We start from the raw sequence: 57671 nt of genomic DNA on the forward strand, positions 1-57671 counted from the left end.
CTTGCGCAGCTTGCAGTGGTGCAGGCGAATCAGTATGTTGGGTAATAATATCAACGCCTTGATCTATTAGGCTATCGGCAGCTTCGCGCTCTTTACCCGGATCAAACCAGCTATTAACCCACACTACTTTTACTTTTGCATTAGGCTTTACTGAGCGCAAGCCAAGCGTAAATGCATTTATACCGCGTATTACCTCCGGAATAGGAAACGCAGCAATATAACCAATGCTGTCGGTTTTACTCATGTGCCCTGCAATAACACCTGTTAGGTAGCGTCCTTCGTAAATGCGATCAAAGTAAGTGCTTACGTTTTTTGCGCGTTTATAGCCTGTAGCATGCTCAAACTTTACATTAGGAAATCGTTTAGCCACTTTAAGTGTTGGGTTCATGTAGCCAAACGACGTGGTAAATATTAAATCGTGCCCGCTTTTAGCCAGTTGCGTAATAACACGCTCTGCATCGGCCCCTTCTGGTACGCTTTCGACAAAAGTGGTTTCTATTTTGTCGCCAAACTTCTCTTCTAGGTAGTGGCGGCTAGAGTCATGTGTATAAGTCCAACCGGCTTCACCTATGGGGCTTACATATACAAAACCAACTTTTACGCTATCTTTTGCAATAGCAGATGCGCTTATGCCTAAGCTCAATGCAACCCCGAGTGCCGTTATAAGTTTTTTCATTGTTATTCTCCGTGTTATATTTTTAATATCCTGTTGAAGCAGGTGATTTACCTTATTGATTTTGTAATTAATTTAATGACCCTTGTGCCAAGGTTTACCTAACCACATGGGTTCGTACATTTTTAATTTTTGTTTATTTTTACTGAGCATAATCAGTACGATAAGCGTTGCACCATAAGGCAACATGGCCAGTAAGTTAGACTCCACAGCCCACCCAAAAGCCTGTGCCACTAAGTGCATAATGCTGGCAAAGCCAAATAAATAAGCGCCAAGCATTACGCGCTCAATACGCCAGCTTGCAAACACCACTAAAGCAAGGGCTATCCAACCTCGCCCTGCCGTCATGTTTTGAGTCCAAAGTGGTGTATAAGCCAACGACAAGTATGCGCCCGCAATGCCAGCCAGTGCGCCGCCAAACATAACGGCTAAATAACGGGTACGCATTACAGGTAATCCTAAGTTATTACCCACACTTGGGTTTTCACCAATCGCTCGTACTGCAAGCCCTGCTCTGTGGTATTTAAAAAACAAATACGCACCAAGTACTAAACCCCAACTTAAATACACAATGGCGTCTTGCGAAAATAGCGCTTTGCCTAAAACCGGAATATGCTCAAACCCTGCAATTGCTAAAGTAGGTAACGCGTTAATGGTTTTTCCCTCATAGTCGGCACCTAAAAATGCCGAAAGGCCTGTACCGAAAATAGTCAGCGCCAAACCTGCCGCTACTTGGCTAGCATTTAAATTAAGAGCTACAAAAGCAAAAATAAGTGAGGCCATAACCCCGACCAAAGCTGCTACCGTAAAACCAATAAATAGGTTGTCGCATTGGTACATAGTTATAAACCCTGCCACTGCGCCAAGTAGCATCATGCCTTCTTGCCCTAAATTTAAGGTGCCGCTTTTTTCGCATACCATTTCACCCAGCGCCACCAGCAATAAGGGGGTGCCTGTACGAATAGTGGCGTATAAAATATTAGTAATTACATCTAATTCCATGATTTAAGACTCCTGTGCAATATGTATTGGCTGCGCTTTTTGTTGTTTAAATGGCAGCGAAAATCTAAGGCGATAAGTAATAAGCACATCGCACGAGAGTAAATAAAACAGCATTAACCCCTGAAAAATACCGGTTATAGCGTTAGGTAATCCCATGTTAATTTGCGCAAGTTCACCTCCCATATAAATAAGCCCCATTAATAAGCCCGCAAACGTAATTCCTACTGGGTGGAGTCGCCCTAAAAAAGCAACAATAATGGCGGCATAGCCATAACCGGGTGATATTTGCGGAACCAACTGCCCAATAGGCCCAGCTACTTCTCCCGCTCCAGCAAGCCCCGCCAAGCCCCCGCTAATAACTAGCACTCCGGCAATTAATAATGCTCGCTTGTAACCCGCCATTTTGGCCGCGGATGCATCAAGCCCAAGTACTTGTATTTGAAAGCCTATAAAGGTTTTACTAATAAAAACCCATGTGGCGCATAGCGCTAATAACGCAAACGCCAGGCCTAAGTGCAATCGAGTACCGTCGAATAAAACAGGTAATAACGTACTATCGCCAAACAATGCACTTTCAGGAAAGTTATAACCGTGAGGATCTTTGAGTGGCCCATGAACAGCCCACAGCAATACATTTACTGCTATGTAGTTGAGCATTATGGTGACTAAAATTTCATTGGTGTTTAAACGCAGCTTCATAAAAGCAGCAAGCCCCGCCCACAACATCCCACCTGCAATACCAGCGAGTAATGTAAGTGGCATTGCAAAAGCACTTGTTGAATCAACAAAGTTAACGGCTACAGCACTTGCACATACACCACCAATAAGCAGTTGCCCTTCTGCGCCTATATTCCAAACCGATGCTCTATAACAAAGCGCTAAGCCATAGGCGCATAGCAAAATAGGAATGGTCATTACAAGTAGCTCAGTTACACCATACCAATCGGCAACAGGTGCTATAAGCAATGTATACAGGGCATTTAGAGGATCATGCCCTAATAAGGCAAACACCACGTAACCGGTTATTAATGTGAGTAAAATAGCTAAAACAGGAGAGAGATAACTCCAAGCCGGTGAGCGTTCAACACGTGGTTCTAACTTAATCATGCGAGTGCCCCTTGTGGTGTGTGTACTTTAGTCTGGTTATTAAAAACATCGCTAAAGTCGCCAGCCATCCACTGCCCTAACTGCACAAGCGGTACGGTATCGGTGTTTAAAATAGGAGACAGTTTGCCATCACAAATTGCGCCAATGCGGTCGCAAATTTTATAAAGTTCATCTAAATCTTCTGAAATAACGAGTACCGCACACCCTTCGTCGCGAAGCTTTAAAATAGCTTCATGTATCGCCACTTGTGCGCCTATATCTACTCCCCAAGTAGGGTGCGACATAACGAGTAGTTTTGGGCTTTGCTCTACCTCTCGACCAATAATAAATTTTTGTAAATTACCGCCCGAAAGGCTTGCTGCATGAGTGCGAAAACTTGGCGTTTTAACCTTGTATTTTGTAATGATTTTATTAGCAAGCTCAGTAATTTTTTGTTTTACTAAAAAGCCATTTTTAACCAGCCCATTATCAAAACTAGTAAGCAGTGCATTTTGTGCTAAATCCATAGTGGGCACGGCTCCTCGCCCAAGCCTGTCCTCTGGCACACATGCAAGCCCAAGGCGGCGCCTTTTTAGCGGGCACAGTGCATCAACAACGGTATTTTTAAATTTGATGGCGCTGCTACTAGCTTGAATTTGCTCCCCCGAAAGCACTTTTAATAACTCTTCTTGTCCGTTGCCAGCAACACCCGCAATCCCCACTATTTCGCCTTGCTGTACTGCAAAGTTAATATTTTTAAGGGGTGTTTCAAATAACGCTTGTGCGGCGGTGGTTAGATTATTAACGGTTAAAAAATCCGCAGCACCCAAAGCTCTGCGAGTTTGGTTACTAATTGGCGTGTTGTCGCCTACCATCAGCCTAGCAATTGACTCACTAGTTTCGTTTTTAGGAATACAATGCCCGCTTACTTTCCCGCCTCTCAAAATGGTCGCACTGTCACATAACTCAATCACTTCGTGCAGTTTATGGCTAATAAACAGCACAGAGCAGCCTTCTTTTTTAAGTGACTTTAGGGTTTTAAATAATGCATCGACTTCTTGTGGAGTCAGTACTGAAGTGGGTTCGTCTAAAATAAGTAACTGAATATCTAATAATAAGCATCTAACAATTTCTACTCGTTGGCGCTCGCCAGTTGAAAGTGTTGATACCAGTCTATGGGGGTCTAATGGCATACCATAACGTGTTGATGTTTTTGTAATTCGACCCGCAAGCGTGCTGCTATGCCCTGCTAAATCACCTAACGCTAGTTCAATATTTTGGGCGACCGTAAGTGTTTCAAATAACGAAAAATGCTGAAACACCATTCCAATGCCTAAATCACGCGCATCAGCAGGCTCTTTTATATTCATTATACGGCCGTTGAAAAACATGTCCCCTTGGTCAGGTTTAACCACACCATAAAGCATTTTCATTAATGTGCTTTTACCTGCACCGTTTTCACCTAATAAGGCATGCACTTCACCATGCTTAATTTTTAAGGTTACGTCATTATTGGCTATACATCCGGGATACTGCTTTGTCATTCCCTGCATAGTAAGGCGGTATTTATTATTCATTATTAGGGCCTATTTGTACTTAATGAGCAATTTAGCCTACTCAAAACATCAACTGACCAACCGGTCAACAATGGCATGGTAACTGCAATATACTTACCAAGATGAAAAAGTATTTTTCTTACCCGTGCGCAAACAACAAGAAAAAACATACGCCAAGCCTTTATGTATCAGGGCTTTATAAAAATTAAGGAGGTCTGTGTGATTCAATTTTTATTAAATAACACGCCAATTGAAGTACAAGAATGTTCGCCAAGTCTCACCATTTTGGACTGGCTTCGCACCAAAAAAGGGAAAGTGGGCACCAAAGAAGGATGTGCAACTGGCGACTGTGGTGCGTGCACAATTTTAGTGGGTGAAGAGCGTATAAATGCAAACGGGCAAACTAGTTGGCAATACAAAACAATGAACAGCTGTTTATTGTTATTAGGTAATGCGCATGCAAAACATATAGTAACGGTAGAGGCTGTGACTACTGGCTTATACCCAAACTTAACCGATTTACACCCCGTACAACGTGCACTGGTGGAGTGCCATGGTTCGCAATGTGGTTTTTGCACGCCCGGTATAATAATGAGTTTGTTGGCTCTTTATATTAATGAGCCAACGTACCCTGGTAAAAAAGCGGTTATTCATGCACTTGGCGGTAACTTATGCCGTTGTACAGGTTATAGCCCTATATTACTTGCAGCCGAAAAAGCCTATAGCTATGAGCGTAAAGCTGAACCTTACTCAGCAATGGCCGCTCAATTTAAAGCATCACTTAATACGCAATATGATGACGATATTCCATTTTTAAAAAATGGTCCTCGCAAATTTTACTTACCACAAACTGCCCAACAACTTGTTGAGCTAAAAGCGCTTTATCCTTATGCACATTTAGTTGCTGGTGGCACCGACTTTGCCATTGAGCTTAGCCAAAACATGCTCTTACCAGATGTAATTATCTCCCTTAGCCAAGTAAAGGAGCTTTGCACCTTGGCAGATAATAACGGTGAGCTACACATTGGTGCAGCACTACCTTATAGCCAATTTGTTGAGGTATTTTATAACCATTACCCAGAGTCAAAAGAGCTATTTGAACGCTTAGGATCAAGCCAAGTACATAACAGCGGCACACTCGGTGGCAGCATAGGGAATGCCTCTCCGATTGGCGATCCAGCTCCCCTTTTAATCGCTCTTAATGCATCAATGGATTTATTAAGCAGCGCTGGTACGCGCACTATTAAAGTTGCCGACTACTTTATTGATTACAAAAAAACAGTGCTTAAAAGCGATGAAGTAATAAGTAAGTTCACCATCCCAAAGCGCCCAGAGTCGCTAAAACTGGCGTGTCATAAAATATCAAAACGCTTTGAAGACGATATATCTACCGTGTGTTTGGTACTTGCTATAGAGCATTCACAAAACATGATTACTCAAGCCCGCTGCGCTATGGGCGGTATGGCTGCTATTCCTAAGCGCGCGCAGCATATTGAGCAAAAGCTGATATCTCAATCATTACAAGTAAGTAGCTTTATAGATGCAGCAACGGCTATTAACGATGACTTTACACCCATGAGCGATGTAAGAAGCAGTGCACATTATCGCACTACGGTAAGCAAAAACTTATTACAACGCATTGGTATTGAGTTTTGTGAGCCGCAAGCACGCAACAATAACAACATTGCCATTACGAGGATCTCACATGCGTCACTTTGAAATGGATAAACTAAAAGCGCAAGGTGGTAGCGTTGGGCAATCGAAATATCACGAAAGCGCTATTAAACAAGTTTGTGGCAGTGCAAATTTTGCTGACGATAATCCTGAGCCTTACGGCTGCCTGCATGCCTACCCAGTGCTCGCCCCTGTTACAAGTGGCTTTATTAAATCAATTGATACAAGTCTCGCACTGGCAGTTGAAGGCGTTAAACGTATTTTATCGGCGGAAGATGTACCGGGTAAATTAGATATTGGCCCGGTATTTCCTGGTGATGTATTACTCACTAGCCATGAGATTCAATACCACGGGCAACCTGTATTAATTGTCGTTGCCGACAGCTACGCCATAGCGCGTCGCGCTGCACGCTTAGTGGTTATTGAGTGCGAGCAAACTACACCCATACTTGATATTAAAGAAGCCATTAGCAAAGAGCACTGGGTAAGGCCGCCCCATTCACTTAACCGTGGTAACAGCGAAAACGCCATTAATAACGCAGCCCACCAGCTTAAAGGCGAAATAAGCATAGGCGGGCAAGAACACTTTTATTTAGAAGGCCAAATAGCGCTGGCGCAACCTGATAACGACGGGGGCATTCATGTTCAGTGCTCTACGCAACACCCTACTGAGGTGCAGCACTTAGTTGCTAAAATTTTAAAAAAGCCATTTAGCTTTGTAAACGTAGAAACCCGGCGTATGGGCGGTGCTTTTGGCGGCAAAGAAACCCAAGGCGCACCATGGGCATGCCTTGCAGCTCTTGCGGTTTACCACCTTGGCTGCGCAGTAAAAATGCGCCTAGCCCGCAGCGACGATTTTAAATTAACCGGTAAGCGCCACCCTTTTTATAATCAATACCATGTTGGTTTTGATGAAAATGGCTTAATAAAAGGTGCCGACATTACCGTAAATGGGTTTTGTGGCTACTCGCCAGATTTATCTGATGCAATTGTAGACCGAGCCATGTTTCATGCCGATAACGCCTACTACTACCCAGCCGCCACAATTAAGGGTAATCGCTGTAAAGTAAATACCGTAAGCCATACCGCATTTAGAGGATTTGGTGGCCCGCAAGGAATGATTATGGGCGAGCTAATAATGGACGATATAGCCGCCAAATTAGGTAAAGATCCGCTTGAAATTAGAAAACTCAATTTATATAAAAAAGGCCGCGATACCACGCCGTACCATCAAACCGTAGAGCAACATATTTTAAAAGATATGATTGCTCAGCTTGAGGTGTCGGGTGATTACTGGGCACGTAAAGAGGCTATTAAAGCATTTAACGTATCGTCACCTATTATAAAAAAAGGCCTTGCGATGACGCCGGTTAAATACGGTATTTCGTTTACGGTACAACATTTAAACCAAGCTGGTGCACTCGTACATGTATATAGCGATGGCTCTATACATTTAAACCACGGCGGCACCGAAATGGGCCAAGGGCTAAACACCAAAATTGCGCAAATTGTGGCCCATGGCTTTGGGGTCGATTTTAACGCGGTAAGTATTAGTGCTACGCGTACCGACAAAGTGCCAAACACCTCGCCAACAGCTGCCTCAAGTGGTACCGACTTAAACGGCATGGCGGCGCTAAATGCAGTAAACACAATAAAAGAGCGCTTAATTAATTTTATTACCGAGCACTTTGAAGTAGACAGCAACACTGTTGTATTTAAAGATAACCTCATTACTTTTAGTAAAGGGGGAATTAGCTTTAGCGAACTTGCAAACCTTGCTTACATGAATCGTATATCGCTTTCATCTACCGGTTATTACGCCACACCAAAAATTCATTACGACAGAGCCAAAGGCGAAGGCCGGCCATTTTTTTACTACGCTCACGGCGTAGCACTCAGCGAAGTAGAAGTAGATACCCTAACCGGCGAAAACACGGTAACCCGCGTTGATATACTGCACGATGTAGGCAGTTCAATTAATCCAGCACTTGATATAGGGCAAATTGAAGGTGCCTTTGTGCAAGGCATGGGCTGGCTAACAACCGAAGACTTACAATGGAATGATAAAGGCCAGCTTGCAAGCTTTGGCCCAGCCAACTACAAAATACCAGCCATTGGCGATACCCCTGCCGAATTTAACGTCAATCTTTATAACTCAGCAAATCCAGAAACCACCGTGTTTAGATCAAAAGCCGTAGGCGAGCCGCCATTTATGTTGGCCTTTAGTGTATGGAGCGCTATTCGTAATGCAATAAGCAGTGTGGCTGATTGCAAATACACCGCCCCACTGGATACACCTGCAACCCCAGAGCGAGTATTGAGTGCAATTGAGCAAACCGCGAGCTGGTTTAAGGAGCATCAACATGACTAATTTAAATGAGTCGTTTCAGGGTTTTCATACGCAAAATTGGGCGCAGGCTATAAACGAGCACGAACAAAGCGGCACTAACTATGTAATTGCCACGGTACTTGGCACCAATGGCTCAACCCCACGCGGCACAGGCTCTAAAATGGTAATAAGCGGCGAGCATATTTACGACACCCTTGGCGGCGGCCATCTTGAGTACGTAGTAATAGAAAAAGCCCGCGAACTACTTGCCAAAGGCGAAGCCGCCCAAGTAATAGAGCAATTTAACCTAGGTGCAAATTTAGGCCAGTGCTGCGGCGGCGCTGCCACCGTTATGCTTGAATGCATGCAATGCAAGCGCTTTACCCTCGACATTTATGGCGCAGGCCACGTAGCACAGGCGCTTGTTGGTATATTGGCACAGCTGCCTATGCGCATACGCTGGATAGATAGCCGCGTCGATGTATTCCCACAAGCTATTCCAAATAACGTAGTAAAAGTGGTTGATGAAGAGCCAACAGAGCAAGTAAAACGTGCGCCTAAAGCTAATAACTACTTAATACTTACCCATAACCACCAGCTCGACTTTGCACTCACCCAAGCCATTATTAAACGCGCTGATGCCAATTGGCTGGGCGTTATTGGCTCTGACACTAAAGCAAAACGTTTTAAGCAACGCCTAGCCCATCGCGATTTTACAGCCGATCAAATACAACAAGTGACCTGCCCTGTTGGGCTTAAAAACATTACGGGCAAATTACCAATGGAAGTGGCTATTTCGATTAGTGGACAGCTAATTGGCCTTTATCAGGCTATGCAAAGCCAAGCGCCAAAACGCCAAGGCTTGCAATGGCGCACACTAAAAAATGCCTTAATTAGCACCACGCAGGAGGAAATAGACGCATGAGCAGTTTACAAATAAATACGCTAAATGATGCACAAGCAAAACAAGCACTTGAGCATTGCTGCGCGGCCCCTAACTGGGTGGCGGGCATGGTAAAAGCAATACCATTTAAAAGTGCTCAGCAGCTGTTTGAATGCGCAAAAAGCATATGGGATAGCCTTGGCGAGAGCGACTATTTAGCTGCCTTTGAAGGCCACCCGCAAATAGGCGACTTATCAACCCTTAGCAAAAAATACGCTGCCACCGCACAAAAAGCGGGGCATGAACAATCAGGTATGAGCAAAGCAAACGAAACCGTACTTACCAAAATGATTGCCCTTAATAAAGAGTACCTGAACAAGTTTGGCTTTATTTTTATAGTGTGCGCCACCGGTAAAACAGCCGACCAAATGCTTGAACTCATAGAGCAGCGCATACACAACACCCGCAGTACAGAGCTAAATATAGCCGCAAGCGAACAAGCCAAAATAACAAAAATAAGATTGGAGTCACTGCTATGAATAAAGGTATGAACAAAAGCCCTATAACCACCCATATACTTGATACCAGCACCGGAAAACCTGCGGCAAACGTTGCTGTTAAGCTATTTAAACTTACAAATAACGAATGGGTACAACTAACCCAAGGCACAACCGATACCGATGGGCGAATTACCGGCTGGCTAAATACAGAAGTAGAATTTGCAACCTATAAGCTAGTATTTGATTTAGATAGTTATTACCAAAATCAACCTACCCCTGCGTTTTACCCAGAGGCGCAAATAACGTTTAGATTACAAGATACTAAACATCATCATATCCCATTGTTGCTTAGCCCGTATGGCTACTCTACATACAGAGGTAGCTAACTATGAGCACACAGAACAATAATAACTTAACAGTAGTTTGTGCTGATATACTCGACTTTGTTGACGACCCTGCCATTGCTGGCGAAAGCGCCCATCGTTTTTTTGAAAAAGGCGCATTAGTTATCAAGCACGGCAAAGTAGTTAAACTTGGTTACGAGTACGACATACTGCCAACAATTGATAAATCAGCGCGTGTTATCCGCCACGATGGCAAACTCGTTATGCCAGGTATGATAGACACCCACATACACTTACCACAAACCGAAATGGTGGGTGCGTACGGCGAGCAACTGCTAAGTTGGCTAACCGAGTATGCGTTTCCGACAGAGAAAAAGTTTACGTGTAAGCATTATTCAAAAGAGATCTCTAATCGATTTTTAGACGAGCTGCTGCGCAACGGCACAACCACTGCTCTTGTATTTGGCACTGTGCACCCGCAATCGGTTGATGCATTTTTTAAAGAATCACAAAAACGCAATTTACGCATGATTGCCGGTAAAGTAATGATGGATCGTAACTGCCCTGGCGACTTATCTGATTGCGCGCAAACAAGCTATGACGAATCTAAAGCCCTAATAAAAAAATGGCACAATGTTGACAGGCTAAGCTACGCAGTTACGCCGCGTTTTGCCCCCACATCAACCCCAGAACAATTACAAAAATGCACTCAGTTACTTGAAGAATACCCAGACACCTACCTGCACACCCATCTATCAGAAAACAAAGACGAGTGCGAATGGGTAAAAGGGCTATTTCCAGAAGCCGAAGATTACTTAGGCGTGTACGAGCAAGCAAAAATGGTACGTAAACGCTCAGTATTTGCCCATAGTATTCATTTATCTGAGCGCGAGCTTTGCTGCCTTGCCGATAACAATGCGGCAATATCGCACTGCCCTACCTCAAACCTATTTTTAGGATCAGGACTTTTAAATTTAAAAGCCTGTGAAGAGCACGGCATAAACGTAGGCATGGGTACCGATGTAGGCGCAGGAACAAGCTTTTCTATGCTACAAACAGGTAACGAAGCGTACAAAATTCAGCAATTACAAGGTCAAAAGTTTTCAGCATTTAAAGGGCTGTATTTAGCGACTTTAGGCGGTGCACGCGCACTTGATTTAGAAGGGACAATTGGTAATTTTGAAGCCGGTTGTGAAGCCGATTTTATTGTAATGGATTGTTCAGCAACCCCATTTTTAAAATTTAGAATACAGCATGCCAAAACCCTGCATGAAAAACTGTTTGCAATGATGATGTTAGGCGACGACCGCTGCGTTGAGCAAACCTACATTATGGGTAAAAGTGTGTATAAGCGCGATGATAACAATCAATTTTCAGACACCCGCTCACCGGTATTAGAAGAGGCTTAACCGTTATGGAAAACTATTTATTTGAGCTTGCTCATTTAGTACTGCGTTATTTTCATGTTATTGCTGGTATAGCCTGGATTGGCGCTTCATTTTATTTTGCATGGCTTGATAACAACCTACAAACACCACCGCAGTGGAAAATAGATAAAGGCATAAAAGGCGATTTATGGGCCGTGCATGGCGGTGGCTTTTACGAAGTGGCTAAGTATCAAAATGGGCCTGAAAAAATGCCCCATACCCTGCATTGGTTTAAGTGGGAAGCCTATACAACCTGGATCACCGGTGTTTTATTATTTAGCTTACTTTATTATGTAGGCGCCGATGTTTACCTAATCGATAACAGTAAAAGTGAGCTAAGTAAATTTGCAGCTATTGGCGCATCACTTGGTTTTATTGGCTTAGGCTATGGTGTTTATCGTTTATTGTGTAAAACCCCGCTCGTTGAAAACGGTAAAGCGTTTATTGCTGTGGTTATTGGTTTATTAGCTCTGTGGACTTATGGGGTTGATCAACTATTTAGCGACCGCGCTGTGTATATTCATGTAGGTGCGCTTATTGGCACGTGTATGGTTGGCAATGTGTATCACATTATTATGCCAGGGCAACGCTATATGGTAAGTGAAGTAGAAGCCGGCCGTATTCCCGAATCGCTCCCAGGACTAAAAGCCAAGCAATGCTCGATACATAATAACTACGCCACGTTACCAGTGGTATTTATTATGCTTAGCAATCACTTTCCTTACACGTATAGCCACAACTTTGGCTGGCTTATTTTAATTGCGCTGTTTGGTATTGGTATGTGGATACGCCATTACTTTAACTTAAAACATCAAGGCGTTAATAAACCTTCAGTACTTATAAGTGGTATTGCAGCATTTTTTGCTCTTATGTTAGCAATAGCTCCGTGGCCTAGCAGCCCAACAAATGCAGACGAAAACGCGCCTTTACAAGCAAGTATCACCGACGTACAAGCGTGGGATGTAATCAGCAAACACTGTACGCAGTGCCATAGTGAAACACCGACCTCTGAGCTTTTTCAAACAGCGCCACTTGGTTTTAAACTTGATTCAATTGAACAGGTAAAAAAGTCGCAAGTACTTGTTCATACCCGCGCCGTAGTAACCAAAGACATGCCACTGGCTAATATGACCAAGATGACAGACACAGAGCGCGAAATGCTCGGGTCTTGGCTCACGGCACTTAAAAAGGAGCAATAATATGAGCGAGCAATTTAAAAACTACCCGCGCGATTTAATTGGTTATGGCCCAGATGTACCCCATGCAAATTGGCCCAATAAAGCACGTATTGCCGTGCAAGTGGTATTAAATTACGAAGAAGGCGGCGAAAACTGTGTATTACATGGTGATGCAGCGGCCGAAACATTTTTATCTGAAATAGTAAGTGCTCCCCATGTAGAAGACCGCCATATAAGCATGGAGTCTATTTACGAATATGGCTCGCGCGCGGGCGTGTGGAGGTTACTGCGTTTATTTAAAAAATACGATATACCGGTCACCATTTTTGCGGTTGCCATGGCCCTTGAGCGCCACCCCGATGTAGCTAAAGCCTTTGTTGAAGCAGGGCACGAGATTGCAAGCCATGGCCTGCGCTGGATTAATTATCAAAATATAGATAAGCAAACTGAACGCGAGCACATGCAAAAAGCCATTGAGATTATTCAAACGCTTACGGGTAAAAAGCCCAAAGGCTGGTATACCGGCCGAACTAGCCCAAATACCGCAGCCCTTGTGGCGGAAAATGGCACGTTTTTATATGACGCCGACGATTACAGCGACGATTTGCCCTTTTACAGTATTAAAGAAGGTAAGCCACAACTCATTGTGCCCTACACGCTTGATGTAAACGACATGCGCTTTGCTGCCGTACAGGGTTTTAATGCCGGCGATCAGTTTTTTAATTACTTAAAAGATGCATTCGATACGCTATACGAGGAAGGCGACCCAGAAGGTGAAAACGCCCCAAAAATGATGTCGATAGGTTTGCATTGCCGCTTAATTGGCAGACCAGGAAGAGTAAAGGCATTGGCACGGTTTTTAAAATATGCCCGCTCTCATGAGCAGGTATGGTTTGCCACGAGAGAGCAAATAGCCGAGCACTGGCTTAAAACCCACCCGTATAAAAAAGCATAGTTATACTCCATTCAAAATAAATTCTAATTGCTTATTATACCATCGTAAAACATAAAAAAGCCCAGCAATGCTGGGCTTAAATTACTTTAGGAGTAGTGAAATTTATTCAAAAGAAACGGTGATGATATTCGAACACACATTTTCTGTTACACATAATTGGTAATCGTACGATGGTAATGTAGCTCCACGCACGTAATCACGGTAGCGTCCGTTATCTGCAGTGGTATCAACTAACTCACCATTACGGTAAACGCTTAATGACTCTGCACCCACTTCTTCCCAGCTAAGTTCTACACGCATCGTACCTAGGCGTGTTTTGTTAGCGCGTTTTAAGTTCAGTTCAAGGGTCACGTCACTTACAACAACGGTTTGGGTAAATGTATCTGTATTACCTTCACTGTCAGTAACAGTTAGTTCTACATCGTAACTACCCGATTGCGCATATGCATGCATAGGGCTTGAATCTGTTGATGTAGCGCCATCGCCAAAGCTCCAGCTCCACTGTGTAATGTCGTTATTGGCATCATTGCTTGTATCTACAAACGAAGCTGTTAAACCTTGCGTATCAACAGTAAAGCCTGCACGTGGCGGTTGTGCACTTACTTCGCCTATAGCGCTAAGCGTAAGTGACCAGCCATTAATATTACCTGTGTCTGCACCCGCTGTATCCACAGCATTTAACGTCCAGTCGCCTGTTGCTACTTCACTGTTAAATACGCTTGATGTAAATGTTTTAACAATATCATCTTCGCTGCCACCTTCATTACTCTGTAAAGTTACCTCAGAGCCTTGTGGTGAAATTAGCGTAAGGACTATATCGCCAGACCAAGTATGCGTAATATTTACATCAACAGAAGTACCAAAAACAGTTAAATCATCTGAAATTGTAATTACCGAATTAGTACCTTGTGGATCATTATCAGGAATCGCCACATTTTCTTCGCTAGTATAGGTGTAGTCATTTAAACCAGCAGGTTGAAGCATTAAGCTTACTGTTTTTTCTTTAACGATATCATCTGATGTTGCTGTAACAGTAAACTCATAATTACCCCATGGCGTATTTCCATTGGTCTCAACACTAAGCTGTACTGTTTCGCCAGGGCTTGCAGTTAGCTCTGATAAATATGCACCAGTAAGGCTAGATTCTAGTTCAAGCGTTACTTCACCATCCCACTGAGCAATAGAACCAATTTCAAACGTATAAGTTGCAGACTCACCAACTGTTATTTGTTGTGACGCTGGCGTCACAGACATTTTAAAGCTTGGCGTTGGATCGGCATCTAATAACGCCTGATTTGCGTTTAGGCGCGTGCCCGCAAGCGTTTTACCTTGAAGTGCAGCATTAGCGTCACCGCTACTCATTAGTAACGCTTTAAGCTCTGATGTTGTTAAATCAGGGTTTACTGACAACACAAGAGCAGCAACACCGGCAACATGAGGTGTTGCCATTGAAGTACCTGAGTAATTTGCATAGCCATTACCCGGAACTGTTGACAAAATACCAGAGCCTGGTGCTCCCATGTCAACACTTGTCGCGCCCCATTGTGAAAAGTCTGATAAGTTATCATTGCTATCAGTACTGGCAATTGCTAATACACTCTCGTGTTCATAACTTGATGGATAGTGAGGGTTTGCATCATTATCAACTTCGTCATTACCAGCAGCAGCAACAAATAATATGTCAGCTTGCTCACTAACAGTCATAGCATCCGCTAACGCTTGGCTATAACCGCCACCGCCCCAGCTATTGTTTAAAACACGTAAGTTTACACCTGAGTTTTTAAGATTAACCATATAGTCGATACATTTTATTGCATCTGATGTTGAACCATTACCAGCGGCATCTAAAAACTTACAACCAACAATAGAAACTTCATGGTTTACACCCACAACACCTGTAGAATTATTACCGCTTGCACCAATAGTGCCTGATACGTGGGTACCGTGACCTTGGTCATCCATTGGGTCGCCAGCATCCGTAATTGCATTAATACCGTGAATGTCGTCTATGTAACCATTGCCGTCATTATCAATACCATCGCCTGCAATTTCACCAGTGTTAACCCACGCATTGTCAGCTAAATCAGGGTGACTGTAGTCAACACCAGTATCAATAACACCAACTACAACATCGCGACTACCAATTGAGATTTCCCATGCTTCTGGGGCATCAATATCTGCATCGGCAATGCCGCCTGTTTGCCCTTCATTATTTAGGCCCCAAAGTTCATCAAAACGTGGATCGTTAGGTGTATTGGCAGCAATACTAACGCGGTAATCTGGCTCAACATATTCAATTGCTTGATGAGACTTTAAACGCTCAATAGCTTCTTTAGTACTCATGCCAGATACTTTAAATTTAGCAAGGCGACCTGAGAATAATGATGTGAAGTTATCATCAACTTCATCATTATTTAAATCTGTAATTTTTGCTTTAACCAAGCTTCGTGCTTGTTTACGCATTTGAGGTGTTGCATTTTTTTTATATTTAACAATAACAGAGTCACTACTTGCAGCTGCTTGTGGAAGAGCTCCTGCATCAGGTAATTTAGCCGAAGCCAAACAAGGTAGTAAAGCAAGCGTAATAATAGATAATTTTGTTTTCATTGTTCTATCCATAGTTGGGTTAGCTTAGAAGCACTAAGCGGGTTTGTTCACTATTTCAAGTACAAGGGATCACGTGGCAAGTTATAAGCAAACTAGTAAATACGATATTTGACAAGTTAAAAAGTTAAAAAGAATTAAAAATCATAAATTTTGACCAGTTTGGCTATAAAAAAAACACTAAACACAGTCATTTTAATGAACTGCCTCATTACAACCTTACCCATTATAGGGTCAAACTTTTTTACTGCTTTTTCTTACTATTATATTAAAATCCACCAGTTACACACATAATCCAATGATAATAAAAGGTTAATTATTTGGTAAAAAATGATGATTTAAGAAAATGAAATAGGGGAATACAGTTAATGGGTGATTATGAATTTGAGCTTAAACTTTGTTAGTTCAATATTTATGACAAATTAAAACTTAATTATTTATAGTCACATATTACGCTTCACCTATTTCTAAAGTTACGCAAGCGGATCACAAAAAATATATCGGCACGGCATGCTGAAACAACAAATACCTTATTAAAACCTATAACATTTAGGGTATTTGATTTTAATATTTCAAGGAGAAAATAATGAAGTTGAATAAATCACTTTTAAGTTGTGCTGTTGCAATAGCAATGGGTACCAGCTTTGCCTCATATGCAGATACCGACAACAAATCAGCATCAAACTCAGAACTTAGTACAAAAATATCTATACTTAGCACCGCTAATTCAATGACATTGGCGCAATCGCAAAATAATAACACCGCGATTTTAATGCAAGAGGGAGATAGTAATACTATTGAGGTTTCGACTACTGGAAACGAGAACACAACAGAAGTTACTCAATTACAATCAGGTAATTATGTTGGCGTAACAACAATTGGTGACAACAACGAGCAAGTATATGCCCAAGATGGCGTTGCCAACGGTGTAATTACCGAAGTTACTGGTAATAATAATTACCTAAATGTTTTGCAAAGTGGCCAAGGCTTCTTTGTAAACAATGAAGCTGTCAACATGATTGTTGGTGACGACAATATCGTTGATGTAGAGCAAGGCACTGGTGGTCATTGGTTTTACAACTTAGATATGAAAGGTAATGGCAACGAAATCAGTTCATTACAAACAGGTGAGTGGCATGAAGCTGAATTAACCTCTGTAATGGGCGATCAGAATAGCCTGAGTCTTGAGCAAAACGGTTACTGGAATACTTTTAAGGTGAGTTCTTTACAAGGCAACGATAACGAGCTTGATATTGAACAAGACGGCGATCGTAATACTGTTACCTTCACTGATATTTTAGGCGATGCAAATGAGCTTTCAATTGAACAAGAAGGCAATACTAACGCAGTAACATTTGTAGCTGTATTAGGCGATGAAAACGAAATTGATTTAGACCAAGAAGGTTCTTTAAATACTATCGAATCAAACTTATTCGAAGGTCAAAACAACGAAGTTACAGTAACTCAGGTTGATTTAAGCAACTCAACAACTGTTGATATTATTGGTGACGATAATGAATTAACGGCTACACAAGTTGGCTTATTAAATGATGCTTACATGGGCGTTTTAGGTACAGATAACGAATTTATGATTAACCAAGTAGGTGAATCAAATTCAGCGCACGTTGTTAACTTTAATGGGTCTGAAAATGACGTTAACGTTATCCAGTCTGGCCAAGAAAACACTGCTGTTGTTGAGTCTTCATACCCTGATATATCTTTAACATCAAACGACAACGATATCGATATTATGCAAAATGGTTCTCAAAATGAAGCCATGGTTACACTTGCTGGTATTCTAGATAGCAACATGAACCAAATTGACCTAGCTCAAACAGGTGAAATGAACGTAGTTGATATGATGGTTGAAGGTAATGGCCACAGCATTGATATTTCACAAACTGGCGAAGGTAACTGGGTAGTTGGAATGGATCAACCTGCATTTTTAGTAGGTGGTGAAAACGTTTCGTTTAGTGTAACTCAAATGGGTAACGATAACATTGTTGAAGGCGCCGTAATTGGTTTCAACAGCACTGTTTCAGTGACCCAAATTGGTGACGGTAACGTGACTTCTATTACTCAAATGTAATTATTGAGGTTGGGGAGAGCAACTCTCCCCATTTAGTTATGCATAATAATAAAAACCATTACCAAGTATTATTACTTTCGCTTTCTCTGTTATTAATGCCCGCATCTTATGCCGCTGAAGAGTTGGAGATTGACGGCCTACTACTTGATAGGAGTATTAGCCGCTTTGGTCATCAGTTCTATTTTGAGTTTTCTAATTACTGGCGAGATCTCCCTTCAACTGCAGGTTTTAACATTGAAATTAAAGAAACGGTCATTCCAAAAGCAGGCACAAAGCTGTCGTTAATAATGAATAACCAACTTGTTTACGCAACTTACTTAGGTAGACGACTAGAGCCTTTAAATGAGCGTGTGGAGCAGGCTGTTTATACAGTGATAGATGCAATGGCTCGCGAAAACATGGCAGTGTCAACACCCGATATGGCTAAAGATGGATGGTAAAATGAAAAATATAGCCCTTATAATAATAACAACATTAAGCTTTTCAGCAGCAGCAACTGAAATAATTTACACCCCAATTAACCCAAGCTTTGGTGGTAACCCACTCAATGCAAATATGCTGTTGAGTAAAGCCCAAGCTCAAAACAAGCATAAAGCACCGGTAATAGAAAAAGGTTACGCTGAACAATTTCAAGAAACTCTAGAGCGCACCTATTTAAATCGTATGGTAAGAGAAATTACCGATATGGCATTTGGTGAGGACATAGAAGATAGCCTTTTCAATCAAGACTCCATATTTATGAGTGGCGATTATCAAATTGAAGTAATAACCAGCACAACTGATTCTATTACAGTAAGAATAACAAATATAATTGATGACACCGTGGTGATCATTGAAGTACCGAGGTTTGGATAATGTATAAACTACTAATAACAATAATACTAATAGGATTGAGCGGTTGTGCGAGCCTAGGGAATTTAATCCCACCATCGCAACAAAAAGCAGTTAGTTTAGAACCAACCGAATTATTCGCAGATCTGAAAAACTTACCTAAACCGGTCGGGAGTATTCCTGTATCAGTGTACTCATTTAGAGATCAAACAGGTCAATATAAGCCACAAACTAACGTTAGCTCATTTTCGACTGCCGTTACTCAAGGTGCTAACTCAATACTCATACAAGCATTACATGAATCTGATTGGTTTACGCCGGTAGAGCGTGAAGGTTTACAAAACATTTTAACTGAGCGAAAAATTATTCGTGCAGGCCAAGCCGATAATCCTAACCAAGCTGATTTACCTCCACTAACAACCGCTAAAATCATTTTAGAGGGCGGTATCATAAGCTACGACACTAATGTAAAAACAGGTGGTTTGGGTATGGAATACTTTGGTATAGGCGCATCAGAGCTTTACCGTGAAGATGCTATTTCAATATACTTACGCGCTGTTGATGTTCGTACTGGACAAGTACTACTGAGTGTAGCCACCAGCAAAAAAGTACTTAGCCAAGAAATGCGTGCAGGCTTTTTTAGATACGTAAGCTACAAACGACTAGCAGAAGCAGAAGCAGGCTTTAGCGATAATGAACCTATGAGTATTTGTGTTACCCAAGCAATAGAAAAAGCACTCACAGATCTCATAACAAAAGGTATTGATAAAGGCTTATGGGCTAAAAAATCGGCGTAAACTAATTTCCTTAATTAACTAAAGGCTACATATTGTAGCCTTTATAGGTTGTGTGGTTAGTGAGTTGAAAGTACTTCGCTAACCCAACTCTTATAAAAAATCTAGAGGATAAGGTTTTTACTTAAATAACTTAAATAACGTCTTGGTGGCTTTACTCTTATTTAGCCATTGGTAATAAAACAGAAACGTAACGCTGAGCCCAATTCGCAAGCTCTACCCTGTTACGTGAGTTAGTTTTTTTAAACGCACTGTACAAATGTGTTTTTACAGTGTGGTCGCTAATATTGAGCTTATCAGCAATTGTATTGTTACTCGCACCTTGTGCAATTAAATGAATAACGGACTTTTCTCGCTTTGTTAAATGATCGTAGTCGTCTTGCTTTAATTCAATGTCGTCATGTAGGTTATTAAATGACGATGCCACGGCTAAAATGTCGTTAAAAGCTTTTGAAATTACTTTACGCGTAAACCAAAGCTCGCCAGTATCAACACGAACTAACCCTTTAAAAATATCTTCTGGCGCATCAGATTTATAAAAAACACCATTAAAATGGTTAAGCAATAAGTTTTGCTCGCACACATCTTCTTTATCAACATTAAAGATAACAACACTATAGTGTTTAGCTAAACAAATAAGGTCTGCGGGAATGAGATCTTGCCATTTGCTTTTAGCACCATCGATTAAAAACAAATCATAATTTGTGCGCTGCTCAGCTTTAGGAATAACTTCGTCCATTTTAATATCACCAAACAAAGCTTGTAATGTTCTTAAAATAGCGGTGTAGTTGTGTGAATGAAAAGATGATTGAAACGTTGTTTTTACAAATACTGAATTTTTATGGGGCATAAATTTCGTCCTTGAAACATTTACACTACATTACCTAAATCAAATACAACTTACAATGAGATTTTGGTATTAAAATAAAGCTACCGCTTCTCACCCTAAAACAGATAAAAACCTTTTAAATCAATACATAACCTACATTACCTTTGTTTTTACAATTACTTTTGTAAGATAAATAACAGATCGGATTAGTAGTTTAGTAATTTATAAAATCGAGTCGTTACGCCATTAGTCCAACCAAAACCCTGCTGTACTTGATATTCACCACCACTGGCTAAAACCGCTGGTGTGCACACATTGTATTTTTCGAGTAAGCACTTATTTACTGCAAAATTTTGCTCAACCATATTTACCCAATTTTGCATTATATGTGTACTCAATTGAGTAATACCGTAGTTATTAAGCCCTTTTACCGCAAGCCATTGGAGTGGAGCCCAACCATTTGGACTATCCCACTGCTGAGGCGTTTGAGTAATAGTTGTAACAATACCACCCTTTTTTAAAAATTCATTGGCTAATATTGTAGCTACCTTGATTGCTTGCTCATTACTGGCTAAATTAACAAATAAAGCAGTAGTTGCCGCTGCACTAAGTATTGGAGATTGAGCCGTTGTACGGCAGTTATAATCAACAAAAAAACCGGTTGGTTCATTCCAAAGGTAAGCATTAATAAGCGCCTTGCGATTGCTGGCAAGTAATTGGTAATGCTCTGCTTGTTCACTATTGCCGAGCAATTGAAAGAATTTGCTTAATTGATTCTCTAAGTTATACATAAGGCAGTTTAAATCTATAGGAACAATATCAGTTGTTTGAATAGAGCTTAGTAAATTAGACTCACCAAGCCAACGAGAACTAAAGTCCCAACCCGACTCACATGCAGCGCGAATATTACGATAAAAATCAGATTTTTTCTCCTTCGCCAACCCTTCCGCTAGCGCTAAATCTTCACGCAATGACTCTGCTCTTGGCTCACTTACATCGTCCCAATAACGATTTAAAACACCACCACAAGGCATTCTTACTACCCGCTTTGAGCCCAATAAATCACTCGAAAGCAACTGCGCGTCTTGCATCCAAAATATATATTCTTTTTCAAGTGCTGCAACACACATAGCAAGCCATTGCGTATTGAGTGATTTGCTATGCGTATGTTCCCATAATAACTCGACCATGAGTGCTAAAACCGGTGGCTGCGAGCGTGATAAATAATAGCGACGGTTACCATTTGGAATACAACCATAATCGTTAATTAAATCGACAAAGTTAAGTAGCATATCTTCAACTACATCACCTTTATCTGCATCGATTAAGCCCAATGCTGTAAAATAACTATCCCAATAGTAAATCTCTTGAAAGCGCCCGCCAGGCACAATATAGCTGTGCTTTAGTGCTAGTAATGAATCTTGCTTCGGGGTATCCGCCTCTCTTCTAAGGCCACTCCATAACGAGTCTATATAATGTTTAACCGATGACGTATCAGCCTCAGTGCCCATTGCTAGCACTGGGGAAGTAATAAAGTGTGCGTTTACAAACTCACTAAGCTGCGTATTAGTTAAAGGCGCTAATTGTTCATAGCTTTTACATGCACTTTGCCAATTAACACGCGCAATTGCATCTGCGAATGTTTTACAGTCGCTAAATACATGCTGCATTTGAACATCTTTAAATAATTGGCTGTCAAAAAAACTCATAACTTTCCTTACTGTTAAGCTGTCGTTGCGTGTTGTGAGATAGCGTCGGTTCGTTTTTTGAAAAAAATCACGCTAATAAAAATCAAACTAATGGGAACCAAAGAAAGGTAAAACGCATGCTGGCCACTAAAGTGCTCAAATACATAACCAGTTATTATTGAGCCTGTTGTTCCACCAAGTGCTGAAAAAACTACAATTAAGCCAGTCATAGCGGCATGACGATGTTTTTCAAGAGCGCTGAGCATAACTGAGTTAAGTACCGGATAAATAGGCGCCATGAAAAAACCAATTAACGGTAAAATAAATGCAGCAAGTGGTGCATCAAATAAGCTAATTACTGTATTTTCAGTAACATTCTCAGTAAGCGGTAGGGTAATAAGTATGAGGCCGGCCATCGCAATTAAACAACTGCTCAATACAACAAACCAGTGAATGTGTTTAAGTACTTGCCCTGCTACTAAGCGCCCAAATGCAAGTGCCGCAGCAAAAATACTGGCCAGCTGAATACTAATAGCTATAGGAAGTTTTAAAACTTCATTATTGAATGTGGGTAGCCAAGTACCTACGCCCTGCTCAATTAATACGTATAAAAAAGCACTAATTATAAATATGAGTACCAACGGTTGATATGTTAGCTTAAGCATGGCGATAAAATCGAACCAACAGGAGCGTTTAGTTTTACTTATAATGGCGGGCTTTATAGGCGCAGCAATTACGCTCGCTATAACGATTAGGGCCAGAGCTGCTAGCAAGTAATAAACGTTGAGCCACGCGGTTGAATCGTTTGGATCTATAAAAGCAGTAAAAATCCAATAGCCACTTAACACACCAACCATGAAAATGCCCTCAATGGTGTTTAACAATGAAGAGTGGCTATTTGCATCATCTGTCACTTGGCCGATAATAGAGTAAACCGACACTTTAACCACAGCAAAGCCACAACCAATGGCGGCAAATAAAATTTTAAACGCATAAAAGTCACTAATTAAAGCCGTACTTACACAAGCAAGGGCAACAACAGTAAGTGCCCCAAGCATAGCCAGTTTATAGCCTAGGCGAGGAATAAACGAAGCCACTACAAATGACATTATCGCAATGGATAAATCTTTAAACCCCTCAAGCACTGAAGCTTCTGTTTTACTTACCCCAAGGGTATTTATTGCCTGCAAAATAACGGTGCCCACGCTATTTAACAAAATAGCGAAAATAAAGTAACTTGCTGCAATTGCCAGTGTGACTTTTGTTTTACTCATAATTGCCCTCGCTTTACAGCGTTATTTAAACGCTATAACGACCTTTATTGTATGCCCATAACGAGTGCATACACAGTGTGTGTTTATATCAGTGAGGTTTGAGTTTAGTTTAGAATAGCCCTCAATGCAATCGTTTGCATTTTAAATTTAACATTAACTCAACATGATTTATAAACTATCTTTTACTTGATTGGCGGGTAATCAGTTCAATATCAATTACTTGTGATTCAACTTTTTCACCAGCTAGTTGCTGCATCAACTTTTGAACTAATAGCGTGGCTGCGTACTGTGTGTTTTGTCGGATAGTTGATAATGAAGGGTGGCTAATGTCGGCCATAGCAATATCATCAAAACCTACTAGAGCGACATCATTAGGAATGCTTACATAACGCTCTTTTAAGGCTTTCATGGCACCTAAGGCAACCATATCACTACATGCAACTATAGCATCAAAATAAAGGCCTTTTTCACGCAGTAATTGGTTAATTGATTGATACGCTGAGCTACTTGTAATATCAATAGATACAACATGTTGCTCTAATTTATGGGATGCTAATGCGGCAGAGTACCCTCTATGACGCTCACTAATTTCACCATGTTCTGGGTCGCCTAAAAATACAATGTTTTTAGCTCCGTGCTCTATTAAATGCGTTGTTGCTTGCAAGCCTCCCAAGTAATTGTCACTTCCTACAATGGGGTAGTTGCTAGGTGTTTTAGGGTCTCCCCATACCACCAGCGGAATACCTGCGTTAGCTGCATTTTCTATATTGGTTTGGTTTTTACCTTGACCTACAACAATAATACCGTCTGCACGGCGGCTATTAATAAAATAATTAGCCCAATCGTCTTGCGCCATGATTGAATTAGATAGTAAAAGCTCTAACCCTTGCTGATTAAGTGCAAGATTAATTTCGCTCACTACTTTAAGTAAAAACGGATCGCTAATCGACTGCTCTGTTTGTTCGTCAAGGTTAATTATAACCGCAACTACATTGGTTTTTTGTGTCCGCAACCGACTTGCAGCCGTATTAAGACTAAAATTATGCTCTTTAGCTAAGCGCTGAAGTTTATCGCGGGTTTCTTGCTTAATTAGCGGATTATCATTAAGCGCACGCGAAACTGTAGAGGTAGACACGCCTGCTAGTTTCGCTAAATCAGTTAATTTAATTTTTTTGTTATTCATGATCTTCCTAAATAGTCGCTTACCACTGATCAATACAATTATCTAACTCGCTGACAATATAGCATTATTATTTTTTGCTGGCGCGAACAACGACCCAAAAAGTGTTTAACATATAAATAAGCTCAATAAATAAACTATATAAATTCATAAATAATTTACAAATAAATATTGCAAACGTTTGCATTTATCTCTAAGGTTTCAATATACACAGCCTATTTACAATGATTTTTAGTAAAAAGACTGCAGTAATACACTGTTTAATACACTAAAAACGGGATCACACACATGAAAATCAGTAAAGCAAAAAGTACACTAGCGTGTGCCATTACTTTAGCGCTTAGCACTCAATGCGCATTTGCTGCAGAGCAAGCACAAGAAAAACAAAAAGTTGAGCGTATTGTAGTATCAGGAACACCCACAGGTGTTGGAATAAGAAAAATAGATGCTAGCTATGCGGTAACTAATATCGATAGTGAACAAATTATTAAATTGTCTCCAAAAAGCACCGCTGACTTATTTAAAGCAATACCTGGAGTTTGGGTAGAAAGCTCAGGTGGTGAGTCAGGTGCGAATGTATTTGTTCGTGGTTTTCCTGGCGGTGGGGATGCCCCATTTTTAACGCTAAGTATTGAAGGTTCACCAATTTACCCAGCATCAACCTTATCGTTTTTAGAGAACTCATCAATGTTTCGTGTTGATGAAACCATTGAGACAGTAGAAGCCCTGCGTGGTGGACCTAATCCTGTTTTATCTAACGGACAACCAGGATTAACAACCAATTTTAGATTAAAACGTGGTGGCGAAGAAACAGAAGGCTTATTTAAATACACAACTTCTGATTACGACTTACAGCGAGTTGATGCTGTGATGAGTGGTGAAATTACTGACGATTTATACTTTATGGTTGGCGGTTACGTAAAAAGCTCACCGGGTATTCGTGATGCGGGCTTTACTTCTGAAAAGGGGAGCCAATTTACAATCAACATTACTAAAGATTTAGATAACGGTGAGCTTAACTTTTATACCCGCCAAACAGACGATCACGGTGCATGGTACTTACCAACACCCCTTAATGTTGATGGTATTGACGCAGAATATACGCAACTTGGTACGCTAAATCGTCAAGCAACAATATTTACAGGCCCCGATGCACAAGCACTTGATATTGACCTAGGTGATGGCAGAGGGTGGGACGGCCATGTTTCGGGCGGTAGTATTAAGCTAGAGCTAAAAGGTGGTTGGCATTTTTCAGATCGCTTTAACATTACCAAAGGCGATGCAAATACCTACGGTTTAGTACCTAGTGGCTCAGCAACAACGGTTGGAGCAGTTGCTGATAACGGCCAAACTGCATTTGGAGCAGTTACAAACACTGAATACGCAAGCGATACCCCAGTCCAACAACTTGGTCGATGGGTAGTACTTAAAGAAATCAGCTCATTTACTAATGATTTAGCTTTTTCGAAAAAATTTGGCGACCTATCAACAACCTTTGGATATTACACTGCAAGTACTTCAGCAAAAGATTGGTGGAGCTTAGGTAACACTGCATACCATGTACTTGAATCAGGTGGCGAAGCATTGGCTGGGATTGAATGTAATCAAAACACCGATGGTTGTGATTTTAACTACGACATAAGCTCAACAGGTGATGCGCGCACTAACGCGTTTTATGTCACCGGTGAATACAAATTTGCTGATGCGTTTACACTTGATGTTGGCGTACGTCAAGAAAACCACGAAGTAGAATACAGTGTAGATGAGGGCCTTGACGGTATTATTACTAAAACCGTTAGCTATGATGAAAGTAAAACATCGTGGACTACAGGGTTAAACTATTCAATTAATGATGATATGGGTGTGTTTGCCCGTGTTAACCGTGGTTATAAAATGCCTTACTTTGATGACTTTAGAGATAACTTTGATGCTTACGAAGGCGGCGAAAAGCTTATTAAAGAAATAACTCAAGGCGAGCTTGGCTATAAGTTAATTACTGAATCAACCGACTTTTATGCAACCGTATTTGTAAATGAAGTTAAAGGCGACACATTTGTAAGACGACCTGGCGTACCAGCAGAAATTTTAACAAACGAAGCATACGGTATAGAGCTTGATTACAACTTTAATCATGATTCTGGTTTTTCTGTTAATTTAAATACGACATTACAAGATGCTGAAATTACAGAGAGCCCAACAAACGATGGTAACCAGTCGCAGCGCCAACCAAAATGGCAAGTACGTATAACGCCAAGTTACGATTTTGAGCTACAAGGTATGTATGCAACTTTATACGGTACGCTTTCAGCGGTTGATGATCGCTTTGGCAATAACGAAAACACTGTAACACTCGACGGCTACGAAAAAGTTGATTTAGGTTTAATATTAGAACCAATGGAGGGCATCAAGCTTCAAGTAGCAATAGATAACTTAACGGATGAGCAAGGCATTACAGAAGGTGATCCACGTAATGCTGATGCACCAAATGGTCGTTACATTATGCCTCGTACAACGCGCTTTAGTGTAAGTTACGCGTTTTAAATAAAATACAATATAAAGGGAGCATTCGCTCCCTTTCACTTTAATTAACCTAAACAAATGAATTTAAAGGCTACTCAATATTCGCTTTTAATTTATTCAGCGCATCAACCGAAAAACCTCGATCATAAAAATATAAAATTTCGCCGCTGCTATTTATAAGTACCACACGAGAGTTATTTGGGCTTTGATTACCAGTAAACTTTTGAACTGTCTCGCCATCTTTATAAATAGTGATTACCCCACCCCATAATTCTTTAGGGATGCCTTTGCGCATACCGCTGTCTATAAATGTGCTAAACATACGTGGTGCCATGCCGGCAATGGTTGGTAGTTCGTAGGTAGGAAGCGTAACACCTGCCATATCTAAACCAATTAACCAACGGTCTATATCAAACTGGCTGTCTTGCTTGTACCCAATGAGCAGTAGTGTTTTATCTGCTTTAAAATCACTAGGTATAGTCACCAAACTTTGCTCTAAGCTTTCGCCACTAATGCTTGGGAACTGCTTACCTGTTAATTGCTGGTTTGGGTACTGTGTTGTACATGCGCTAAGTAGTAAAAGTGCAAAAGCACTTAATGTTAATTTGATCATAATAAACCTAATATTTATAAATTTCATACCGATACGTTTAGTATGGCAGCTGAGATCTAAAAATGCTGACTAGTTATATAATTTTTAAATTTAGACGCAGTCATGGGCTTACCGTACTTCCAGCCTTGTCCGTAATGCACACCCGCTGTTTTTAAAATGGCTTCTTGCTCAGTGGTTTCAATTCCTTCTGCTACACAGGTATAATTAAACTTATGCACAAGTTCCATAATATTCGGGATCATAGAGGCTTTTAAGCCCTCAGTTGTTATATCTTGAACAAACGTACGATCAATTTTAAGTTGATGAAAGCTCAAATTTTGTAAGTTTCTTAAATTCGAATAACCCGTACCAAAGTCATCTAATGATAAGTTAAATCCCGATTCAACCAAGGTTCTAAAATGAGCATGCGCGATGCTTGTATCAAGGTATTCGTCTTCAGTTATCTCTAAACAAATAATAAAGCGTGAATTGGTAAGCTCTGTAATTTGTGGCAGCAACGACACGTTACCCAGCTCTACATCACACGGAAATATATTAAGCGACACTTTAAAGCCTTCAGGCAATACCTCTATAGAGGTTAGCTCTTTGATTGTGGTGGCAATCATGGCCTCAGTAAAAGTCCAGGTTAAATTGTTTTTTCTAATAACCGGAATAAACTCATCTGGAAATAGAACACCGTACTTATCTTCAAAACGTGCAAGTACCTCGCAACCAATCAGCTTGCCACTTTGCAAACAAATAATAGGCTGGTAAGTCCAATAAAATGATCCCTTTTTGAGTCCTTTACGAATACGCTGATTAATAGAGCGACGTGCAGCAATTCTTGCATCAACTATTAACGCACTCGATATTCCCGCTAAACAGGTTAAAATTAACGAAATTATTAGTAATAAGTGGTTATTAGAAAAAAACAGACTCCAAGGTAAGTGCACTACCACACAATATTGACTATTTGTAGAACTGCAAACTAAATTAGTTTCGTAAGGAAAGAAAACATTGTTTTTTACTTGAAGGTAGAGATCCTCTTTACCTGCTAAATGATGCAATGTATTTGGTGTTTTATAAACAACTTCCCAATCTGGCACAGTAATGCCAATGTTGGTAAAGGGAGTACTCTGCATAATTAAATTATAGTCCCCTTGTCTGACTATAATTACTTCCATAGGGCGCTCACTAAATAATAATAGATAAAGCTCTGGCTCAAAACGAACCCTCACCTGTTCATCATCTCGAATAAAGTCAGGCTGTTTGTCGTTAATTGGTTTACTTAATAAGCCTGCACCCGTAGTACAAACTAGCTGATTATCTTTAAAAAAACCTATATCAATTACATATTTTGCGTCAAATAAAGCGCGGCGCATCTCAAGAAGAGTTGTGTTGTCACACTGTTTAAACGCAAGCTTATTTAATGGGGTAAGTATTCGACGCCTCTCTGCAATTGCACCTTCTACATGAGTGAGAATATACTCAGCATCTGACTTTGTTTGTGCTGTTAATTGCTGCGCTGCAAAATTGAGTAAAATAATACAGCCAGTTATAAAAACTAACACTCCGGTTAGAACGGCTATAATAGATTTTTGTTGGTACTTTTTCATAGCATCTCGAAGTTGTTAATTTATATCACTACTTTATTAGATGATTGCATAAGTCGCATTAAATTCACACAGATAGATTTAACAATTATTGAGTGAGTTTTGAACCAATTGCGCTATTTTAAAGCCTATTGCCAAATGTTGGATATCATCAAAATGAATCCCATCACCACCTGTTATGTTAATGAACGAGTTAAAATCAATAAAAGCGCACTTATTATTAGCTGTAACGCTTTTAAATGCACTAGAGAGCTTTGTTGCTTTTGTATCAGCCTCTTCATAAATACGTGAATACTGCTCGGTAATTCTTATTTTAGGTGGGCTAGCAATAATAATTTTAGGGGGTTTTAAAGTACTACCTTGCTGATAATAAAAGTGTATTGAGTTAATTAAATCATTCAAGCCATCTGCTATTAAAGTAGGTGTTAAATTAAAACGTTTTTTAAGATCGTTTGTACCAAGAGCTATAATAATAAAGTCGAGATCATGCTTATCCAAATAAGGTTTTAAATAGCTAACACCATTAATCACACCGTCAAACGGGGGATTATGCACTAACGTGCGATTAGGTTGCCCTGCCTCTATTATGTTAAAGCCCCACCCTAAGTGTTTATTTAATAACGATGTCCAACGGGTATTTTCATCAAAGCGTTTTCCCGTTACAGGGTTTAAGCCCCATGTATTTGAATCCCCAAAGCAGAGAATATTTTTTGTCATGTTAATTATTAAAATGGATTGAGTGTATAACCCTGCTGTTGCAGCTGGGCATGTGCTGTCATCGCCGAAAGTGACATTTGCACACCTTCAATTAGTTGTTCTGGTGCTACTTTATGATGCGTAGCCGATTGCCCACATACATAAACCACGGTGTTATTGGCCAACAATTGCTTTATTAAACTTTGATTTTTGTTATCTGCTTTAAAACGTTCTTTATATTCACTATTAGCCAATACATCAACGCTAGCACTACCATGTACCACTAACGCTAATTGAATGTTATCTGGCTTTACACCGTGTGCTACATGCATATTAATAAAACGTGCAAGTGAGTTCATTGAATTGTTCTGCTCACCTTTTTTAGCGCCATCACCAACATCAAAGGCTATTTTGAATACCGTAGAGTCATTTATCTGAACATGCTCCGGTACACTATAAAAGTAACCAAAGTCTTTAATAAGGTTTTCACCCGCTTGCGAAAATGGGCTTATAAGTAAAAGCAATAATAGGTATTTCATAAACAATCCTGTGTTTTAAATAAGTTAACCTATTTATAAAACTAACAGAAGCAAAGAAGAAAGGGCAGCTTATCATGCTGCCGATTGAGTGTTTTTATGATGGTGGTTAATAAACTGCATACCTAAATAGCTAAATGTTCGTTTAAACATCTCTACAAAAATATCAGGCGCTTCAAGCGATGATGCGTTTGATAACAACGAAAAATCTTTATTACGTAAAGCCCGTAACTTCGGCTCCAAGGTTTCGTCATCCATGTAATCTGTGATCCTATCTATAAAAGACTTCATTTGTACCGTAGTGTTATACCAATAAACAGGAGACGCGAACACCCAATGGTCGTACTTTAAAACCGCTTCAAATAGCGCGTAAAAGTCATCATTTTTATAGTTTTTGTTATAGCAGTATGACGCAATTTTATAATCATCTAGACAAATTACACGCACATCATTTTGCTCGGCAAAGCTATTAACATGGGCTGTGGTATTGCCGTTTTTACGTGCGCTTGAATAAATAATAATGGTTTTCCGATCATTTTTATATTGCATTTAGTTAGCTCTTTTTTTAATGTGGTAAAAGCTTAAAACCTCAAGTTATATTGAGGTCAACTAAAGGATTAAAATAATGTCAGTAGGACAAAAAAAGTTAACCGAAGCTAACCTAACCGTTGGCTATGTAGCAAAAAGAAGTGGTGTAAAAGTATCTACTCTTCACTTTTACGAAACGAGATTTTTAATTAAGAGCTGGCGAAATAATGGTAATCAGCGACGCTATAAACCTGATGTATTACGCCGTGTAGCTGTAATAAAAGCAGCTCAAGCGATGGGAATTACGCTCGATGAGATTAAAAACACCTTAGCTACCCTACCCGACAACCGCACACCAACAAAACAAGACTGGTCAGCACTTTCAAAACATTGGCAAGCGCAACTTGATGAGCGAATTGCTCATATGCAACGCCTGCGCGACAAAGTAGACGGTTGTATAGGATGTGGTTGCTTATCACTTAAAAGTTGCCCAATTTACAATAAAGATGATCATTTAGGCGAAAATAAAAGCGGCGCTGTGCTTTTAAATACATAGTCTTTGCCTGTGTAAAAAGTTCTCCACTTTTGTATAACAAAAATAAATACCCCTCTTAGGAGTTGGGCCAACAACGCCTTAAATATAAAGGCTAACTACGCCTCATTATTGAGTTATTAAAGAAGGTTTTTTTAGTCCGTTTATTGGTAATACGTTACTTTGCTAACAAAATAGCCTCAGGCACTACAAAAACTCTCTATTCATTAATATAGAGTCATGCATATTGAGCCATGAACTCGCGTTTAACTGCTTCGCTAGATGATTTAATTAGACAGTTTAAAATAGCTTTAGCTTAAATACCCTCTTTATTAAGTATTTAAGCTAAGCCATACTTAAGTGACTACTTGTAGATATAGGTAAATACATTAAAAGTATATTCAATACGAGTGGCTACATTGCTAACTGGTTAATTTTTAAGTATTCTTGTACGCCTAAAAAGGAAGCAATTATTCAAGGAACGAGCTGTTGGAACCAACTAGTCACATCCCAGAAAACAATAAAAAACCACCTATAGTTACTCAAAAATTTTCGCAAGCCCTTAAAACAGCTAATCATAAAGAACTGAAAAGCACTGGCTTTTGGTTAAATCAATTTTTTATGGTTATTTCTACTGTCTTTGGTGTTTATTTGGCGGCTCAAAGCGGCTTAGAGCAAGCGCTTAAGTTTGATTCATTTAGCAAAATGGAAGATAACTACTATTTACGTACATCGCTCTATGACGAAGTTAATGATAATGCAAACAGTATGGAAGAGTATGCTAATTTACTTGCAAAAAGCCCATCAATAAAAGAAATTGAGTATTTTAAACCAACACTCGAAAAGTACATTTGGCAAACGATGCAGTACTCTCCAACTACACTCGAAACCCCAAGTGAATTACTAACGCAAATACGTCGATTTTACTCAAGAGCTAAATTTTTAATAGACGCTGTAGCTAATAAAAGGATTTCCGCTAGACAAGCAGCTGAAGAATTAAAAGAGATTACTAATTTAATTAAAACTCAAACACTCCCTGCATTAAAAAATAGCGCTAAACAATTAAAAATGGAATTACAGCAGAATGATATTTCTGTTGGTTCGTTAAAGGAACTTACAAATGCCAACTAAAAGCTGTCCACATTGTAAAGATCATCCACTAGAAGTAACCAATTATCAGGGTGAAGAAATAGATATTTGCCGTGAATGTGGTGGCTTATGGTTCGAAAAAAATGAAGTGAATCACATGATTTCCGAGATAAATGACGGCCCAGAAGGTGATAAATTTGAAACTCACTTTGGTGAGCCATTAGGCGTTTCTGAGCTTGACTGCCCTGATTGTAAAAAAAGTTTAGAACGTTTTCACTTACTGGAAGCTTTTCATACCGAAATTGATGTTTGTAGACACTGCGATGGCACCTGGATTGATAAAGACGAACTTGAAAGTGTTGAAAAAAGCCCTGAAATAAAAGTGAGTTTAGGCGAGCTAAATCAAAAAGTGAGTTGGAAAACCTACTTGTTTCAATTTTTAACGCAAATGCCTATTGAATATAATATTAAGCCACAAAAGACTCCTTGGGTAACTCGCGGTCTTATTGTTTTAAATACATTGATTTTTGCACTTTATTTTTTAAACCCGAGCTCATTCAGCTATGTCATTGATAACTTTGCCATGACACCTGCAGATTTAAGCAAAGGTAATGAGCTATGGACTGTATTAACTTGCGTATTTTTACATGGCTCTATAATGCATTTAGTCGGCAATATGTACTTTTTATATATAGTTGGCGATAACCTAGAAGATGTTTTAGGCCATAAACGCTTTTTGTTATGGTATTTAGCCTGTGGACTACTCGCATCGTTTGCAAGCTACATTGTAAGCCCAATGTCTACAATTCCAGGCGTAGGTGCAAGTGGCGCTATAGCCGGTTTATTTGGCATGTATTTAATGTGGTTCAGACACGCAAGCCTTACTTTTATGTTTATAATTTATCAGAAGAAACTTTCTGCGGTATGGTTCTTCGCTATTTGGTTAGGATTTAACATTTTTGGTGCAGTAACAGGCCCCGATGGCATTGATTATGGCGCGCATATTGGTGGCTTTATAGCTGGATTAATTATTGGTTATATTTTAAAAAGTAAAATATTAGAGCAAAACCCTATTATTCGTCTGCTAAATCAAAAAGAAGCGCAACTTAAACGTTAATTAATTTAATAAAGTCATCAATAATAAATTGGTGACTTTATTAAATCTCACTACATAAACTTATAACTTACAGCGAGTATATACGGTAAAAAAATGTCCTGTGTTTTTAATCGGTATATCGTATGTTATTGGCTCTTCAGTAAGCTCGCACTCTAAATTACTTAAGTTATCAGCAAATAAGCCTTGATGCTCTGTAAAAAGAGTATTTAGAACCCATAAAACTGAATCATCAGTATTTTTATTTTTTATATGAATACTTTGCATTAAAGAGCTATTAAAAAACATGTTTGAAGGCTTTGAACTGCGTATTTTTTTATTATTAAAATAGAAGTAACCATTACTGTCACTTATAGCTTCATCAACATAAGTATCGCCATAAATTAGCTCTCTTGTCACTGTAACGCCTTGTTGAGGCTCACCATTGCTTAATAATCTGCCTTTAATAGACAACGACAACGTAACGTCTTGCTTGTTAAAAAAGCCAAACATATCTGCATATCCTTGCATTGGTATTAATAAAAATAGAATAAGTGTTAACGTCACGCCTGCTGTTCTTGTCTTGATCATAAAAATCCCTCTTGTATTTGTATTTTTAGCCTAACAACAAAAGCCAACTTGTAACATATTTTAAATCGCTATTCTTAGGATTATGCCTATATAGATTTAGCTGATTTACTGGCGATATTAAAAATAACTACAATAATAAAGTCTAAATATTTATACATTGCTATAAGCGAGGTAAGCTGGCCTTAAAGTATTAGAAGTAATAGAAGTAATAGAAGTAATAAATATAAGATGTCATATTGTCAATTAACTAAAATACACAAACCGTTTAACATTCTTCGTAGAATTAATTGAAGATTATTTTTTAGACTGCGAGCCGCCTAAGTACTTATAATTAAGCATATACTCCTTTAACAAACTCAAACTATGTATAGCTCAAGCTCAAACTTCCTTTAAGTTATAAAGCGGCTTTTATAAACACTTAAGGTATTCCCATAAACAGCTGTAGCGCTAAACGCTTTGCTTTGTATTTCCAGGTTAGTTTTTCGATACGCTCAGGCGCACCTTTAAAATGCAGCCAAGGCTTAATTATTTCTTCGTTAGGTGTCGCTCTGAGCCAATTAAAATGAGCAGCCTCTTTATTAAACGTTTGCCAAATTTCGGCTTGTTGAGCAAGTGAAAAGTCGCTCCAAAATTTATTAGGTCGAAAAATTAAACTAGACAGCCACTCTAATTGTGCAAGCTAAACTGTGCCATAAAATCTACTTTTTAGGTTAAAAACTTACCTTTCCTTATCTATTTCTTTTATTTAATTCATTAAATAAAACATTACCGCTGTTAAACCTAAATTACATGCACGAAAATAACTGCATGATGCAGTTGTGATTTATTACTAAATAGTTTGACTGAGCAGTTTAAGTTTATGCGAGTAGTTTTTCACAGTTACTGATGTTCGCTCGCCGTTTTCTGTTTAAATTTTCACAGTAACCGGCTTGTGAGGATGGTCTCCCAACTGCACCATGAAATACACGTGTAAATTGGGTTGTGAGTTTTAACCAGTTTTCTGGCGATATATTCACTCTTTCTAGTAAAGGCAAATGTGTACTTTCAATATACCCTCGCTTATCTTCTCGTATACAACGTCCTGTTAATTCAACAAGTTCAAGGTACGATTTAAGCTCAAACGGGAGTCCTTTTGGCATGATTTGACGTGACATGCCTGCAAAGCGGAGCAGTTTTTTTGGTTGTTTACCCTCTTTTGCGTATGTTAGTCGCTTTTGAACGCTGGTATGGTCAGATTCTTCTGGTGTATTTCCCATTTTTGCTCTGATGGGGTTTAAATCTACATACGCCATGCAGGCAACAAGGGCTGCTTCATCTAGTAATGCTTGTGACGTAAAACGTCCTTCCCAAAATCTACCTGTGTAGTTATCTTCTTTATTTGCTCTGCGAGCAATGCTTTCATTTAACAACCGCATAAACCAACTTATGCAGGATAGCCTTTCTCGGTATTGCTGTACTGTTTGATTAAAAAATATGAGTTCTATTTTGCTTAGCTTTTCGCCCTGGATGTATTTTTGTGTAATCAATGTACCTTTACAAAGCTTATGCCAACGAATAACAATGGCTTTGTCATTCAGTCTATTGGCTTTTTTATCATCAACATACAGTACTAAATGTGTATGATTACTCATTACGGCATAAGCACACACATCAATACAAAATACCTTCGCTAATTCAAGTAGCTTATCTTCAACCCAGCCTCGTCGATGTTCGTAAGACTTACCTGTAAAGTGGTCTTCACCACACAGAAAGGCACGTCGAACACACCGTGAAGTACAATGATAATATTTCGTATCAACCAAACTTACTTGACGCTTTCTTGCAATAGCCACAAGCCACCTGCCTATTTATTGTACTTGCTAAAATTTAGTCACTAAATTAAAAAAGCGCAAATTTAGGATGGATGTCTAGTTTATTTATGATTGTTAAAGAACTACTGTTAGTTAACCGATTTGAAATCCTGGTTCTTCATGGAAAATAGAAAGCTGTTTTTAATATGTTTTCCACAGTTTACAAATCAACCATCAAAAATGAAGTGAATTTTTGCCACAAGGTTTTCCCAAACTTAATTTCACTCTCGGGCTTAATGTTATCTGTGTATTTCCATGGAAATTTAAAAATATCTGGCGGTGTTAGCTTTTTAATAGGTTTTCCCGCCAATAAGTTATCAAGCTGCTCTTCATCATTAAATTCTTTTCTAAGCTCATCATCAGCTTGATTCATTTTCTTTAAAAATGACTTATCAACGCGATACCAAAAGTACTTAGGGCGACCATTGGCTTTATCAAATTCAGCAGTGGTTTTATCAAACTCTCGGTAATATTCAAATTGTGGGATGTCTGCTAATGGCTGAGTAACATCCATAAAGTTTTGTAATAATTCCCAATGTTGAAAACTGCAAGCTATCTCATTGTTGTAAGCAACATCATAACGCTGATCTTCTTTATAATGAAGAAGCGTAAGCCCTCTATGTGGAAATCCACTTTTGGGATTATGTGTAGCTTTGTAATGAGCATTAAATTCTTCAAAGCTTAAATAAGCAAAGCTCTTTGCATCGCTTTTGGGTACTTTAACTACACCTGTTTTACGTTCGAAAATAACTGCTAATTTAAAATTAGATCTAAAATATGGCCATATTACCCAGTTTGAAATTTTTGAAAAACACCAAACAGATAACAACACAGTGTAACTATCAAATGCTTCAGCAATATCTCCAAGCAAAAAACTAGTAATAGGAAAAGCTAGCAAAAGAAACAGTATTGATATGTGGAATATCCCCCAAGCGAAAGTTAAAGTGTCTATGAGACTTACAGGGTTAGAAGCCAAAGGTAATTCCAATCGGCTCTCATTTTGACTAAGAATACTTCGATGCTGGTTTGCTGCACCACTTATATTCAATTTATATTCTAATCTTTGAGAGTTATCAAAGCAGTGCCCAAACACATCACCTCTAGGAAATAACGCTTGCTTACTTTGGTAACGGCAATACATAGAGTCACGCTCATCAGTCGCTATTCCATTCCTGAATTTTGGGTTTTGCTTACCTCTGTAAGCTGTGTCAGCATATTGCTCAAGCATATTCTATTTCCTTTATTATCTATGCCCTATCTGACATTTAATCCGCGCACCACTTTGAAAGAGTTTCCGAATTAACAATAAACCTAGGTCCTCTTACTAAACAAGAAAACTGTGTTACTAAATTTGCATTTAAGACTGATAATTTATGTTTTACGAATGCGCTACTTTCATTTGATCTGGTAAATGCAAAACTAAAATGGGTGTGTTTTTTTTCTGCAGAGAACTAAATACTCTGCTACTTCTTCATTAATACTCTTCAGTAACTCCGGATCAGTATCGGCATAACCCGGCCGTTGAAAGTTATATTCAAGGTGATAGTTATATATATAACTTGAATTAATATCGGTTAGAAATAGCGATTTACTTTCGCCAGGGTAGCCTCGATAAAAGTTGATGTTAAAGTTAATTTTTCTTGTTCCACCTTGAGATGGTAACAGATCACCTATTGGTATTTTAAGGACTGATATATGGGTAACCTCAGACTCAAGTTCAGCAATTGGTTCAATATTCACATATTTGCAAACTCTATATGAATCACCATGTCGCAACGACTCATTTTTTGTAAGAATAAAGCTAACTTCTTTATCTTCAGTGATATCCATTAAATTAATAATTAAAAAATTCAACCCTTCTCTAACAAGATTTTGATTAATACAGATATCAAGCTCTGTATTATTTACTTTTATTAAGCATGGTTTTTTTAAATTTTCTCTAAAAGTATTTTCATTTCCAATATTGACTAAAATAATAATAACAAACAAAAAAACAGTTATAATTAATATCCACATAGCTATACCCCTATCAATAACTGCCGTATTGAAACCAATATATTCCCTATTAAAGCAGATACATCCATTCTTTTATTCCGCTGTTTAGCGGTAAATTGAAGCCAAGGACAAACTAGATCGTATATATCAAGCATTTTTTGGGATAATTTATACTGCTCATCATAAAACCGGTTATTAATCAGCTCTCTTTCAATATCTCTTTGTTGATCGTATGAAAAGTCACACCAAAACCGCTCTGGTCGTTTATTTTTTATATCAAACTCTCTAGTAGATTGATCGTTTTTTCTATAGAGTTCCAAATCTGGCGAGTCGGGTAATGGTAAAGTTAAATCTAAATAACGCTGATACCTTGCCCATTGCTTAATTACATCATCAACGGTGCCATGATATTCACTTAACGCATGAATATGTACCCAAGGTACGTCATTGTATTGATCAATATTTTCATGAATAAGTACTAGGCTTGCTATTTTACCGACTCCTTGAGTTTTTGTTAAAAAACGTACGTTGAGTGAAAATTCACCTACGGGGAATGCAGCATTAGCAAACTCATCTTTAAAAGGAGGCTCATTGTTTGTCTGTTCTGTAAAGTTGATTGTATTATTCAACCTATCTAAATAAACCAAATCCTCATTTTTTGAACTAAGTCTATAATAATAAAATGAACTAAAGTTGCATACGATAGCATTCCAAAACATAAATATTATTAAGCCTAGCCAAGTCGGCATTCCAAAAAACTCATCACTGCCAAATACAACTATAAATAACATTAAAAAAGAAATAATAAACGGGAGAGTATAAAAAAATATATCTAGCCTTTTCCTCGCATTCAAACGCCGTCCAACAACTAGATATTTAGATTTATCTGCTAGGCTTGATTTTTCAAAGCTTTCAGCTCTAGCCCTTTCATTAACAAAGTATCGTCTAACTACATTTATACCAAAACAATCAAACCAGAAACTTTTATCCTTATCAAACTGCTCTGATTTAAAATAAGGTAAAATGCGGTTTTGATACAATCTGGGCGAGATTTTTTCGGCAAATGCAGTATAAAATGTATAGTCCATGAATTCCCTTTTTAGCTTATCCCTATTCTTGTTATTTACTTAATTATTATAAAAAATTAAGACAGTTTTTTAGTTTTTGCCTCTAAATTAGATCTCATTGTTAGTTTTAGCTAAATCAATTCCATATGTTTTACGGTATAGCAATGACAAAAGGGAAAGTAATGTAATTAAAATAAACCACGTTATATTTGAATTTAAAAAAGCGCTTTTAATAAAAGAAGCTGATATGAAACTCAGTGTATTAAAATCTATTTCACCTTTAATATAAAGACTTAAGAAAGGAAACAAAATCATAATAATTAAAGAAAATAAGATTAAAAAACTGACCAAAAAGAATGATAAAAGTTCTTTTTCAGCAGCCATCCCAGTAAACATGCCTGTTTTATCTAATGTATTTAAATAGTTTCGACAATTAAAAAAACGTTCACTTTGACTCTTTTCTTTTTTATCTTTTGTCTTTTTTAAATTTAAAAAATATAACAATGACAAAATCACTCCACCCTCAATCAAGTAATAAAAAAAATAAGGGTAATCACCATTGATAACTATAAAAAAATTAGACGAAACAAAATAAACACATAGGTTAAATTTATCAGCCGTTTTTAATACTAAAAAAAATACTACAGACATTACCAGTGGTAATAAAAAAAACGAATCCCAAGGTACTAAACTCGAACATGCTCCAGCTACTGCGCTGCATATATTATTATCGTATGTAGTACTATTAAAACTTAAAATGGGTCTTGAGTTTAATGAATTATAACTCAACAAAAACTCGACAAAAAAACTCATAAGCATTGCGAGTGATAAATTTTTAAATGCAAAGCGATTCATAAAAATCCTTTTAAAATACCTTAAACAATAAAAGCTCTATTGTTTAAGGTTGGTTTTAATAAAGTAAAGCTACTATTTATGCTCAGCGTTGTTTTTACATCACCAAACTTCATGTCTGTTTACTTGGCAGTCATCCGGGTCTAAATAAGGTTTTAGCTCCTCAGGAAAGGCGTGTTTTTCCGTTATATCTTTATCGATTTTGAAGTAATGCTCTATCGATTGATATAAGTGCGTGCCAAGTGGGATTGACGTATCCATAAAGGTTATGGCTGTGGCATATTGCAGCGAATCCCATTCACGATTAAAACCTCCCACATAAAAAGTAGGCTTGGTGAAGCGATAATGTTTAGGGTATTTTAACGGCACCATGAGTGACACAAATACACGTGAACCACCACGGGCTGAGCCGACATTACGCTCATTTGCACCATAGCAAACAATATCTTCGTAAGGTAAATAAAATGGTTTTCTGAATAAAGTATGAGGGGTTTTTACAAGCCCGGTATGGCGATTGAAGTAAAACTTATCTCGGTGCGATAAAATAGCCCGGTGTTTTAACGTAAACACTCCTAAACCAAAGAGCACCACATAGATTGAAGCCATCACCCAGAAATATTCAAACCCGTCCATGATAAGAGCAAGAATATGGAAACCAAATACGAGTAATGCGAGGCTCGTACAACCAAAGCCAAGAATAGTAAATAAGTTCGACCACCCTCCAAACCATGAAATAGCAAGTTGTTGCCCATCGGTGCGAACCCAGTGACCCTCAAGCGTTGAGCCACGATTAGGCGACTTGAGCTCTGCTGCGTATTCATCAGTAAAACGCTTACTTTTAAAAGTACGGGTTTTAAACCCGCAGCCATTGAGTGCTTCGGCTCTTTTAAATCGCGTTTCATAACTGTCTTTATGTAAGTAGTCTCTTGGCAGTCGCTCTTTGTAGGTTTGTCTATCCCTACGGTACTTAATTTTGTTTTCAGACCTTATACTTATTTCTGCCATTTTCTCTGGGTTATTTTTTCCAAATTCTTCTATGCGCACTACATCTTCTTCGTCTAAAGCCATTTGCTTTATGGTTTTGTCTTTTGCTCTTGTAGGGTCCCGATTTGGGTTTTCAACGCACCACTCTTTAATTGCGTTAATACGGTTTTCTCTTTTTATTTTTTCTCGTTCTTCGTGAGTTAAACCATCTTCCTCTTCAGCAATGAGGCGCTCAGCTAGCTCATTAAATATTCTTTCTTCCTCTGCGTTTTTATCATCTATGTTCATAGTTACTCCTTGACACGATCTACTTCTTATAAATTAATTAGTGCTTGACTTATAACTTGACCAATGCGGTGACTGTACTTGCGGTCATCATTAAAAGACAGTAACCCAGGCTTTTCATCCGCTTTGTAATACTCAATTGGTAAGCCATAGGTACTATTAAAACCTTGAATAGTCGGTTGACCTTTACCATTCGGATATACTGTGGCTTCTAATTTGAGCTCTATTTTATCGCCTGGCTGCAAGCCGAACTCAGTCAAAAATGCATTATAATTTATTTCTGCTTGCCACCCTGTTCGTGAAGGCTGAAGCATCCATATCGCATCGACTAATATGGGGGAACTAAGGGGAATTTGTTTAAATTCTCTATGTTTTGTATAACGTGACATTTTAAGTTGTATTATTTTTGCATATTTTTCAGCTGCTTCAACATTATAACCTCGATAGGGTGCAATTATATTTGCACTTGTTGGATTAACTACTCGCCAATAGAGCTTTGTATCGACGCCTTCTTTTACCGCAGCAACCGGCGTGGATAAACCAATTGAAATAGTTTTAGCTAAGTTGCTTGCAACCAGTTTTGTATAGGGCTTGTAAAGTGCATTATAGACATCGAGTAATGCTAAGTCAGGGCGGTTTAGCCACTGAGCGGCTCTTACACTGGAAGAACCATCATTAATAAAGGCAGCTTTCCCCCATGGGCATGCATGAAGCCATGCCTCAACCTCTGATTCACTAAAATAATAAATAAGCCCTGCCGCAATAAGAACTATCACTAAGCCTACAATACCAAATACAGCTATCAAGGCTGACGCCCCTTTGGTGATAATTGCGATGCCAGATGCGGCAGTCATACTTAAAAAGCCCAGAGCCATAATCGAATTCGCTGTCGCAAGGCCTATATTACCTTTGTTATACTCATTCACTGCATCCCTTACAGCGATATAAGTACTTATACCGCCGGCAACAAATGTAAAAAAGTTTGCAGTGTAGAATAATGCTACTTTTGCAAAAGTAACACCGAGCCTTCCTCTAAGTATTTTTTTACTAAGCTCGCTAACAGGCACTTTATTGTCAGCATATAAAATCAACTGACCGGAGCTTGGCATACCATAACGACGCTCTACCAAATCTTTACCAATATTCACCATAACATCAAGTAAATCTAATGCTGCAGATGCTTTATCCATAGAACTGACGCCATCACCAGTTATAACGGTATAAAAATTAATGGCTTCTAGCCCAGAAACAAACGGCAAAACACCAATGCTAGCTAAGCCAACTTTGCCCGTTTGCTGCTTACCAAATGCTGTTTTCGCGTACTTTTTGAGGGATTTATTATGATCTTTATATCCAGTTAAATCCCAGTTTGTTTTGAGCTGAGCACCTTCAACCGCTTCTAAACCATCTTCAAGCCTCTTCACTACTCCTTCCAATGCAGCTAGCTTATTTTTATCAAGCGCCACCATTTTTTTCATCACTTTCTTCTTGGCGCTGTCTGATTCGTAGTATTGCTTAGTAACCATGGCCTCTAGTTCATTCAAAGAACCATCTAAGCTAGTAATAAGGTCTAATCGAGCGGGTATCGTCACTTTATCGTTAACTTTAAGTTTAACAATGGGCCGCGTTCCGCCATTGCCTGGGTAACTACCTTGGCTCAGTGCTTCATCAATACCTTCGGTTATTTTATTAAATTCTAAAATTCGTTGTTCGGCACGCTTAGAACGGCTGTCAAAATTAAGCGGGACTACTGAGTCAGGTAAGTTTCCTTGATAATAGTCGTTAACATCAATGTCAATCTCAACGAGTAAACCATCAGAAACCATATGCGCGAGATGCATTATTTTTTGATAGGGGTTGTACGACATCGCAACTGACTTAATACGTGCCTCACTATTAAGCATGTCTAAACCCACACTTTTTAGCGTCGATAAATGCGCACGTGTTACACTACTTTTTGTTTTTGCTTGTTTAAGCAGTGTTTTATAGTGCTCTAGTTCTTTGTTTCTTTGTTTAAGCTGCCTGTTTAATTGCTCGGTGATGTCATCGCCATCTATACCTTGGTTACGCGCTTCCTGAATGAGATCATTGCGTGTCTTTTCAGAACTTTCAATTTCACTTTGTTTATTTTTTATCTGTATTTCTAAATTCTTTGTTTGCCGCTCAAGTTTATTACTTTCTCGCTGTAAGCTAGATTGTTTTTGCATACGGGCAGTAAACACATCTTTAATTGTTCCGCCACCTTGAGACATAGAATAAGTGGCAGATGGTACTTCCATAATAATATTAAAAAAGCCCCATACAGCTTGGCTACTCCTACGTAATACCTGCGTTAAATCGCCTTCTATATAACCATCAAGTTGATCATCTTGCTTCTCCAAAGTCTTAAATTCATCAATAGAAAAATCAACATTTTTAGGATCTTCTTCATCTCGAAAACACTTATATTCAGTTAAATTAGGCTTACTACTGGTTTCATCAGGGAATAGTAACTTATGTAGTTTCAATAAATTTGAACGGTCACTGGTATCCTCCGGGTGTGTACCTAACACTTTTAAGATTATATGTTGCCCTAGATCATTACTATCGATTTGCTTAAGCTTTTGCGCGTCTTGGTCATACACTACACTTGAGCGAAGCAAATCTGCCGTTAAATCTTTCAAAGGGGCTAATACGTCACACATAAGTTGATATATATCGAGTCGTCGGTTACCTGAGTGGTATGCATAGTCTCTTGCACATTGATAAAAGCTAGAAGCAGTATCTTCATCCTCTATAAGGTCTTTTACATTGGCTCTTAGCTCATTGATATACTCACCAAGCACAAGCACTTTTTCTGTTGCTAGAAACTTTCTGAATGCTGTTTTATCAAATTTATTTTCTACCCACTTTTTATAATCTGAAGCAATCTTTTGTTCTTGCTCAGAGACACTGTCTTCACCATATGTTGCTAATTTGTCAGACACAGATTGCGGAAAAGCAAAAAAGGTTTGTTGAACAAACGATGCTAATTCAAGCTCACCTCGCTGCTCTTTTGAGAGCTCATCAACACTCGAAACCGTTTGTCCATTTGCTACTTGCTCTATCGGTAGTGAACTAATCACTGAGCGAGTAAGCGTGATATCTGCAGCGGCTTGTCTTACTTTTCCTATTGCGTCAGGTATAACGGGGCAATAGACTCCAGCTTTATTTACAACATCGAGTGCAACATGCTGAGGTAACTGATTACTATTATAGCCTTGCTCAAAATCACCAAGCTTATCTAACGTAAACAATCTGTTGTTTCGAAGCTCTATTGCATCAGCATTATTCTCACCTGGCTTAACAGGCTCTCCATAGTTTAACCTTGGGTCTTCAGGATTAAACCCTCCAAATAATTGAATTTGTTTCCACGACCACTGCACTTCAGAAAAAGCAATTTGTACTTGGCAGTTACTTCCATTAAGTTTGTTCGGTACTATAATCGTTTTAAGTGTTTCACCAGTCGCCTCACGAAAACCTTTATTTGTTTTCCAAGTAAGAGAGCCTTTCTGCCAAGCAAGGTTAATATCATTGAAACGCGTAACGCTTTCTTTGGTCGTTACCTTAAGCTCACGCCATAAATGACCGTCAACAAAAATGTATAAAAAGCCATCTCTTAAGTTCGTTGTATGATCGTCAATTTCATCTGCAGGGTGGGCATATCTAATTGGGAATATATGAACTAACTCAATATCAGCTGTATTATCACTCTCCTCTTTAGCATCTACCTGATATAACGGGATTTTATAGTAGCCTTTACTGCTTCTATTTACAGATTCATCTCTAACCATTAATGATACATTTTTTACACCATCTGATTGGCGTTCAAAAACAAGCTCTCTATGCGCATTTTTTTCATCAATTTTATCTGCTACATTTAGATCACTCATACAATTGACACTCCATCTTCATCTAACTTTTCTGATCCTGATATTTTTATGACTATTTTTTTACCGACTTGCTGGTCAGCCAAACTATCCCTCATTTCTACACTCAACCCCCTTGGTGATGCGCCACCTGATTGCGCTAGCGGCATAGGCGGGGTGTTTTTTGAGTTTGAAATCATTAAGTCACCTTGGCGAACAGCGGGTTTCCCTTCAATGAGTACATTAAATGAGCCTATTATAAATTCAGCTTTACCATCGTTAGTGCCACTCATTAGGCCTCTTTTATCTCCGGGTTTATCGCCTTTACTTTTTGAAAAGTTACTTTTTATGTTGGCAGCACCGTTACCGTTTATTTTGACTGACCCCGCCACACTGGCTACATCACTTGCTGCGGCCATATTTGGATAAGGGATTGGGATGACACTTGGGCCTACCGTAGTTAAACATATATCAATAGTGCTTAGCTTGCCGCCGCTACTTTGGTGCACTGCGGTGCGGCCATTAATTAATACATTTTGCCCTGATACTGTGGCTACTTGCGCTGCTTGCGATTGCGTATCTTTGGTTAATTGCTCTTGACTCCCAGCTTCCCACCCTAAGTGGCTCGACACTAAATCTAAAAATGCTTGGGCATTAGTAATAGGTTTATTAACATCCATATTGGTTTGAGACTCATTCCACGGCAAGATAGGTTCGTTTTTTTCATCATCCCATTGAGGTGGTGGAATTATATAGTCAGGTATAAAGGTGCTTACCATTTCACCGAGTGTTTTTTCACGGTATTTGGGGCGGCCTATTTCAGCTAAAAATGCCGCATCTCCACTGGCTCGGTCTTCAAAAATAGCGACATTACTGGCTTTACCTAATGCGCCGTTACTTCGAGCACTATTATTAAGCCCTAATAGTGTTGGGTTGTTGTGTCGCCATGTTAACGATCCACCTGAGCGCACATCGGCGGTTAGCGCGTCGATGTCGTACTGAACACTGCCTGTTTGTTTACCTGCGGCTGCATTAATGTATGTCATGAATTTTCACTCCTTGAAATTTTTATTAGTTGCTCATTGGGTGAATTAAATAATAAAAATACATGCTGTAACCCTTCATTTAGTGGGTTATTTAAATAGCTATTTGCAAGCACAAACCCCGCTGGATCGTTTGCAACGCCTTGATGGCCAATAGTATTATTTAAGTTGGCGAGCTCTATTAATTCGTCTTCTGGGCTATACAATGCTTGTGTATTAGCAAACCATTTTTTTTGCCATGCTAACGACTCCTTTCCTGCAAATAGGTAAGTATCATTAACACAAGCCTCAGCTTGGTTGAGCTGTTCGTTTAATTCGCCATTATAAAGGTGTGCACTAAGGGTACCTTGTAAATGGGTAAGTAATACACATCCACCTTCACCATTAATAATGCCTGGCGGGCCGTTTAACACTTGCACCACGTTATTTTTTGCTTGATGGCTTACGTATTGGTAGCTAACGCAAGAGTCGAGTGCAATTATAAGTGTATCGGGCGCTATGCTTTTTAAATCAAGCGTTGTAGTTTGTATAAAATCAGGGACTTGCTGCGAAATCACCTCAGCTAAAAGCTCACTGAGTGTATCGTCACTTATTACTGGGTTGTTTAACTCGTCCTGTGGTAATACAAACACTATTTGACTTATACGGGATGTTTTTCTAAGGGTTGTAATATCAATATTTTCGAGCAGCTGGCTTAATAACAATAAGCACTTGGTTTGCCTATCAAGCTGAGCAAGCTCTTCTATTTCTACCATTATGTAGGGGGCATCTAAGCTTATATCGCAACGTATTAATGCTTTACTCGGTTTAGAAAACAACATTTGGTTTGCAACAGCGGTATACAAGCTACTTGGTGTACACCCTGTAGCATTTATATGGCAAAGTACATCAAACTTCATTGTTAGTTTCCTTTTTTGCCACAACTAACTGGCTATTTGCGCCTACGTGTATTGCGTCAATATAACCGCGCCATAACAAAGAAAAACTTTGCGCGTCAGAATCAATAACCAACGTATCGCAGCGCAAGTTAATGGTATGTCTGTTTAATGTGTTAACTAGCTGAACAATAGGCTCTTCAAATGGAAGTTCAACTCGTTGGTGCTGCCCATATTCTTGTAACGGGTATAACCCTGAAAGTGAAAACGCCCACCCTTGTGTAAACTCTTTTTTTACTCGCTGATCTAAAGGTGCCATATTGTTAAAATGTTCATCAAGCACTGTTTTAAACGGATAATTGCCTGCCATTAGTGCTTTTTTATCAATGTCGGGCATAAGTTCGATACGCGGTGACCAATGTGATGGTATAGCTGAAAAGCTTGCAACTGAGGCAGTATGACTCGGTTTACGAAGTAGTTGGTTTGCGTATTCAATGCAAGGTAATTGCTGCCCTTTTGCTTGTTTGTTTTTAAGCTTAAATCCTCTCCCTATCGGATTTTCAAGCAGATAGTTAGACTCATCGTTAAAGTCTTTTCCACCAAAAGCATTGCTGTAATTAATGGGTGTAGGCTCAATAATATTCGGATCAGTTGCAACAGGCCCAAGTAAAGAGCGCTTCCAAAAGCGTGCGCCAGTTACACGTAAACGTTTTTTAAATAGTGGCTGCGCTTTATCATGAAGGCCAAGCTCTACTTCAATTACTCGCGCTTGTTTGGCTTTAGGTGGGTAAGCTGTAAAGTCGCCATACACTTCAAATCCATGCTTAAAGGCGACTTGTTCGTTTACTTCTCTAAGTGGTGTATATGCGGGGTCGCCATCGTAGTCATCGGCTACAACAATATCGGGTCCGGGCTCGTTTGGTGTTACATTGCCTTTTTCGTCAAATTCAAAGTTTTGTTTTACAAGGACAACTTTAGCCAGCGTACGGTCACTCAACCAACCATCAAAAAAACTAGCCTGCCAAGGAGAAAAATTATTCAGCACTTGGACTCTCCGCTATCACACTTTGCCATTGTTTGGCGCTCAGTAATACATGGTACAAACCACAGGCCTTTTGCAGAGGATAATGTGGTGCTACAACACGTTGCACAACTTCACCTGCAAGTATTTTTAATTTTTGTTTTGCATTACTGCACACAAAGCTAATGCCGTTTAATAATTGATCCCCTGGGACAAGTGCAAACGCTTGCCTTGCATGCTCTGCATCGTCAAGGTTTATGCCGCTGTGTACGTTTTTTTCGTTATTTGATTCTACTACAGTTACTTTGTTTGCTTGGGCAAGCGCTCTGTTAGTAATAATTAGCCATGCTGCGTAAGCTGGTTTTTGAGTTACCCCATGCGCCATTAAATTAATAAATAAAGGCAATGCACGCTTATATACAAAGTGGCTTAGTACATGTTGGCAAAGCCCGGGGTTAGCTTTACAAAAAAGTAGGCAAGGTTCATCCCAGCGCGGATCGTTAGTAAGCCCTGCTAGGGCAAGTAATTTTGCTTTTTTGTCGACATCATTTGTTTTGGCAAATACTTTAAATAGTATGTCTGATAAGTTACTTGTTTTATTACAATAGGCATTCACGAGTGCTGCATAAGCAATATCAAAGTTAGCATGTAGCATGGCACTATTTAGCTCTGTTTCACTCAAGTGCTGTGAAAAAAGTAAAGTAATCGCGTTACTATCAAGCTCTTCTTTTTCGTTGAGTACACTATTGCGCAGTGCTTTATTATCATCTAACTGCCAATAATCAAGTAAGTGCTGTAATACACTGTAATAACTTAAATGTTTGTCCGACTTTAAAGCTAAAAAAGTTTCGGCGCTGTTAAGTTCACTTTTTAAATTAAGACTTTGTAGCAATAGCGCGTAGATACTGTAGTGCTCAGGGCTCTCTATCGCAAGGGTAATAAATTCATCAAGCGTTAAATGGCTTACTTGTGTTAAATTTTTACCTGCAAAGTAATCTGTGGGTGCATCACTTTTTAAATCGCTGAGTGTGTATAAATGATTTAGTAATTGGCTTTCAATTACATTTAGTCGAGCAAGCGGGTAAACACCTTGCGCTTGCAGCTTTTGTTTGTGTTTTAATAAAGTATTTAAGCGCTGCTGATGCTGCTTAACCTTAGCGACTTGAGCAAACATAGTATTAATTAAGCCTAATTGGCCAGCCAGCCAAGGTAAGATCTTGCTCGCTATTGGCTGTTATATCTCGCCCTTCGAGCACTATGGTCCCGTCGGCAAATACTTCTATAGTCCCTTTAGCAGTTTGAAGGCTAATACTTTTCTGCGCCTCAATCGTTATGTGGCCTTGGCTATTTTTAATGAGTGCAGCGGGCGCTTGATCTTCATTTGCAAGTAGCCCTGTTACTATAAAGCCTTGTGCAGTGTGGGTAAGTAGTACTGTGTCGCCCACTTGGCATGGTGTTATGTGCGCCGCTTGTGCTACAACACTCTGTTCGTCGTTATTTACTGTAACGCCTTTAACTCGGCCAAATTCATCGACTTTACTTACAGGTGCAAGTTGCTGATCGTGATTAAATATACTTTTAACTTTAGCGTTCATTAAATTACTCCTTTAACTTAGTTATTACTAATTGCACTGCCTTTAATTGCTATATTAGTGGCACTTAACGTTATATTAGTGGCGTCAATTGTAAGGTTACCCGCAGCATCAATTTCTATACTTGCGCCACCTTGACTTAACTGAATTGACCCCTGTCCATTTGCTTTTATAGTAATATTTTTACCACTGTTTAATTCTAAATCACCTTGTGGCGCTTGTAACTCAAGGTTGCCGTCTACCGAGTAAACGCTAATGTCTTGCTGTGCTTGCATTTTAAACTCATCACTTGCTGTGAGCTCTAAGTTACCGTCAGTCGCTTGAATACGACTATTTGCGGCTGAATTTAAGGTTAAATCCGCAGCCGAGCTAACGGTAATATCTCCTTCGCGGGTTTGAATTTGCAAGTTATTCTCTACTCGCGTTGTAAAGTTATTAGCAACTGTAAAGTTTGCGTCGTTCTCGGCAACAAACTGAAGGTTTTCTTTCGCTGAAATTTTAACATCACCATCAACAGACTTTAACATTGCCTGGTGCGCACCATTTGTTGCATCGAGTATTAATTGGTTTTTATTGTTTTTATTGGCAAGGCTTATCTTCTCTTCGCCTTTTTTGTCATCCATTACAAAGCTGTGCCCAGCTTTAGTTACTAATTTGTTTTCAGTTGGGTTTTCGCTTGTAACAGGATTTGGTGCATTTTCATTATAAAGCGCGCCTAAAATTATAGGCCTATCTAAATCACCATTTTCACCACAAACGAGCACTTCTGTACCTTGAGTTAGTGGAAAATGCATACCGTGCCCGCTGCCACCGTAAGGTTGCATTAAACGTGTAGGACGGCTTTCTTGGCCTTCTCCATCTTGATTAAACGGTAGTTTTACTACGTAGTTACCTTTGTCATCAATTTCTTGCTCAATTAATGCATTAAACGTTGCAAACACACGTCTCGCTGGGCGCAATGGAGCTTTATAAGGCTGGTTAACACTAATTAAATAAGCTTGGTTTTTATACGTTAAGCCCTTTACATTAGAGCCGTATTCAACCGAAGCACTTTGGCTACCTTTGTGCTCTACACGCGTCACTAAATACTGACCATCATGCTCTGGATGGTCATAAATATTTAAACGCATACCAGGGCGAAGCGCCCTGCAGTCTGTGTCTATTATTATTTGCTCACGTTGGCAATCAAACGCTTGCTGTCTGATAGTTGCTAAGTCTTGCCCTTCGTTTGATTGCCCGTAATTATCACCGTAATGACTATCTTCACCAAAACCAATAACTGACGCACTGTTATTTTTTGAAACTTGCAAATTACCCGGAGCTTGGTAGTTGTAATCATCTAAGTGTGTACTTTGCGGAAATAATTGGGCCTGCCTGCTTATAGCAAAAATTGACTCACTCGTTCTTACTTGCCCAGATGGCGGTACATAGCTTAGGTTTATTTCATCAAACTCTTGCGCTATACCATTAGAATCATTGCAAATATACAATGTACATTCACCACTAGTTTGCTCTACAAAGCTGTACACAAAACCGTGCTTACGCATTAAGCGTGTTACAAATTCGTAATCAGTTTCGTTGTATTGCACGGTCATATCGAGCATGGTTGAGCTTGCTTGTACATTTAACTTTTGCGCAGGGAAACCTGCTTTTTCAAACACACTCGAAATAATTTTACCTGCATCCATAGCAGTAAATACACGGTTAGAATGCTGATGCTTAAGTAATGTTAAATGAGAACTCATGATCAAAGTATAGTGATACCCCTGATGACTTTGACCATGCGCTATAAAACCACTAATTAACCCTGAAATAGTACGATCTAACATTGACCACACTAGTGATAACGATACATCTTTGCCTATTAGCATTTCAGATGTTAGATGCTCAGGGCTCAATACTTGGATTTTAAATTCATAGTCTTCACATAAACGATCGTCCCTAGACTCAAAGTCAGTTACATAGACCATCCCGTCAGGCATGCCCTGTATAGCAACACTAAAGTGACTCTTATTGGCCTTGAGCTCGTTAAATATGTCCATGAATCCCATTTTTACATCCTTTTATTTAAGCGTTATCTGCAAATGTCGCCGTAATTTCGTCTTGTTCGTCAACGGCCAGCGTTAAAATATCAGGCATGTCTTCTTCTGCCATAAACTCTAAAATTGATTTAGCGATACCAGGAAGTATTTGCTGCTCTATAACCGCGTTCACCATACGTGCACCACTATCTGAAAGCGTACACTGAGTAGTCAGCTTTTCTAAAACACTGGCATCTACTCGTAGCTGCATTTTGTGGTTTTCGTGCAAACGTGTGGCAATGGCTTCAAGTTTCAAGCTGACGATAGACTGTAGAGCTTCAGAATCAAGCGCTAAGTAAGGTATAACTTGCATACGGGCAAGTAAAGCAGGCGCAAAAAAAGCAAGTAACTGCGGCTTAATTAAATCAGTCAGTGCACCGATTGATGGTACTTTCCAAGGCGTTCCGTCTTCATTAATAGGTGCTTGCGTTGGATTTAGCGCTTCGTTAATAGCTGCTTCTTGATCGCTTTGCTGTACCTGTTCTTCCTCGTCATCTTGAGGGCTTAGGTCTATAACTGTAGGCGGTGTACATGCATCGATTAACTCTGCTGAGCCTAAATTAGATGTCATGATAATTACAGTATTTTTAAAGTCTATTTCACGTCCTTCACCGTCACGCATGGTGCCGCGCTCAAACACTTGGTAAAACATGTTCATTACATCTTTGTGCGCTTTTTCAACTTCATCAAGTAAAATTACTGAATATGGACGCTGTCTTACCGCTTCGGTTAACACACCACCTTCACCATAGCCAACGTACCCTGGTGGTGAACCTTTAAGTTGCGATACGGTGTGCGACTCTTGGTATTCACTCATGTTAATAGTGGTTAAAAATTTATCACCACCAAATAATTGTTTAGCTAAGCAGCGAGCGGTTTCTGTTTTACCCACGCCCGATGGACCAGCTAGTAAAAATACGCCTAGCGGGCCTTCATCGTTGCTTACGCCGGCTTTACTCACTCTTAGTGTTTGCGCTATTTTAGCGAGTCCAGCCTGCTGCCCTATAACTTCTTGGCTAATTGTGGCTTCAAGATTAATTAAATTACTAATCTGATCTTTTACCATTGCCCCTACAGGCACACCGGTCCACTGTGAAATAATTTGCGCAACAGCATCGGCGTCTACTTCACTAAATAAGCCGTTGTCTTGTGTATTTTGCTCTTTTAGTGATTGGCGAAGTGTCAGCAATGATTCGCTATCAAGCTCTTGATCAGTTGCCTGCTTTATCTCGTTAATTTGACTCAAAGTCGAAATTTGAGATTCACGCGAGTGAGTAAGTTGCGCCAATTTATTTTGTGCAATAACCAGCTCTTCAACTAAATGGGTAAGCTTATCTTTATCAACAACTAAACCTTGCCCTAGCTCTACATTGAGGCTATTGATTCTGGTTTCTAAATAATTAATGTGCTCGCGCTCAGACTCAATGGCAGCGGGGTCTGTAGCAAACGACATACGTACTCTTGCCGCTGCGGTGTCTAATACATCAATAGCTTTATCTGGTAATTGGCGGCCTGTTATATAGCGCGACGATAAAACGACAGCAGCTTCTATAGCGTCATCCGTAATTTGAATATTATGATGCTCTTGATATTTATCTTTTAAGCCTGCAAGCATTAATTGAGCCGCTTGCTCTGTTGGCTCATCCACTTTAATAAGCTGAAAACGGCGCTCTAGAGCGGCATCACGTTCAAAATACTTTTTATACTCGCTCCATGTTGTTGCCGCAACGGTTCTTAATTCTCCGCGTGCTAATGCTGGCTTTAATAAATTTGCCGCATCACTCATGCCCGCATCGCCACCGGCACCAATTAAAGTGTGCGCTTCATCGATAAACATAATTATTGGCGTTGTTGAATTTTTAACTTCGTCTATTACTGTTTTTAAGCGGCGCTCAAACTCACCTTTAACGCCGGCACCTGCTTGCAATAACCCCATATCAAGCACCAATAAGCGTACGCCTTGCAGGTCACTTGGTACTTGGCCATCAATTATACGCTGGGCAAAACCTTCAACGACTGCTGTTTTACCTACACCTGGGTCACCCACTAAAATAGGGTTATTTTTTCTTCGACGGCATAACACATCGACCATCATACGAATTTCGTCATTACGACCGAGAACCGGGTCGATTTTACCCTGTTTTGCTTTTTCAGTTAAATCTTCACAGTACTCATCAAGCGCAGCTGTACCGTGCGATGAATCTGTTTGATTTGAAGACTTTGATTTAGCTACTGGGTTTAAACGCTCTGAAGATTGCTGACAAATTTTATCTAAATTTTCAGCTAAAAAGCGTGAATCTATTTTATCCAGTAAAGCAGGTAGTTGAAGTACAGGGCTGTAAGGTAATAACTCTGTTAATGAATCAATAAGCGCAGCACCTGTTATAAAATCACTTTTATGCTGAACATTAGCACTTAACCATGCACGCTCTAGCCATTCGTATAAACGACGAGAAAATGTAGGCTTACTTTGATTACCGGCAGGCTGTCTATTTAAAAAGTCTAATAGCTCATGCCATACTTTGTCTTGGTTAATATTAAAGAAATGAAAAATGTGCTCAAGGTCACCATTACTTCCTTCTTCCATTAACTTAATAAGTAAATGCTCAGGAAGCACTTCAAAATGACTACGACTACTCGCAAACCCAGCTGCTGATTCAAGTGCTGTTGCGGTGTGGCCATTTAATTTATCTATGAGTTGTTTTATGCCTTTAGCATCCATTTTTTTATCCTTAATTCCTTAGTGTTTATACTGTTGATGGCTGTAGCTATGTGTTGTTGTATTTGCAGCTGCGGCCCCTAAATATGAATTATGTCCAAGTACTAGCGGTTGCTGACCTAAAGCTTGTTCGGCAACAGCCTCATTAGCTACTTTTATTTGGCAAACCCACTCTACATTACTTGGTAAATGCGCAGTCAGAAGTGCAGCCATTTTTATACCTTCTTCGCTTCTTGGCGTTAAACTCATGGCTGTATCACTATTAACTGGACCTATATCTATTGTTAAAATACTTCCGCTAACTAATACCTTCGTGCCAAGTACTGCAGAGCTGCCTAAAACCATTTGGTTTTCTTCGCCGATTGAACTTGGTGTATCTATTTTTTGCCAATTTGCTCGTGTGTCGTCAACTTTTAGCGTGTCTATATTTAAACTATGTTTAAGAAGCTGCGCTAAGCCAGCAGCGCTAGTTTGCTTTAAACTTGCAATACCACACTGAATTTTTTGATCAGTTTTTCCCAGTAAAATAGATTCAACTAACCCATCAAATTGGCTCGCGCCTCTGCCTGCTATATTAATTTGCGACTTTTTCCAGGCCTGAAAAAGTTGGCAATAAAGTACATGATTAAATATATCTAAAAACTGACGAACGCGGTCACCGCTTTGCTCATCACTTGCTGCTTGCTCTAATACATAGTGTGGCATGGGTGCATCTACACCATACAAACCTAAAAAAGAGGTCGATAAGCTTAATCTTCCTCTGCCATCATTCTCTAATACACATTCGCGTACATCAGTAGCCGGAAAACCAAGCTCTTTAAAAGGTTTAAAAACAACTCTGTTACTAATCCCTTGCTCTAGCTCTTGAGGTGCGGCCCAATGTTTTTCTATTAAGCTCATCGCTTTAAATAAGTTAAACCGCCAAGGCTGCTCAATAAGTAGTTCTATTGGCGCGGGTAACTTAGACCAAACTGGGTGCGCATGATTTTTATCAGCGTAACTCATAGCTGATAACTCTTACCCGGTTCAATATCCCAACTCCACGATTTATAACTAGGAATTGCATTAACACGCGTTTGTACGCTTTCATTTATAGGGGCATACATTAAAAAGAATTCGTGTAATACATTACAAAAATGATATAAATCAGCATCACCAACAAATTTACTTTCATCAATATCAATAAGTACATCAACACCTTTGATAAATATTCCGCGTTTAATTTGGCTGATCGGCGTTGCTGTTATTTTTAAAATGCTTTCAATTCGTAATCGATTCTCAGCTTTATTAGACCAATCAAATAACACTAGTAATCTTTTTAGTTCTGTAACTTGCGTAATTTGTGAAAACTTTACATTTAATAAGCTAATAAGCTGCCAGTGTTTTGGCTGACTTGGACATGCTAAATAATTAGTTGGCCGTATAACATTTTTAACCTCAACGATGCTCGGCATGTCTTTTCCGCCTTCGTTCAAGTCTCCCTCTTGCAAAAGCTGACGAGGCCAACCGGCATTAAAAGAGGTTAAATCAACTGATAGAGTTTCTTTTTCATCTTCTAAATTAAAAGGAAGCTGTAAATAATGAGTCGGGGCTGCTGCACCTACGTCTTTTGTGAGCACAGTAAATAGCTTTTTTTCGTCTTCAAATACGCTTTGATAACGAGGAGTGTAATCATACGATTGCCCGGTTATAGAGTTTCGACCTGCAACTGCATCTACCGTATAACTAAAAACGTGGTCAAAACGTGCCTGATCTGCACTTATCATATAATCAGTTCTGTTTGGCTCTATTTTAATTGGCTCTGCAGCTTGGCTAAATAAATTAACTGCTGGCACGCAATTGATTAAAATGTTCTCTTTACTTAACTGATGACCCGGCGGTAATTTATTATCACCCCTAAATACGATTTCAAAACGGTCAATATGTTCAGGAAACTCTTCGTCTTTTAAACCATCAAATGTTAAAAAATAAAACCTATCTTTTGCATTAAAATAATCAAGTAATAGTGCATATCCAGGATGGCTTTTAGCTGCACTAGGCAGTAAAGCGCCATCTATATCTAAATAAGTAGCGCTGCAACCTTTTGCTTTTAACTTTTTGTTGAACTCAAAATGGTTAGCACCAAAATCAAGTTCTGCTTGTTTATTAGGTGTTTTTAATAATTGAAATAAAGCACTGCATAATGGTGTATCGCCACGTAAATAAAAGTTTAGTTTAGATAAATCAAAATTACTGCGTTCACCTTGGCATACAAACTTAAGCCCTATTCGTAGCTCTGCACCTAAGTGCGACTCTTGATATCGAACATGCTCAACATCTAATGGGACAACGTCTAAACCGTGAGTTGTGCTAAAAATTATTTTTTTATTATCGGCCTTTGCTTTAGGCGGATTAAGCTGTAAACCTTTTAAAATAGTGTGTGTTTTTTGCATAGCCAATTTAGGCTTAAATTGCACCACAGTACTAGAAGGATAATAACTTAGGAGTATTGGACACAGTTGACGCAGTACTTGCTCTGAAACTTCAGGTACTGACTCATCTAAACGCTTTTGAGTATGGGCAGTTAAATACGCTACGCCTTCTAATAAGCGCTCAATATGAGGGTCTCTATCTTTTAATGCATCAATGTTAAGCATTCCTGCATGCTCAGGATAAAACTGAGCAAACTGCTTACCAGCTTGGGTTAACAAGCGCATTTGTGCATCAAAATATTGCTGCATTCATCAATCCTTTA

At 39.3% G+C, this 57671-nt stretch carries 47 protein-coding genes; 16 read left to right on the forward strand and 31 right to left on the reverse strand.

Features of this window, described 5'->3' with window-relative positions; all coding sequences use genetic code 11:
• The 4 genes from L659_RS1000000124085 to L659_RS0122165 form a co-directional block, all read right to left on the reverse strand.
• Window positions 1–676 (reverse strand): BMP family ABC transporter substrate-binding protein (locus L659_RS1000000124085; protein ID WP_029770046.1); only part of this gene is annotated, 676 nt, incomplete at its 3' end.
• Between the two features lie 72 nt (window positions 677–748).
• Window positions 749–1675, reverse strand: coding sequence for an ABC transporter permease (locus tag L659_RS0122155; RefSeq protein ID WP_024591976.1), 927 nt, complete (start codon window positions 1673–1675; stop codon window positions 749–751).
• A gap of 3 nt (window positions 1676–1678) precedes the next feature.
• On the reverse strand, window positions 1679–2782 hold the full coding sequence (locus L659_RS0122160; protein WP_024591977.1) for an ABC transporter permease: 1104 nt from the start codon (window positions 2780–2782) through the stop codon (window positions 1679–1681).
• Window positions 2779–4338: an ABC transporter ATP-binding protein gene (locus L659_RS0122165; protein ID WP_024591978.1), complete on the reverse strand. Its 1560-nt coding sequence runs from the start codon at window positions 4336–4338 to the stop codon at window positions 2779–2781. Before L659_RS0122165 ends, L659_RS0122160 begins: the two co-directional genes overlap by 4 nt.
• A 198-nt stretch (window positions 4339–4536) precedes the next feature.
• Here L659_RS0122165 and xdhA point away from each other — a divergent pair, with 198 nt between their 5' ends.
• The 8 genes from xdhA to puuE are packed head-to-tail and all read left to right on the forward strand — an operon-like array spanning window position 4537 to window position 13607.
• Entirely contained in the window at window positions 4537–6036 is a 1500-nt protein-coding gene (gene xdhA, locus L659_RS0122170) for a xanthine dehydrogenase small subunit (RefSeq protein WP_024591979.1), read from the forward strand.
• Entirely contained in the window at window positions 6023–8362 is a 2340-nt protein-coding gene (gene xdhB / locus L659_RS0122175) for a xanthine dehydrogenase molybdopterin binding subunit (RefSeq protein ID WP_024591980.1), read from the forward strand. The genes xdhA and xdhB overlap by 14 nt, the downstream gene beginning before the upstream one ends.
• Window positions 8355–9245: a xanthine dehydrogenase accessory protein XdhC gene (xdhC, locus tag L659_RS0122180; protein WP_024591981.1), complete on the forward strand. Its 891-nt coding sequence runs from the start codon at window positions 8355–8357 to the stop codon at window positions 9243–9245. Before xdhB ends, xdhC begins: the two co-directional genes overlap by 8 nt.
• Window positions 9242–9742 carry a 2-oxo-4-hydroxy-4-carboxy-5-ureidoimidazoline decarboxylase gene (gene uraD / locus L659_RS0122185; protein ID WP_024591982.1) on the forward strand — a complete coding sequence of 167 codons (501 nt, stop codon included), beginning with the start codon at window positions 9242–9244 and terminating at the stop codon, window positions 9740–9742. Before xdhC ends, uraD begins: the two co-directional genes overlap by 4 nt.
• Complete coding sequence (gene uraH / locus L659_RS0122190; RefSeq protein ID WP_029769966.1) at window positions 9739–10089, forward strand: hydroxyisourate hydrolase; 351 nt, start codon at window positions 9739–9741, stop codon at window positions 10087–10089. Before uraD ends, uraH begins: the two co-directional genes overlap by 4 nt.
• 2 nt (window positions 10090–10091) lie before the next feature.
• Window positions 10092–11456, forward strand: a complete 1365-nt coding sequence (gene guaD, locus L659_RS0122195) for a guanine deaminase (RefSeq protein WP_024591984.1) — start codon at window positions 10092–10094, stop codon at window positions 11454–11456.
• A gap of 5 nt (window positions 11457–11461) precedes the next feature.
• Window positions 11462–12673, forward strand: a complete 1212-nt coding sequence (locus L659_RS0122200; protein WP_024591985.1) for a urate hydroxylase PuuD — start codon at window positions 11462–11464, stop codon at window positions 12671–12673.
• Between the two features lies 1 nt (window position 12674).
• Window positions 12675–13607, forward strand: coding sequence for an allantoinase PuuE (gene puuE / locus L659_RS0122205; RefSeq protein WP_024591986.1), 933 nt, complete (start codon window positions 12675–12677; stop codon window positions 13605–13607).
• Window positions 13608–13709: 102 nt separating this feature from the next.
• On the opposite strand, the gene L659_RS0122210 is transcribed toward puuE, so the two are convergent.
• Window positions 13710–16214 (reverse strand): S8 family serine peptidase, encoded by a 2505-nt coding sequence (locus L659_RS0122210; RefSeq protein ID WP_024591987.1) that lies wholly within the window; start codon window positions 16212–16214, stop codon window positions 13710–13712.
• A gap of 583 nt (window positions 16215–16797) precedes the next feature.
• Here L659_RS0122210 and L659_RS0122215 point away from each other — a divergent pair.
• Genes L659_RS0122215 through L659_RS0122230 form a run of 4 tightly spaced genes read left to right on the forward strand, consistent with a single transcriptional unit; the run spans window position 16798 to window position 19928 of the window.
• The gene (locus tag L659_RS0122215; RefSeq protein ID WP_024591988.1) at window positions 16798–18300 is read left to right on the forward strand and encodes a curlin; all 1503 of its coding nucleotides are present in this window, start codon (window positions 16798–16800) and stop codon (window positions 18298–18300) included.
• 38 nt (window positions 18301–18338) lie between these two features.
• Window positions 18339–18740, forward strand: a complete 402-nt coding sequence (locus L659_RS0122220) for a curli production assembly/transport protein CsgE (protein ID WP_024591989.1) — start codon at window positions 18339–18341, stop codon at window positions 18738–18740.
• Window positions 18730–19155 carry a curli assembly protein CsgF gene (locus L659_RS0122225; protein ID WP_024591990.1) on the forward strand — a complete coding sequence of 142 codons (426 nt, stop codon included), beginning with the start codon at window positions 18730–18732 and terminating at the stop codon, window positions 19153–19155. Before L659_RS0122220 ends, L659_RS0122225 begins: the two co-directional genes overlap by 11 nt.
• The gene (locus L659_RS0122230) at window positions 19155–19928 is read left to right on the forward strand and encodes a CsgG/HfaB family protein (RefSeq protein WP_007584410.1); all 774 of its coding nucleotides are present in this window, start codon (window positions 19155–19157) and stop codon (window positions 19926–19928) included. Before L659_RS0122225 ends, L659_RS0122230 begins: the two co-directional genes overlap by 1 nt.
• A 157-nt stretch (window positions 19929–20085) precedes the next feature.
• Here the strand turns inward: L659_RS0122230 and L659_RS0122235 are convergent, their stop codons facing one another.
• The 4 genes from L659_RS0122235 to L659_RS0122250 all read right to left on the reverse strand — a co-directional run bounded on the left by L659_RS0122235 (window position 20086) and on the right by L659_RS0122250 (window position 24899).
• Window positions 20086–20775: a response regulator transcription factor gene (locus L659_RS0122235; protein WP_024591991.1), complete on the reverse strand. Its 690-nt coding sequence runs from the start codon at window positions 20773–20775 to the stop codon at window positions 20086–20088.
• 185 nt (window positions 20776–20960) lie between these two features.
• A complete protein-coding gene (locus tag L659_RS0122240) occupies window positions 20961–22463 on the reverse strand; it encodes a trehalase family glycosidase (RefSeq protein WP_024591992.1) in 1503 nt (500 codons plus the stop codon).
• Window positions 22464–22477: 14 nt separating this feature from the next.
• On the reverse strand, window positions 22478–23716 hold the full coding sequence (locus L659_RS0122245) for an MFS transporter (RefSeq protein ID WP_024591993.1): 1239 nt from the start codon (window positions 23714–23716) through the stop codon (window positions 22478–22480).
• Between the two features lie 175 nt (window positions 23717–23891).
• Window positions 23892–24899, reverse strand: coding sequence for a LacI family DNA-binding transcriptional regulator (locus tag L659_RS0122250; protein ID WP_007378432.1), 1008 nt, complete (start codon window positions 24897–24899; stop codon window positions 23892–23894).
• A gap of 285 nt (window positions 24900–25184) precedes the next feature.
• Here L659_RS0122250 and L659_RS0122260 point away from each other — a divergent pair, with 285 nt between their 5' ends.
• The gene (locus tag L659_RS0122260; RefSeq protein ID WP_024591994.1) at window positions 25185–27437 is read left to right on the forward strand and encodes a TonB-dependent receptor; all 2253 of its coding nucleotides are present in this window, start codon (window positions 25185–25187) and stop codon (window positions 27435–27437) included.
• Between the two features lie 70 nt (window positions 27438–27507).
• Here L659_RS0122260 and L659_RS0122265 read toward each other — a convergent pair whose 3' ends face one another.
• From L659_RS0122265 to L659_RS0122285, 5 genes are all read right to left on the reverse strand, one after another.
• On the reverse strand, window positions 27508–28029 hold the full coding sequence (locus tag L659_RS0122265) for a hypothetical protein (protein WP_024591995.1): 522 nt from the start codon (window positions 28027–28029) through the stop codon (window positions 27508–27510).
• 56 nt (window positions 28030–28085) lie between these two features.
• On the reverse strand, window positions 28086–29624 hold the full coding sequence (locus tag L659_RS0122270; protein WP_024591996.1) for an EAL domain-containing protein: 1539 nt from the start codon (window positions 29622–29624) through the stop codon (window positions 28086–28088).
• 78 nt (window positions 29625–29702) lie between these two features.
• Window positions 29703–30338 carry an SGNH/GDSL hydrolase family protein gene (locus L659_RS0122275; protein WP_024591997.1) on the reverse strand — a complete coding sequence of 212 codons (636 nt, stop codon included), beginning with the start codon at window positions 30336–30338 and terminating at the stop codon, window positions 29703–29705.
• Window positions 30339–30346: 8 nt separating this feature from the next.
• Complete coding sequence (locus L659_RS0122280) at window positions 30347–30856, reverse strand: DsrE family protein (RefSeq protein WP_024591998.1); 510 nt, start codon at window positions 30854–30856, stop codon at window positions 30347–30349.
• A gap of 72 nt (window positions 30857–30928) precedes the next feature.
• The gene (locus tag L659_RS0122285) at window positions 30929–31402 is read right to left on the reverse strand and encodes a flavodoxin family protein (RefSeq protein WP_024591999.1); all 474 of its coding nucleotides are present in this window, start codon (window positions 31400–31402) and stop codon (window positions 30929–30931) included.
• A 76-nt stretch (window positions 31403–31478) separates the two neighbouring features.
• Between L659_RS0122285 and soxR the strand changes: the two genes are divergently transcribed.
• From soxR to L659_RS0122300, 3 genes are all read left to right on the forward strand, one after another.
• Window positions 31479–31937, forward strand: a complete 459-nt coding sequence (soxR, locus tag L659_RS0122290) for a redox-sensitive transcriptional activator SoxR (RefSeq protein ID WP_024592000.1) — start codon at window positions 31479–31481, stop codon at window positions 31935–31937.
• A 465-nt stretch (window positions 31938–32402) separates the two neighbouring features.
• On the forward strand, window positions 32403–33044 hold the full coding sequence (locus L659_RS0122295) for a hypothetical protein (RefSeq protein WP_024592001.1): 642 nt from the start codon (window positions 32403–32405) through the stop codon (window positions 33042–33044).
• Window positions 33034–34119, forward strand: a complete 1086-nt coding sequence (locus tag L659_RS0122300; protein ID WP_024592002.1) for a rhomboid family intramembrane serine protease — start codon at window positions 33034–33036, stop codon at window positions 34117–34119. The genes L659_RS0122295 and L659_RS0122300 overlap by 11 nt, the downstream gene beginning before the upstream one ends.
• A 60-nt stretch (window positions 34120–34179) precedes the next feature.
• Here L659_RS0122300 and L659_RS0122305 read toward each other — a convergent pair whose 3' ends face one another.
• The 17 genes from L659_RS0122305 to tssF all read right to left on the reverse strand — a co-directional run bounded on the left by L659_RS0122305 (window position 34180) and on the right by tssF (window position 57657).
• Entirely contained in the window at window positions 34180–34686 is a 507-nt protein-coding gene (locus L659_RS0122305; RefSeq protein ID WP_024592003.1) for a DUF6795 domain-containing protein, read from the reverse strand.
• An 857-nt stretch (window positions 34687–35543) separates the two neighbouring features.
• Window positions 35544–36518: a transposase gene (locus L659_RS0122310; protein WP_024592004.1), complete on the reverse strand. Its 975-nt coding sequence runs from the start codon at window positions 36516–36518 to the stop codon at window positions 35544–35546.
• Between the two features lie 178 nt (window positions 36519–36696).
• Complete coding sequence (locus L659_RS1000000123290) at window positions 36697–37764, reverse strand: hypothetical protein (protein WP_024592005.1); 1068 nt, start codon at window positions 37762–37764, stop codon at window positions 36697–36699.
• A gap of 191 nt (window positions 37765–37955) precedes the next feature.
• The gene (locus L659_RS0122320; protein ID WP_024592006.1) at window positions 37956–38552 is read right to left on the reverse strand and encodes a hypothetical protein; all 597 of its coding nucleotides are present in this window, start codon (window positions 38550–38552) and stop codon (window positions 37956–37958) included.
• A 2-nt stretch (window positions 38553–38554) separates the two neighbouring features.
• Entirely contained in the window at window positions 38555–39619 is a 1065-nt protein-coding gene (locus L659_RS0122325) for a hypothetical protein (RefSeq protein ID WP_024592007.1), read from the reverse strand.
• An 87-nt stretch (window positions 39620–39706) separates the two neighbouring features.
• The gene (locus L659_RS0122330) at window positions 39707–40453 is read right to left on the reverse strand and encodes a hypothetical protein (protein WP_024592008.1); all 747 of its coding nucleotides are present in this window, start codon (window positions 40451–40453) and stop codon (window positions 39707–39709) included.
• A 99-nt stretch (window positions 40454–40552) separates the two neighbouring features.
• On the reverse strand, window positions 40553–41722 hold the full coding sequence (locus tag L659_RS0122335; protein WP_024592009.1) for a hypothetical protein: 1170 nt from the start codon (window positions 41720–41722) through the stop codon (window positions 40553–40555).
• 26 nt (window positions 41723–41748) lie between these two features.
• Window positions 41749–45630, reverse strand: coding sequence for a toxin VasX (locus tag L659_RS0122340; protein ID WP_024592010.1), 3882 nt, complete (start codon window positions 45628–45630; stop codon window positions 41749–41751).
• Window positions 45627–46652, reverse strand: a complete 1026-nt coding sequence (locus tag L659_RS0122345; RefSeq protein ID WP_024592011.1) for a DUF4150 domain-containing protein — start codon at window positions 46650–46652, stop codon at window positions 45627–45629. The genes L659_RS0122340 and L659_RS0122345 overlap by 4 nt, the downstream gene beginning before the upstream one ends.
• Complete coding sequence (locus tag L659_RS0122350; RefSeq protein WP_024592012.1) at window positions 46649–47548, reverse strand: hypothetical protein; 900 nt, start codon at window positions 47546–47548, stop codon at window positions 46649–46651. The genes L659_RS0122345 and L659_RS0122350 overlap by 4 nt, the downstream gene beginning before the upstream one ends.
• Window positions 47538–48569, reverse strand: coding sequence for a DUF2169 family type VI secretion system accessory protein (locus L659_RS0122355; RefSeq protein WP_024592013.1), 1032 nt, complete (start codon window positions 48567–48569; stop codon window positions 47538–47540). Before L659_RS0122355 ends, L659_RS0122350 begins: the two co-directional genes overlap by 11 nt.
• On the reverse strand, window positions 48559–49719 hold the full coding sequence (locus L659_RS0122360; protein WP_024592014.1) for a hypothetical protein: 1161 nt from the start codon (window positions 49717–49719) through the stop codon (window positions 48559–48561). The genes L659_RS0122355 and L659_RS0122360 overlap by 11 nt, the downstream gene beginning before the upstream one ends.
• A 4-nt stretch (window positions 49720–49723) precedes the next feature.
• Window positions 49724–50140, reverse strand: coding sequence for a hypothetical protein (locus L659_RS0122365; RefSeq protein ID WP_024592015.1), 417 nt, complete (start codon window positions 50138–50140; stop codon window positions 49724–49726).
• A gap of 17 nt (window positions 50141–50157) precedes the next feature.
• Window positions 50158–52179, reverse strand: coding sequence for a type VI secretion system Vgr family protein (locus tag L659_RS0122370; RefSeq protein WP_024592016.1), 2022 nt, complete (start codon window positions 52177–52179; stop codon window positions 50158–50160).
• 25 nt (window positions 52180–52204) lie between these two features.
• The gene (tssH, locus tag L659_RS0122375; RefSeq protein WP_024592017.1) at window positions 52205–54940 is read right to left on the reverse strand and encodes a type VI secretion system ATPase TssH; all 2736 of its coding nucleotides are present in this window, start codon (window positions 54938–54940) and stop codon (window positions 52205–52207) included.
• Between the two features lie 18 nt (window positions 54941–54958).
• Window positions 54959–55942, reverse strand: coding sequence for a type VI secretion system baseplate subunit TssG (gene tssG / locus L659_RS0122380; protein WP_007584475.1), 984 nt, complete (start codon window positions 55940–55942; stop codon window positions 54959–54961).
• Window positions 55939–57657, reverse strand: coding sequence for a type VI secretion system baseplate subunit TssF (gene tssF / locus L659_RS0122385; RefSeq protein WP_024592018.1), 1719 nt, complete (start codon window positions 57655–57657; stop codon window positions 55939–55941). The genes tssG and tssF overlap by 4 nt, the downstream gene beginning before the upstream one ends.
• Window positions 57658–57671 lie beyond the last annotated feature (14 nt).

The organism is Pseudoalteromonas sp. S8-8 (assembly GCF_000497875.1).
Classification (GTDB): domain Bacteria; phylum Pseudomonadota; class Gammaproteobacteria; order Enterobacterales; family Alteromonadaceae; genus Pseudoalteromonas; species Pseudoalteromonas arctica.

Coding starts and splice junctions, on each gene's coding strand:
- L659_RS0122335 (WP_024592009.1), bottom strand. CDS start 41,722: ATGAACATAGATGATAAAAACGCAGAGGAAGAAAGAATATTTAATGAG.
- L659_RS0122210 (WP_024591987.1), bottom strand. CDS start 16,214: ATGAAAACAAAATTATCTATTATTACGCTTGCTTTACTACCTTGTTTG.
- L659_RS0122155 (WP_024591976.1), bottom strand. CDS start 1,675: ATGGAATTAGATGTAATTACTAATATTTTATACGCCACTATTCGTACA.
- L659_RS0122280 (WP_024591998.1), bottom strand. CDS start 30,856: ATGAAATACCTATTATTGCTTTTACTTATAAGCCCATTTTCGCAAGCG.
- puuE (WP_024591986.1), top strand. CDS start 12,675: ATGAGCGAGCAATTTAAAAACTACCCGCGCGATTTAATTGGTTATGGC.
- L659_RS0122275 (WP_024591997.1), bottom strand. CDS start 30,338: ATGACAAAAAATATTCTCTGCTTTGGGGATTCAAATACATGGGGCTTA.
- L659_RS0122240 (WP_024591992.1), bottom strand. CDS start 22,463: ATGAGTTTTTTTGACAGCCAATTATTTAAAGATGTTCAAATGCAGCAT.
- tssF (WP_024592018.1), bottom strand. CDS start 57,657: ATGCAGCAATATTTTGATGCACAAATGCGCTTGTTAACCCAAGCTGGT.
- L659_RS0122340 (WP_024592010.1), bottom strand. CDS start 45,630: ATGAGTGATCTAAATGTAGCAGATAAAATTGATGAAAAAAATGCGCAT.
- L659_RS0122235 (WP_024591991.1), bottom strand. CDS start 20,775: ATGCCCCATAAAAATTCAGTATTTGTAAAAACAACGTTTCAATCATCT.
- tssG (WP_007584475.1), bottom strand. CDS start 55,942: ATGAGTTACGCTGATAAAAATCATGCGCACCCAGTTTGGTCTAAGTTA.
- L659_RS0122215 (WP_024591988.1), top strand. CDS start 16,798: ATGAAGTTGAATAAATCACTTTTAAGTTGTGCTGTTGCAATAGCAATG.
- uraH (WP_029769966.1), top strand. CDS start 9,739: ATGAATAAAGGTATGAACAAAAGCCCTATAACCACCCATATACTTGAT.
- tssH (WP_024592017.1), bottom strand. CDS start 54,940: ATGGATGCTAAAGGCATAAAACAACTCATAGATAAATTAAATGGCCAC.
- L659_RS0122165 (WP_024591978.1), bottom strand. CDS start 4,338: ATGAATAATAAATACCGCCTTACTATGCAGGGAATGACAAAGCAGTAT.
- L659_RS0122365 (WP_024592015.1), bottom strand. CDS start 50,140: ATGAACGCTAAAGTTAAAAGTATATTTAATCACGATCAGCAACTTGCA.
- L659_RS0122300 (WP_024592002.1), top strand. CDS start 33,034: ATGCCAACTAAAAGCTGTCCACATTGTAAAGATCATCCACTAGAAGTA.
- L659_RS0122260 (WP_024591994.1), top strand. CDS start 25,185: ATGAAAATCAGTAAAGCAAAAAGTACACTAGCGTGTGCCATTACTTTA.
- guaD (WP_024591984.1), top strand. CDS start 10,092: ATGAGCACACAGAACAATAATAACTTAACAGTAGTTTGTGCTGATATA.
- L659_RS0122250 (WP_007378432.1), bottom strand. CDS start 24,899: ATGAATAACAAAAAAATTAAATTAACTGATTTAGCGAAACTAGCAGGC.
- L659_RS0122285 (WP_024591999.1), bottom strand. CDS start 31,402: ATGCAATATAAAAATGATCGGAAAACCATTATTATTTATTCAAGCGCA.
- L659_RS0122270 (WP_024591996.1), bottom strand. CDS start 29,624: ATGAAAAAGTACCAACAAAAATCTATTATAGCCGTTCTAACCGGAGTG.
- L659_RS0122225 (WP_024591990.1), top strand. CDS start 18,730: ATGGATGGTAAAATGAAAAATATAGCCCTTATAATAATAACAACATTA.
- soxR (WP_024592000.1), top strand. CDS start 31,479: ATGTCAGTAGGACAAAAAAAGTTAACCGAAGCTAACCTAACCGTTGGC.
- L659_RS0122330 (WP_024592008.1), bottom strand. CDS start 40,453: ATGAATCGCTTTGCATTTAAAAATTTATCACTCGCAATGCTTATGAGT.
- L659_RS0122160 (WP_024591977.1), bottom strand. CDS start 2,782: ATGATTAAGTTAGAACCACGTGTTGAACGCTCACCGGCTTGGAGTTAT.
- L659_RS0122320 (WP_024592006.1), bottom strand. CDS start 38,552: ATGTGGATATTAATTATAACTGTTTTTTTGTTTGTTATTATTATTTTA.
- L659_RS0122360 (WP_024592014.1), bottom strand. CDS start 49,719: ATGTTTGCTCAAGTCGCTAAGGTTAAGCAGCATCAGCAGCGCTTAAAT.
- L659_RS0122245 (WP_024591993.1), bottom strand. CDS start 23,716: ATGAGTAAAACAAAAGTCACACTGGCAATTGCAGCAAGTTACTTTATT.
- xdhC (WP_024591981.1), top strand. CDS start 8,355: ATGACTAATTTAAATGAGTCGTTTCAGGGTTTTCATACGCAAAATTGG.
- L659_RS0122200 (WP_024591985.1), top strand. CDS start 11,462: ATGGAAAACTATTTATTTGAGCTTGCTCATTTAGTACTGCGTTATTTT.
- L659_RS0122370 (WP_024592016.1), bottom strand. CDS start 52,179: ATGGACATATTTAACGAGCTCAAGGCCAATAAGAGTCACTTTAGTGTT.
- L659_RS0122220 (WP_024591989.1), top strand. CDS start 18,339: ATGCATAATAATAAAAACCATTACCAAGTATTATTACTTTCGCTTTCT.
- L659_RS1000000123290 (WP_024592005.1), bottom strand. CDS start 37,764: ATGCTTGAGCAATATGCTGACACAGCTTACAGAGGTAAGCAAAACCCA.
- L659_RS0122230 (WP_007584410.1), top strand. CDS start 19,155: ATGTATAAACTACTAATAACAATAATACTAATAGGATTGAGCGGTTGT.
- L659_RS0122265 (WP_024591995.1), bottom strand. CDS start 28,029: ATGATCAAATTAACATTAAGTGCTTTTGCACTTTTACTACTTAGCGCA.
- L659_RS0122345 (WP_024592011.1), bottom strand. CDS start 46,652: ATGACATACATTAATGCAGCCGCAGGTAAACAAACAGGCAGTGTTCAG.
- L659_RS0122325 (WP_024592007.1), bottom strand. CDS start 39,619: ATGGACTATACATTTTATACTGCATTTGCCGAAAAAATCTCGCCCAGA.
- uraD (WP_024591982.1), top strand. CDS start 9,242: ATGAGCAGTTTACAAATAAATACGCTAAATGATGCACAAGCAAAACAA.
- L659_RS0122350 (WP_024592012.1), bottom strand. CDS start 47,548: ATGAAGTTTGATGTACTTTGCCATATAAATGCTACAGGGTGTACACCA.
- L659_RS0122305 (WP_024592003.1), bottom strand. CDS start 34,686: ATGATCAAGACAAGAACAGCAGGCGTGACGTTAACACTTATTCTATTT.
- xdhB (WP_024591980.1), top strand. CDS start 6,023: ATGCGTCACTTTGAAATGGATAAACTAAAAGCGCAAGGTGGTAGCGTT.